45 protein-coding genes and 2 pseudogenes (2 of these 47 cut by a window edge) are annotated in these 57,671 nt (G+C 71.7%); 25 read left to right on the top strand and 22 right to left on the bottom strand.

The window, feature by feature from the left end:
• Window positions 1-248: the 5' portion of an integrase core domain-containing protein gene (locus THESUDRAFT_RS03280; RefSeq protein ID WP_207635415.1), read on the bottom strand. 151 nt of this gene lie to the left of the window's left edge; 248 of the gene's 399 nt are visible here — the first part of the coding sequence; the start codon lies at window positions 246-248; its stop codon lies off the left edge, out of view.
• A complete protein-coding gene (locus tag THESUDRAFT_RS13830; protein ID WP_207635414.1) occupies window positions 182-943 on the bottom strand; it encodes a cupredoxin domain-containing protein in 762 nt (253 codons plus the stop codon). Before THESUDRAFT_RS13830 ends, THESUDRAFT_RS03280 begins: the two co-directional genes overlap by 67 nt.
• A 529-nt stretch (window positions 944-1,472) precedes the next feature.
• Between THESUDRAFT_RS13830 and THESUDRAFT_RS03270 the strand changes: the two genes are divergently transcribed.
• Window positions 1,473-2,207: a gamma-glutamyl-gamma-aminobutyrate hydrolase family protein gene (locus tag THESUDRAFT_RS03270; RefSeq protein ID WP_006903293.1), complete on the top strand. Its 735-nt coding sequence runs from the start codon at window positions 1,473-1,475 to the stop codon at window positions 2,205-2,207.
• Window positions 2,208-2,229: 22 nt separating this feature from the next.
• Here the strand turns inward: THESUDRAFT_RS03270 and THESUDRAFT_RS03265 are convergent, their stop codons facing one another.
• The 4 genes from THESUDRAFT_RS03265 to THESUDRAFT_RS03250 form a co-directional block, all read right to left on the bottom strand.
• A complete protein-coding gene (locus THESUDRAFT_RS03265; RefSeq protein ID WP_006903292.1) occupies window positions 2,230-2,673 on the bottom strand; it encodes an RDD family protein in 444 nt (147 codons plus the stop codon).
• Between the two features lie 133 nt (window positions 2,674-2,806).
• Window positions 2,807-4,117: a Ger(x)C family spore germination protein gene (locus THESUDRAFT_RS03260; RefSeq protein ID WP_242823341.1), complete on the bottom strand. Its 1,311-nt coding sequence runs from the start codon at window positions 4,115-4,117 to the stop codon at window positions 2,807-2,809.
• Window positions 4,117-5,355, bottom strand: coding sequence for a GerAB/ArcD/ProY family transporter (locus tag THESUDRAFT_RS03255; RefSeq protein WP_006903290.1), 1,239 nt, complete (start codon window positions 5,353-5,355; stop codon window positions 4,117-4,119). The genes THESUDRAFT_RS03260 and THESUDRAFT_RS03255 overlap by 1 nt, the downstream gene beginning before the upstream one ends.
• Before the next feature lie 75 nt (window positions 5,356-5,430).
• Window positions 5,431-7,308, bottom strand: coding sequence for a spore germination protein (locus THESUDRAFT_RS03250; protein ID WP_006903289.1), 1,878 nt, complete (start codon window positions 7,306-7,308; stop codon window positions 5,431-5,433).
• 173 nt (window positions 7,309-7,481) lie between these two features.
• Here THESUDRAFT_RS03250 and THESUDRAFT_RS03245 point away from each other — a divergent pair, with 173 nt between their 5' ends.
• On the top strand, window positions 7,482-7,949 hold the full coding sequence (locus THESUDRAFT_RS03245; RefSeq protein WP_006903288.1) for a universal stress protein: 468 nt from the start codon (window positions 7,482-7,484) through the stop codon (window positions 7,947-7,949).
• A 195-nt stretch (window positions 7,950-8,144) separates the two neighbouring features.
• Here THESUDRAFT_RS03245 and THESUDRAFT_RS03240 read toward each other — a convergent pair whose 3' ends face one another.
• The 6 genes from THESUDRAFT_RS03240 to THESUDRAFT_RS03215 all read right to left on the bottom strand — a co-directional run bounded on the left by THESUDRAFT_RS03240 (window position 8,145) and on the right by THESUDRAFT_RS03215 (window position 14,681).
• Window positions 8,145-9,527 carry a short-chain fatty acid transporter gene (locus THESUDRAFT_RS03240; protein WP_242823221.1) on the bottom strand — a complete coding sequence of 461 codons (1,383 nt, stop codon included), beginning with the start codon at window positions 9,525-9,527 and terminating at the stop codon, window positions 8,145-8,147.
• A gap of 124 nt (window positions 9,528-9,651) precedes the next feature.
• On the bottom strand, window positions 9,652-10,770 hold the full coding sequence (locus tag THESUDRAFT_RS03235) for a tryptophanase (protein WP_006903286.1): 1,119 nt from the start codon (window positions 10,768-10,770) through the stop codon (window positions 9,652-9,654).
• A 135-nt stretch (window positions 10,771-10,905) separates the two neighbouring features.
• The gene (locus THESUDRAFT_RS03230; protein ID WP_083855329.1) at window positions 10,906-11,115 is read right to left on the bottom strand and encodes a nuclear transport factor 2 family protein; all 210 of its coding nucleotides are present in this window, start codon (window positions 11,113-11,115) and stop codon (window positions 10,906-10,908) included.
• Window positions 11,116-11,157: 42 nt separating this feature from the next.
• Window positions 11,158-12,426: an IS607 family element RNA-guided endonuclease TnpB gene (gene tnpB, locus THESUDRAFT_RS03225; protein WP_006903285.1), complete on the bottom strand. Its 1,269-nt coding sequence runs from the start codon at window positions 12,424-12,426 to the stop codon at window positions 11,158-11,160.
• Between the two features lie 132 nt (window positions 12,427-12,558).
• Window positions 12,559-12,741 carry a nuclear transport factor 2 family protein gene (locus THESUDRAFT_RS03220; protein WP_040826220.1) on the bottom strand — a complete coding sequence of 61 codons (183 nt, stop codon included), beginning with the start codon at window positions 12,739-12,741 and terminating at the stop codon, window positions 12,559-12,561.
• A gap of 143 nt (window positions 12,742-12,884) precedes the next feature.
• Window positions 12,885-14,681 (bottom strand): GmrSD restriction endonuclease domain-containing protein, encoded by a 1,797-nt coding sequence (locus tag THESUDRAFT_RS03215; protein WP_006903284.1) that lies wholly within the window; start codon window positions 14,679-14,681, stop codon window positions 12,885-12,887.
• 321 nt (window positions 14,682-15,002) lie between these two features.
• Here THESUDRAFT_RS03215 and THESUDRAFT_RS03210 point away from each other — a divergent pair, with 321 nt between their 5' ends.
• The 11 genes from THESUDRAFT_RS03210 to tnpB (THESUDRAFT_RS03160) all read left to right on the top strand — a co-directional run bounded on the left by THESUDRAFT_RS03210 (window position 15,003) and on the right by tnpB (THESUDRAFT_RS03160) (window position 27,850).
• Window positions 15,003-15,821, top strand: a complete 819-nt coding sequence (locus tag THESUDRAFT_RS03210) for an SDR family oxidoreductase (protein ID WP_006903283.1) — start codon at window positions 15,003-15,005, stop codon at window positions 15,819-15,821.
• Between the two features lie 103 nt (window positions 15,822-15,924).
• The gene (gene msrA, locus THESUDRAFT_RS03205) at window positions 15,925-16,551 is read left to right on the top strand and encodes a peptide-methionine (S)-S-oxide reductase MsrA (protein ID WP_006903282.1); all 627 of its coding nucleotides are present in this window, start codon (window positions 15,925-15,927) and stop codon (window positions 16,549-16,551) included.
• 83 nt (window positions 16,552-16,634) lie between these two features.
• Entirely contained in the window at window positions 16,635-18,338 is a 1,704-nt protein-coding gene (locus tag THESUDRAFT_RS03200) for a long-chain-fatty-acid--CoA ligase (protein WP_006903281.1), read from the top strand.
• 264 nt (window positions 18,339-18,602) lie between these two features.
• Window positions 18,603-19,424, top strand: a complete 822-nt coding sequence (locus THESUDRAFT_RS03195) for an enoyl-CoA hydratase/isomerase family protein (RefSeq protein WP_051009236.1) — start codon at window positions 18,603-18,605, stop codon at window positions 19,422-19,424.
• Window positions 19,425-19,635: 211 nt separating this feature from the next.
• The gene (locus THESUDRAFT_RS03190) at window positions 19,636-21,027 is read left to right on the top strand and encodes an acyclic terpene utilization AtuA family protein (protein ID WP_006903279.1); all 1,392 of its coding nucleotides are present in this window, start codon (window positions 19,636-19,638) and stop codon (window positions 21,025-21,027) included.
• A 164-nt stretch (window positions 21,028-21,191) separates the two neighbouring features.
• Window positions 21,192-21,575 (top strand): AtuA-related protein, encoded by a 384-nt coding sequence (locus tag THESUDRAFT_RS03185; protein WP_006903278.1) that lies wholly within the window; start codon window positions 21,192-21,194, stop codon window positions 21,573-21,575.
• A 172-nt stretch (window positions 21,576-21,747) separates the two neighbouring features.
• Window positions 21,748-22,956, top strand: a complete 1,209-nt coding sequence (locus THESUDRAFT_RS03180; RefSeq protein WP_006903277.1) for an acyl-CoA dehydrogenase family protein — start codon at window positions 21,748-21,750, stop codon at window positions 22,954-22,956.
• Between the two features lie 123 nt (window positions 22,957-23,079).
• Entirely contained in the window at window positions 23,080-23,862 is a 783-nt protein-coding gene (locus THESUDRAFT_RS03175) for an SDR family oxidoreductase (protein ID WP_006903276.1), read from the top strand.
• Entirely contained in the window at window positions 23,859-25,415 is a 1,557-nt protein-coding gene (locus THESUDRAFT_RS03170) for an acyl-CoA carboxylase subunit beta (protein WP_156821700.1), read from the top strand. Before THESUDRAFT_RS03175 ends, THESUDRAFT_RS03170 begins: the two co-directional genes overlap by 4 nt.
• 36 nt (window positions 25,416-25,451) lie before the next feature.
• Window positions 25,452-26,546, top strand: a complete 1,095-nt coding sequence (locus THESUDRAFT_RS03165) for an AMP-binding protein (protein WP_006903274.1) — start codon at window positions 25,452-25,454, stop codon at window positions 26,544-26,546.
• A gap of 35 nt (window positions 26,547-26,581) precedes the next feature.
• The gene (gene tnpB / locus THESUDRAFT_RS03160) at window positions 26,582-27,850 is read left to right on the top strand and encodes an IS607 family element RNA-guided endonuclease TnpB (RefSeq protein WP_156821699.1); all 1,269 of its coding nucleotides are present in this window, start codon (window positions 26,582-26,584) and stop codon (window positions 27,848-27,850) included.
• A 194-nt stretch (window positions 27,851-28,044) separates the two neighbouring features.
• Here tnpB (THESUDRAFT_RS03160) and THESUDRAFT_RS03155 read toward each other — a convergent pair whose 3' ends face one another.
• Window positions 28,045-28,629 carry a DUF2726 domain-containing protein gene (locus THESUDRAFT_RS03155; RefSeq protein WP_169328700.1) on the bottom strand — a complete coding sequence of 195 codons (585 nt, stop codon included), beginning with the start codon at window positions 28,627-28,629 and terminating at the stop codon, window positions 28,045-28,047.
• A gap of 115 nt (window positions 28,630-28,744) precedes the next feature.
• Complete coding sequence (locus tag THESUDRAFT_RS14180) at window positions 28,745-29,188, bottom strand: acyl-CoA dehydrogenase family protein (protein WP_006903271.1); 444 nt, start codon at window positions 29,186-29,188, stop codon at window positions 28,745-28,747.
• A 359-nt stretch (window positions 29,189-29,547) separates the two neighbouring features.
• Here THESUDRAFT_RS14180 and THESUDRAFT_RS03145 point away from each other — a divergent pair, with 359 nt between their 5' ends.
• The 10 genes from THESUDRAFT_RS03145 to THESUDRAFT_RS03100 all read left to right on the top strand — a co-directional run bounded on the left by THESUDRAFT_RS03145 (window position 29,548) and on the right by THESUDRAFT_RS03100 (window position 49,604).
• A complete protein-coding gene (locus THESUDRAFT_RS03145) occupies window positions 29,548-31,305 on the top strand; it encodes an amidohydrolase (RefSeq protein WP_006903270.1) in 1,758 nt (585 codons plus the stop codon).
• A gap of 384 nt (window positions 31,306-31,689) precedes the next feature.
• Window positions 31,690-34,719, top strand: coding sequence for a hypothetical protein (locus THESUDRAFT_RS03140; protein WP_006903269.1), 3,030 nt, complete (start codon window positions 31,690-31,692; stop codon window positions 34,717-34,719).
• Complete coding sequence (locus THESUDRAFT_RS14910) at window positions 34,716-36,062, top strand: ABC transporter ATP-binding protein (protein ID WP_006903268.1); 1,347 nt, start codon at window positions 34,716-34,718, stop codon at window positions 36,060-36,062. The genes THESUDRAFT_RS03140 and THESUDRAFT_RS14910 overlap by 4 nt, the downstream gene beginning before the upstream one ends.
• Window positions 36,052-37,074 (top strand): ABC transporter permease, encoded by a 1,023-nt coding sequence (locus THESUDRAFT_RS03130; RefSeq protein WP_006903267.1) that lies wholly within the window; start codon window positions 36,052-36,054, stop codon window positions 37,072-37,074. The genes THESUDRAFT_RS14910 and THESUDRAFT_RS03130 overlap by 11 nt, the downstream gene beginning before the upstream one ends.
• A gap of 120 nt (window positions 37,075-37,194) precedes the next feature.
• Entirely contained in the window at window positions 37,195-39,243 is a 2,049-nt protein-coding gene (locus THESUDRAFT_RS03125) for a hypothetical protein (RefSeq protein WP_006903266.1), read from the top strand.
• A gap of 205 nt (window positions 39,244-39,448) precedes the next feature.
• A complete protein-coding gene (locus THESUDRAFT_RS03120) occupies window positions 39,449-40,663 on the top strand; it encodes an AAA family ATPase (protein WP_006903265.1) in 1,215 nt (404 codons plus the stop codon).
• A complete protein-coding gene (locus THESUDRAFT_RS03115) occupies window positions 40,632-41,720 on the top strand; it encodes a DUF58 domain-containing protein (RefSeq protein ID WP_006903264.1) in 1,089 nt (362 codons plus the stop codon). Before THESUDRAFT_RS03120 ends, THESUDRAFT_RS03115 begins: the two co-directional genes overlap by 32 nt.
• Window positions 41,721-41,849: 129 nt before the next feature.
• Window positions 41,850-44,474, top strand: a complete 2,625-nt coding sequence (locus THESUDRAFT_RS03110) for a BatA domain-containing protein (RefSeq protein ID WP_006903263.1) — start codon at window positions 41,850-41,852, stop codon at window positions 44,472-44,474.
• A complete protein-coding gene (locus THESUDRAFT_RS14905; RefSeq protein ID WP_006903262.1) occupies window positions 44,464-47,919 on the top strand; it encodes a VWA domain-containing protein in 3,456 nt (1,151 codons plus the stop codon). The genes THESUDRAFT_RS03110 and THESUDRAFT_RS14905 overlap by 11 nt, the downstream gene beginning before the upstream one ends.
• Before the next feature lie 416 nt (window positions 47,920-48,335).
• Window positions 48,336-49,604 (top strand): MFS transporter, encoded by a 1,269-nt coding sequence (locus THESUDRAFT_RS03100; RefSeq protein WP_242823220.1) that lies wholly within the window; start codon window positions 48,336-48,338, stop codon window positions 49,602-49,604.
• An 86-nt stretch (window positions 49,605-49,690) separates the two neighbouring features.
• Here the strand turns inward: THESUDRAFT_RS03100 and THESUDRAFT_RS03095 are convergent, their stop codons facing one another.
• Window positions 49,691-51,154: an RsmB/NOP family class I SAM-dependent RNA methyltransferase gene (locus tag THESUDRAFT_RS03095; RefSeq protein ID WP_006903260.1), complete on the bottom strand. Its 1,464-nt coding sequence runs from the start codon at window positions 51,152-51,154 to the stop codon at window positions 49,691-49,693.
• A 517-nt stretch (window positions 51,155-51,671) separates the two neighbouring features.
• On the opposite strand from THESUDRAFT_RS03095, the gene pckA reads away from it, so the two are divergent.
• A complete protein-coding gene (gene pckA / locus THESUDRAFT_RS03090) occupies window positions 51,672-53,267 on the top strand; it encodes a phosphoenolpyruvate carboxykinase (ATP) (protein ID WP_006903259.1) in 1,596 nt (531 codons plus the stop codon).
• A 240-nt stretch (window positions 53,268-53,507) separates the two neighbouring features.
• Here pckA and THESUDRAFT_RS03085 read toward each other — a convergent pair whose 3' ends face one another.
• The 7 genes and pseudogenes from THESUDRAFT_RS03085 to THESUDRAFT_RS15240 form a co-directional block, all read right to left on the bottom strand.
• A complete protein-coding gene (locus THESUDRAFT_RS03085; RefSeq protein WP_006903258.1) occupies window positions 53,508-53,807 on the bottom strand; it encodes a hypothetical protein in 300 nt (99 codons plus the stop codon).
• A gap of 49 nt (window positions 53,808-53,856) precedes the next feature.
• Window positions 53,857-54,264, bottom strand: coding sequence for a hypothetical protein (locus tag THESUDRAFT_RS03080; protein WP_006903257.1), 408 nt, complete (start codon window positions 54,262-54,264; stop codon window positions 53,857-53,859).
• 469 nt (window positions 54,265-54,733) lie between these two features.
• Window positions 54,734-55,096: a hypothetical protein gene (locus tag THESUDRAFT_RS03075; RefSeq protein WP_006903255.1), complete on the bottom strand. Its 363-nt coding sequence runs from the start codon at window positions 55,094-55,096 to the stop codon at window positions 54,734-54,736.
• A gap of 210 nt (window positions 55,097-55,306) precedes the next feature.
• On the bottom strand, window positions 55,307-55,942 hold the full coding sequence (locus THESUDRAFT_RS03070; RefSeq protein ID WP_006903254.1) for a CPBP family intramembrane glutamic endopeptidase: 636 nt from the start codon (window positions 55,940-55,942) through the stop codon (window positions 55,307-55,309).
• Between the two features lie 134 nt (window positions 55,943-56,076).
• A complete protein-coding gene (locus THESUDRAFT_RS14155) occupies window positions 56,077-56,508 on the bottom strand; it encodes an NAD-binding protein (protein ID WP_040826217.1) in 432 nt (143 codons plus the stop codon).
• Between the two features lie 53 nt (window positions 56,509-56,561).
• Window positions 56,562-56,756, bottom strand: a pseudogene (locus THESUDRAFT_RS15245) (NAD(P)-binding domain-containing protein); the annotation flags it as partial.
• A 31-nt stretch (window positions 56,757-56,787) separates the two neighbouring features.
• Window positions 56,788-56,910, bottom strand: a pseudogene (locus THESUDRAFT_RS15240) (NAD(P)-binding domain-containing protein); the annotation flags it as partial.
• A 222-nt stretch (window positions 56,911-57,132) separates the two neighbouring features.
• On the opposite strand from THESUDRAFT_RS15240, the gene hepT reads away from it, so the two are divergent.
• A protein-coding gene (hepT, locus tag THESUDRAFT_RS12095) for a type VII toxin-antitoxin system HepT family RNase toxin (RefSeq protein WP_006903253.1) crosses the window boundary here: on the top strand, window positions 57,133-57,671 show its 5' portion. The gene runs 529 nt beyond the window's last position; only the first 539 of its 1,068 coding nucleotides appear in the window; the start codon lies at window positions 57,133-57,135; its stop codon lies beyond the right edge, outside the window.

Below are 57,671 nucleotides of genomic sequence, written 5' to 3'. Positions count from 1 at the left end.
TCCCGGGTGGTCCAGGTTTGCCGGTCGAGGAGTTCCGTCTGCAGGGTCGCGTAGAAACTCTCCGCCACGGCGTTGTCCAGCGCATCGCCCACGGAACCCATCGACCCGGCGATGCCCAGGGTCTCCAAGCGACGGGTGAACGCCAGCGAGGTGTATTGCACGCCGTGGTCGGAGTGGTGGATCAGACCGGGCCCCGGCCGGCGACGCCGGACCGCCCTGGTGACGGCGTCCACCACCAGTTCCGCCACGGGCCGGTCGCCCAGTAGAAGCCGTTGAGCAGGTGGTTGCGGGCGGTCATGTTCTCGACGACCACGTCGTCGGCGCCCAGGACCTTGATCCCGTTGGCCCGCTTGAACTCCCCGTCGATGATCACCCGGTTGCGGTCCAGGCCGCGGAGGGTCAGGTGGGGCTTGGTCACCACCACCTCCTCCCGGTACACGCCCGGCCCCACCAGGATCAGATCGCCGGGTTGGGCGGCATCGACGGCCGCCTGGATGGTCGGGTAATCCTCCGGCACCCGCAGGGTGCGGTAGGGGCCGGTTGGTCGCAGCGGCGGTGCCGGGGGCAGGGGTTCGTCGCCCGAGCCCTGGCCTCCCGTGCCCGGGCCCTGGCCTCCCGCCGATCCTGGGGCTCCGCTCGCCCCGCCGCCCGGCGTGCCGGGTGCCGCCCCGCCCGCGGTGCCGGGTTCTTCCACGATGACGGCGCCCGCCATCCCGACGCCGCCGGGGGCCCCGTGGTAGACGCAGTAGTAGTCGTACCGGCCGGGCCGGTCGAAGCGGACGCGGTACACGTCGCCGGGCACGAGGTGCCCCGAATCCCAGGAACCGTCGTCGGCGGTGACCGTGTGGGGGTTGCGCCCGGTCATCTTCCAAACCACCGTGGTGCCGGGCACCACGCGGACCACGGCGTCCCGGAAGAAGTCGTCGCCCCCTTCGACGTACACCTCGGGCCCCCCAGAGGGGGTGGATGGCTGCCCCGATGCGGCCTCCGCCCTTCCGGAGGCTAGGACGCCCCTGGCCTCGCCCCCGGTGCCCGCGCTCCCCGCTGCCACCGCGACCACGAGGGCAACCAGGACAAGCACCCTTGCCGGCCGCCGGCAACGCCGGCCCGCCTGTGCCCTGACCAGGGCCGGCCCCGCGGCCGGCACCCCGGCCGGCTCCACGGCCGGCCCGTCATCACCGGTCTTGCCTTCCCGCATGAGGCTTCCCTCCCGCAGCATCACCCCGCCGGCATCCCCCGGGACCGGCGGCGCCGCTGGCGCCGTGGCGGCTTGCGGGACCCCCGGTAGCCCGGTCCCCCCGAGCCGGCCCGGAACGGCGCCCGGCTGATCCCGCTGCCCCGGCTATTCGACCTGCCGGGTACCGGTTCTTGCTTCCGGAAACGTTCAGTCCCCGCAAGATCTGCGGGAGGAACCGGCCCACCTCCTGCGAACAGGACATCAGCCAGATCCTTGCGCCTGCGGAGGGATTGCCGTGGCCCGTCCCCGCATCGGCCTGACCTCGTCCGGTTCGGACGCCCTGGGCCGCCCGTCCGTCCCGAGGGCTTACCTGACGGCCGTCGCCCTGGCGGGCGGCGAACCGGTGGTGCTGGATGCCCTTGATCCCACCGCGCCCCCACCCGAGGAGGTCCTCAACGGGGTGGACGGCATCATTCTGGTGGGCGGTGGCGATGTCGACCCGGCCTACTACGGTGCGGACCTCCACCGGGAAACCCAGCCCGTGGCCCCGGCCCGGGACGCTTTCGAACTGGCCCTCGTGCAGCTGGCCATCCAGCGCCGCGTACCCCTGCTGGGCATCTGCCGCGGCGCCCAGGTGATGAACGTCGCCCTGGGTGGTGATCTGGTTCAGCACATCCCTGACCGCTATGGGGACACCGTTCCGCACACCCCCGCCGACCCGTCGGGGCCGCGGGCGCTGCATGCGGTGCGGGTGGTGGCCGGTTCCCGCCTCCACCAGATCCTGAAGGAGGAGGTGGTCCAGGTCCGCTCCCGGCATCACCAGGCGGTGGACCGCCCCGCTCCCGGCCTGCGCGTGGTGGCCACCGCGGACGACGGCGTGGTCGAAGCCGTGGAGTGGGAAGATCCCGCCCATCCCCTGGCCATCGGCGTCCAGTGGCATCCCGAGGACGGCATCGAGGACGACCCCGTGCAACAGCGGCTGTTCCAGGCGCTGGTGGCGGCAGCCCGGAAAAAGGGCAGCAAGGAATAGGAAATTGGGCAGAAGAACGGCCTTACGAGGAAATCCCCACGGGCCCTGCGGCCTGGACAGCGGGCGGATCCGTCGTCACATAGGTACCTGCGATGAGGTCGTGCAGGGAGCGCTTGTCTTCCCGGGCCGCCACCAGGATGGCGCTGACGATCAAGCCGGCCCCCAGGGTGACGAAGTACACAAGCCCTCCCACCACCGAACGCAGGAACATGGTGCCGATCCCCACCGGAGCCCCGTTGAGCCGTACGATGCGAATGCCCACGATGCGCTTGCCGACCGTGTACCCATGCCAGACCACGGGCACCACCAGCGCGTAGAGGACGTTGACCAGCGACGTGAACCAGTTGGCTTCAGCGGTGCCGGTGGCCAGGTAGCCCGCCAAGGTGATCGGCCCGCCCACCACGATCCCGTCCAGCAGGCTGGCGGCGAAGCGCTTCCAGAAGCCGGCCGGATTCGTCACCGCCATGGCGCCTCTCCTCCTCTCGCGAGGCCTTCGCACGCCCCGTTCATCCCCTGGCATTGTATGCCAGGATATTCGCGCGGCAGGCCATCCTTCCTGCACCTGGGCATCCTGCCCTCGAGCCCTGCCCCGTAAAACTTCAGGGGGCCGACACCGTGAGGTCGTAACTCCGCAGGTGGAACTTCACCCGCACGGCGGGCCTCAGCTGCTGCAGCTCGCGGCGCCACCCGGCCTCCAGGGCGCGCCACGCCGCGGGATCCTGCCGGTACAGGGCCGTCCCCAAGCCGGCGGGATCGGCGCCCAGGGCGGCGGCCTGCTCCAGGGCCGCCCGAACCTGCCGTTGCGCCTGCCGGGCTACCGCCCGGCCGACCGCCATCGCCCGGGCCTCGTCGACGCGGCCGCCGGGACATTGCCACTCCAGCAGGGTTCCCGCCAGCTTGACCTCGACGGCCACCCGGGGCGGCGGTACTGCCTGCTCCACCTGGATGCGGGCTTCGTTGCGGTCGATCCGCAAGGACACCACCGGCTGCACCGGCACACCCTGTGCTTCCCCGCCCGCGCCGCCCCGCGTCCCGCCGCCCGCACCGCCGCCGGCACCGCCTAGACCGCCCGTCGCCGGCCCGCTCGCCTCCGGACCGGCCGCACCCTGAACACTCCCACCGCCTCCGGCCGCCTCAGGACAGGGAACGGCCAGGGTAAAGGGGTGGGCCTCACCCCGGGCCATGATCAGCCCCTCATCGAGGGGCGGGGGGAGAAAGCCCACCAGCCGGTCCCGGGCGAACAGGGCCAGGCCCGCCGGCACCGGGTTGATGGTATCCCGGGTGCGGCCGGTGGCCACCACCGGCAGGAAGGGGTCGATGCCCGGCGTATCGAGCCAGCGCAGCACGGTGTTGCCGTCCACCACCCGGATGGTTCCTGGCCGGTTCTTCCGGCCCAGGGCATCGAAGGAACGGGCCAGGGAGCGATCCAGGGCGGGTTGCAGCGCCTCCAGCAAGCTGCCCGCCTCGCCCCGCACCACATAAAGGGATGCCTTGCGCTCCACCCGGTAACTGCGGGAGATCATCTCCAGCAGGGGCCGCAGGCCCGACCGGGCGGCCGGCTCCCCGATGAGGATGTGGTCGGTGAAGGACCAGCGGACCTCCCGCGGCACGCTGCGGTCCAGGGACTCGGCGGCCATGCGCGGGGTCTGGCCGGGCGCCGACCGGAACAGCGTGTTGCGACTCATTCCCGGCCCTCCTGCGCCGCCCCCTCCCACCGACGCCGGCAGGACCAGCTCGGGCACGGGGATCGCCACCGTCCAGAGGTAGCGTCCTGCAGGGTTCCGGTCCAGAGCGGCCACCGTAATGAAGGCCAGGTCGTTGACCTCGTTGTAGCCCCAGCATCCGCCCAGCAGCAGGGCACTCAGAATCAGGACGAACCCGGCCCGCCAGCGGCCCCCGCGGCCCATCATCACGGCATCCGCTCCCCGGTAGGCTCCCTGCCGGCGGCGGCAGACCGTCCGGCTTCGGGGGCCTCGTCGCCCTGGGGTGCCGGGCCGGAACCCGGACGGTGCCGCCCGGCGGGCATACCCTCCGGTGCCTGCCCCGGGGATCGTTCCTCCACCCTTGCGGCCGCCCGTCCCGGCCAGGCGGGCAACAGGCCGGTCACCAGCCCCGCCACCAGCCCGGCCATCGCCACCAGGGGCCAGACCCGGGTAAACTGCCAGTCCCAGCGCTCGGTGTCGGGAAAGAGGATGGCCGCCACGGCGACCGCAGCCAGGGTCATCAGCCCGTGGACCGGTCCCTGCCACCGCTCGGTGAGCCCCAGGCCCGCTCGTGCCGTCACCCCCGCCGCGTAGACGAAGAGGGCCAGCTTCAGGGCGATGCCCAGCAGCCATGCCGAAATCGTGAACACCTCCGGACGGGACATCACGGGCACGGGCCGGGCCAGCCGAGCCAGAATGAAGGTGGGGGCCACCGCCCGGGCCGTTTCCCCCGGACCCAGCACGACGATGCCGGCCAGCGCCACACCGGCCAGCAGCACCACCATGCCCGCCGCGGCAAGCATCAGCGGCCGCAGAACACCATGCCGGGACGAAAGCCCGTCGGCAAAGTAGGTCAGGATCAGGGTCTCGGCCGTGGCCGCCACCATCACCGGGATCCCTCGCAGCAGCGGCCCCGCGCCCCCTTCCAGCAGCGGCAAGAGCTGGGCCCACTCCGCATCGCCCGGAAGGAGGATGAGCAGGTTCGTCACCAGGGCCAGCACCATCACCGGCAGGACCAGCAGCCCCATCCGGGCCAGGGTTTCGCGCCCGTATGCCACCAGGACCCAGGTGGTCAGGGCCATGGTGGCATGAAAAGCCCACACCGGCGTCTCCGGGAAGACCACCACCATGAGGAGCACCGTTTCGCCCAGAATGCCGCCGGCATGGTAGGTCGCATACGCCACCAGCACAGGGAGGACCAGCCACCGCATGAGCGGGTGAAACCGCAGGCGGTCAAGGGGCGTAAGCCCCGGGCGGAAGTAGAGGGCGTACCACGCCCCGACCACCAGGGCCACCACGGGGGTGCTGGCCAGCACGGCGAGCCAGGCGTCGCGGCCGGCGACGGCCGCCAGCGACCGCGGCAGGAAGAAGGCCAGGGTAGCCAGCACCACCACGATCAGCAGGGCCGCGATGGAGGCGGGATCGACCTGGTCACGGCGCGGCACGGCCGGTTCCTCCCCGCCGCCTGCCTCGGGCTCCTGCCTCTCTGAGCGTGCCGTCCAAGCCTCGCCCCCGCCCCCTCACTGGCCTGCACCGGCGCCCGCGCCCTCGCGTCCGATCAGGGGCGGCTTGCCCCGCATCATCGCCCAGGGGGCGCGGACCAGGGCATCCTCCCAGCCCTGGGGGCGGTACGGCGCATAGGGCGTGAGGTAGGGCACGCCCACCGAACGCAGGGACACCATATGGGCCAGCACGATGAGGAACGCCGTGACCAGCCCGTACATCCCCAGCACGGTCGCCACCCCCAGGAACACGTAGTGCAGAACGCGGAAGGGAATGGCCGCTGCGAAGGTGGGCAGGGCGAAGGCGGCCATGGCGCTGACGCCGATGAGGATCAGGGTCGGAGCGGTGACGATGCCTGCCCTCACCGCCGTATCCCCGATGACCAGGCCCCCCACGATGGTCAGGGCGCCGCCAACCTGGCGGGGCAGCCGGGTGGTGGCCTCGCGCAGGATGTCAAAGACGAAGCTCAGCCCGACAGCCTCCAGGGCCGTGGGAAAGGGCAAAGCCTCGCGGGAGGCCGCCAGGGAGAAGAGGAACTCCCGGGGGATCAGCTCCTGGTTGTACGTGGTGACCGCCACATACAGCGGGAGTCCCACGGTCATCAGCAGCACGGCAATGAGCCGCACCATCCTCAGGATGCTGGCGAAGGGCCAGCGCAGGTAGTAGTCGTCGGGCGACTGGAGCAGGTCCCAGAACTGGAGGGGAACCACCACCGCGAAGGGCGTCCCGTCGATCAGGACGGCCACCCGCCCCTCCATCAGTCCCGCCGCCACCACGTCGGGCCGCTCCGTCAGCCGCGTCTGGGGGAAGAGGGAGAGGGGCCGGTCCTGCAAGAGGGCCTCCACCTGTTCCTCCGAGAAAAGCATGTCCCAGGGCGCCGCTTCCAGGCGCCGGCGGACCAGGGCCACGGTGCCCGGGTCGGCCCGCCCCGCCACATGGACCACGGCCGCCCGGGTGCGGCTCAGGCGGCCCGTCTCCAGCTCTTCGATGCGCAGGTAGGGTGTGCGCAGCCGCCGGCGCAGGGTCGCGGTGTTCACCCGCAGGACCTCGACGAAGGCCTCCCGCGGGCCACCGATGGTCCCTTCCGTGGCCGGGGCGTCCACACCGCGGTGCTCGAACTCCTGGACGTCCACCAGCCACGCGGTGGTCACCCCGCCGGCCCGCTGCCCGTCCGGGGTGGCCGCGGGGCCCGCACCGGACGCCCCCTGTTCCGGGGCACCGGCCGCCGGTGCGCTCCCGGAACCGGCGGCGGGGAGTCCGCCCGCGGCGTCGACGGCGATCAGGGCACACCCGTCCAGAAGCCCGTCGACCGCCTCTGTCAGTCGGGTCACGGGACGAACCCGGCCGCCGGGCAACAGGCCCCGGTCCAGCCAGCGGGCCACCTGGGGTGCGGTAGCCGGCAGGCGTTCCAGCAGCGGCCGGAGGATGAACTGGTTGAGCAGGGTGTCGCCCACCAGGCCGTCCACGTACATGACCAGCAGTTCCGCGCCCCCCGGGCGCCGGAAGGGCACGGTCACCAGGTCGGCGGCGTGGCCCAGGGCATCCCGCACCAGCGCCTCCAGCGACCGCACCTCCGCCGGTACGGCTTCTTCCAGCGCCAGGTCGGCGACCCAGCGGTCCATCCGGCCCAGGAAGTCTTCCAGGTGCTCGCGCAACCGGGTGGCAGGGGTTTCCGCCAGGGGCGGCCGGCCTCCCGGAGGCGTGGTCGACCAGGCCGGCAGCCGGGCGTGGAGGCGATCCAGCCGCCCGGCGGCGCCTTTCAGCCCGGCCTCAGGGTGGACGGGCTGCCGGGCGGGCGCCCCGGCCGGCGGCTGCACCCCGGCCCGGGTTTGCCCGCCGGCCGGCCGGGCCCCGTCCCCCGGCCCCCACCCCACCCGCCGTACGCTGCGGCTCACGCACCCACCACCTCCCACCCTTCCCACCTGGATAAGATCACCGCCAGAACCGGCACCTATGCCGCCCCAGGGCCGCACCGGTCCGGCCCTTTCCTCAGGTTCCCGTCACGGGGCACTCAGCAGGAATTCAAGTGGCTTGTTGACGATGAAGTTGCAAGAAGGAGGTGGGTGCAATGATTCAACGCATCCTCATCGCCGCCGACGGTGCCGGCGACGCCCTCCGGCTTACCCGGGCGGTACGAGAGCTCTTCCCCCAGGGCGGAGGCGCCACGGCCACCATCCTGCAGGTCCTGGCGCCGCCGGTTCCACCCGCGTTGTCCAACCCGCTGGCGCCGCCCCTGACGGCGGGCGACGACTTGCTGGTCCTGGGAGAGGCCAACGCCCGGCGCGACCTGGAACCGGCGCGGGATGAACTGGCCGCCGCCGGCTTCCGGGCGGAGGTCGACGTGGCCACGGGCGCCGCCGGCGAGGAGATCTGCCGCTATGCGCGGGCCGGTGGCTACCAGCTCATCGTCGTGGGCCGGCGAGGCCTGGGACGACTGCAGGAGGTCCTGCTGGGCAGCGTAAGCGAGTACGTCCTTCGCCACACCCGCCTGCCCGTGCTGGTGATCCAGCAGGAGCAGCCGGCCAGGAACGAATGAAGGATCCCGCGAGGGATTCCGGCAAGTCGCCCCCGGCCGCCCGCGGCCCAAGGGCCGGGCGACCGGGGGCGTCGCGCCTGGGATGCCCCGGTGGGGCGTACTCTCTTTGCGTAAGGAAGGGCATGTCCCAAGATCCTGACCCCGCGCCGGTCAGGGGGGAACCCCGCGCCGGTCAGGGGGGACCCGGGCAGGCCCTCAGGGCAGGAAGACCAGGCCCAGGGCCATGACGGCGAAGGCCACCAGCATGACCACCGCGGTGTAGCCCAGGATCTGGCCGGCCCGCAGGCCCGTCATGCCGAGCAGCGGCAGCGCCCAGAAGGGCTGGATCATGTTGGTCAGCTCGTCGCCGAAGGCCACCGCCATGACCGCCTTGCCCAGATCAAGGTTGAGCGCCTGGGCCGCCTGGATCACGATGGGCCCCTGGACCGCCCACTGGCCCCCTCCCGACGGCACGGCCAGGTTGACCAGGCCGGCGCTGACGAAGATCCAGAAGGGGAAGGTGAGGGGGGTCGAGATCGCCACGAACCAGTTGGCGATGACGGCCACCAAGCCCGACCCCGTCATGATGCCCATGATGCCCGCGTAGAAGGGGAACTGCAGGATCACCCCGCTGGCCGACCGCACGCCCTCGGCGATGGCCTGGGCGTAGCGGATGGGGGTTCCGTGCAGCAGCATGCCCAGGATCAGGAAGATGAAGACCACCATGTTGATGTCCAGGGCCGCAAGCCCCTTCTGGCCGAAGGCGCTGATGATGTAGACCACGCCTGCCAGGACGATCAGCCCCGTCAGGATGCGGCTGTGCTCAAGGCGCTCCGCCGGTGTGATTTCCACGCCCGGGCGTCCCGCGCCGGGCGCCAGGGGCGGCTCGGCCGTCGCGGCGGTCCCCTCCCCGGCTCCACCGGCCAGCCCTGCCGGGATCTCTACCACCTCGCCATCGGACGGGTGCATGCGGGCCATGATCCACGGCGAGAGGAAGAGCAGCACCAGGGCCACCACCACGTTGAAGGGCCGGAACAGGGTTTCCGTCAGGGGCAGCAGCCCCATCTGCTTCTCCAGGAAGTGCCCCGGTGTGTTGACCGTGAGCGGAGCGGACCCGGAGAGCCCGTTGTGCCAGATCATCAGGCCGATGTAGCCTGCCGCCACCAGCAAGGGGAAGTGCACCTTGATCCCCCGCCGCGAGCAGGACCGCCCCACCTCGATGGCCAGCAAGGCCCCGGCCACCAGGCTGAGCCCGTAATTGATCAGGCCCAGCAGGCCGGTCATGAAGGCCACCAGGGCCACCGCCTGGCCGGCCGACCGGGGCCAGTCCGCCAGGCGCTGCAGGCCCCTGCGCACGCTGGGCGTGTTCGCCAGGGCGTACCCGGTGACCAGGATGAGCGTCATCTGCATGCCGAAGGCCAGCAGGTTCCAGAAGCCGCCGTACCAGTCCAGCACCAGCTGGTAGGGCCCGTGGTCGGTGAAGACCAGGCCCATGACGTAGACCACCAGCGTCAGCAGGATGGCAAAGATGAACGAGTCCGGAAGGTAGCGGCGGGTGAACCGGCTGAGCGCCTCACCGATCCGCTGCAAGCATCCCACCCCCAGTTGGGAACGAAGATGAGCCCACCGGCATCCCACAGCGCGAATGGCATTGCCATTCGGCTCGAACTCGCGGCGTTCCTGCCTGGAGGCCGTCGCGCCGCCCTGCGCCCTGCGGCCGGGCTCATCCCGCCTCGCACCAGTCGAACCGGGCGGTGAAGTGGCGCAGTACGGCCGGTTCGTCCACGAACCGCACGCCGCGCACTTGCTCCCGCCGCCGGAAGACCCGCACCACCACCTCCGCCACATCCTCCAGGTGGCGGTGGGTGTAGACCCGGCGAGGCACCGCCAGCCGGTAGAACTCGAAGGGGGACGGGAGCTGCCGGCCTGTGGCCGGATCCCGCCCCATCATCAGCGAGCCCACCTCCACACCCCGCACTCCGCCTTCCAGGTAGGCTTCCAGCGCCAGGGCGTGGCCGGGGAACCGTTCCGGCGGGATGTGGGGGAGGAACTGCCGTGCGTCGACGAACACCCCATGGCCCCCGGTGGGCCACTGGATCGGGACCCCGGCCTCCCGCAGGAGCCGCCCCAGGTACTCCACCTGGCCCACCCGGTACGCCAGGTAGGCCGGGTCCAGCGCCTCCCCGAGCCCCACGGCCAGAGCCTCCATGTCCCGCCCCGCCATGCCGCCATAGGTGAGAAAGCCCTCGTAGGGCACCAGGCGCGCCGCCGCCCGGCGGTACAGCTCCTCGTCCTTGAAGGCGGCCACACCCCCGATGTTGACGAGCCCATCCTTCTTGGCGCTCATCAACATGCCGTCGCCCAGGGCGAACATCTCCCGGGCGATGTCCCGGGGGTCCCGGCCGGCGTAGCCTGGCTCCCGCTCCCGGACGAACCAGCAGTTTTCGGTGTAGCGAGCGGCGTCGAAGAGCAAGGGAATGCCGTGACGGCGGGCCAGGGCGGCCACGGCGCGAATGTTGGCCATGGACACGGGCTGGCCGCCGGCGGAGTTGTTGGTCACGGTGAGGATGATGCATGCCACGTCTTCGGGCGGATGGCGGTTCAGGAACTCCTCCAGCCGGGCCACGTCCATGTTGCCCTTGAACGGATGGGGGGTCCGGGTGTCCATGGCCTCCGGCGCCACCAGCTCCACCGGCCGGCCACCGGCCAGCTGCACGTGAGCCCGGGTGGTGTCGAACAGCATGTTGCTCAGGACGAACCGGCCCCGCCGCCCGATGAGCTCCGGCAGCACCACCTGCTCGGCTCCGCGGCCCTGGTGCACCGGAAGGACGTAGGGGTTCACCCCGGGGGACGAAGTCTGCCTCCGCCGATTCGCTCACTGGCCCGCCCCCTTGATGGCCGTCTCCGGAGGGGTCCCTGCGGCTTCCCCTCCTGCCGGTGCCGTTGGTTCGCGGCGCCTCAGTCCCGGGTCGCGTGCCTACACGAAGCGATCCATGAAGTAGCTGTAACGGCGCCAGATCAAGCCGTCGCGGAAATGATGGAAGTCGGCAAACCGGACGGTCACTTCTTCCCCCGTCTTGAGGACACCCCGGAACACGCCCCGGACCGCCACCTGCTCGCCCTCGACCAGGATGGCGTCCAGCTGGTGGCGGCCTTCCTGGATGACCGTTACCTGAAACATCGTCATCTGTTTCGGGCAGCCGATCCTTGCGGATCGGCGGTGCCGGTCTTACCCGGCCATGCGCCGGTGCCGGCTTCCCGCTTCCTTCGGGATCGCCTGCCTTGCGGCAGGCCTTCCATCCCGTCCACGGGCGTTTTCCGTCTCCGGACCACTCCCGGCGACGGCGGCCACCAGGGCCGCGAGATTGCGGGCCGCGTTTTCGTCCCGGTCGAGCACGAGCCCGCATTCCTCACAGCGGAAAACGCGCTGCGAAAGCGGTAGCGATGGCTTGACCGCACCGCACCGCGAGCAACGCTTGCTGCTGGGATCGAAGGGCGGCGCTTCGACCAGAACCGCCCCGTGCCAGGGACACTTATACCTGAGCTGGCGGCGGATCTCCGCCAGGGCCGCATCGGCCAGCACCCGGGCCAGCCGCCGGTTCTTCAGCATGCCCGCCACGTGCAGTTGTTCAACCACCACCACGCCGTAGGTGCTCGCGAGGTGGTGTGTCAGCTTGTGAAGGGCATCTTGGCGGATATTCCGGGCCCGCGCATGGAGCCGGGCCAGCCGGCGGCGGGCCTTTTGCCACCCCCGGCTGCCCTTCTGGCGGCGGGCCAGGGCGCGGCTCGTTCGGGCGATCTTTCGGAGCGCTTTTTCAAGGGACCGGGGGTTCGGCCACTTCTCGCCCGTCGAAAGGACCGCCAGGTGCTTCACCCCCGCGTCCACGCCCACCACCCGCCAGGGGAACCGGGGCCGGCCCGGCGGCCGCTCCACCTCGCAGGTGAAGCTGACGAACCACCGGCCCCCTTCTCGGGCGACCGTGGCGGACAGGATGCGGGCCGTTCCCGCTTCGATGCGCCGGAGCAGGGCCGTGGCCGGCTCGTGGGTCTTCACCCGCCCGATCCGGGGCAGGACGACGTGGCTTTGGTCGTCCACCCGGATCGCGCCGGTGGTGAACCGCACCGACTCCCGCCCTCGGCCCTTCTTCCGGAACCGGGGGAACCCCACCCGGCGCCCCTTGCGTTCACCCTTGCGGCTTTTGGACCAGTTCTGCAGGGCCCGGGCCAGCCCGTCCAGCCCCGAGGAGTAGGCTTCCTTCGAGTTCTCCCGCCACCAAGGGGCGACGAGGTGCTTTTGCCGGTTCCACTCCCGCCGCAGGGCGGGAAGGGTCCACGGCACCTCCACATCCTCGCTCCGGTCGCGGGCTTCCAGGCGCTCCTTCACCAGAGCCAGACCCCAGTTGAAGGCGAAGCGGCGGGCGCCCACGTGGGAGGCCAGCGCCCGTTCCTGGCGGGGTGTGGGGTCGAGGGCGAAACGGTACGCCTGCAACACACGCACGGGCAGGCCCCCCAAAATCATCCAAGGACAGCATACCAGAACATATGTTCCGTGTCAAAGAGTGCGGCCGAGGAGCGGAGGGAGGAGATGCGAAGATTTGATGACGTTGGGCGAGAAATGATAAGAAACGCATTAGCTGTTCTCAGCCCGCTCCCCCTCGAAGAAGCGGCGCAGGGCGTCGATCCCCTCAACGGGGTCCCGACCGCCCCGCTCGTAGCGGACCTCCGGATGGAACAGCCCCAGCAAGCCCTCCAGATCCCCGGCGTCGACCCGCTGGTAGTAGCTTGCGACCACATCCCGCAAGCGCTCGCCCATTGTAGCCCCTCCTCCCCGCTGCGCATCCCCCGGCAGCCGGTCCGCGGCAATCCGGGCAAGGGTCAAGGCTGGCATCCGGTGCGGCGATAGCCTACCATTTGACCATCCCGTTGATCTGAGCCGTACCCCGATCCCTCACGACCCTACAGTTGCTCATACCACCGCTTGATTCGAAGGGCCATGAGACGCCGCCGTTCCGCTAGGAAGACATCATAATCGGGTACGTTACCTTCAAGCACGGACAACGGAATGCAATTCTCCTCCAGGTTATGCTTCAAGTCCTCACGATCGGTAATTCCTCCATACTTCTTAGGACCGCCGTTCACCTGAGCCCAAAGCTCCTTGAAGTAAACATCGGGTGGCGTATCACCAATGGCAATGTTGATTTCACTTTGGGTGACCACAAAGTTGGCAATCTGGTTGTAGCGGCCCCTACTCATTCCAAGCCGCTGAAGGTACTTCCTGGGAAATATGTGGTGGTGGTCGCCCTGGTTAAGAAGTAGATCGCGAACCCTTATATTGGATGAAAGGAATCCCCTGTCGCCGAGCGACACCTGGGCTGCTTTAAACGCAACAAAGTATGGACTTTGGACTGACGATGTCTCCATTAGTTGTGGCAAAAGATTGGTCCAAAAGCTGTCGGAAAGCTCACTGGAAAGGACAGCTTCCGTGTAACGGGCAATGCCGTGGCTCTCAATCTGACGGATGTCGAGGTCAAAAGCCGTTTCGGGGTGGGTTGTGTAACGTCCGGTTAAAATAGACATAACATACCATCGACGGACTATATGCTCCAATTCATCCGCGGCAATTCCTTCTGATCTTCCACGCAGATATAGAATATAAGCAAAGTTCACTGCATTATGACTAGTAATCAAGCTGCTAGTAATGAATCCTGCAGAGCGAAGGATCATCATGAATCGCTTGAAGTGAGTTTCATTGATGAAAGCGTGGATTCCATCTTTCAGCCTAGTGAATGATATTTCAACAATAGTTTCCTCATATTGTCGCGTCTCGAAATTCCGCCCCGACAGGAGAGCAACCAAGTCCTGCAAACGTCCCCGACCAAACTGCGACGTAAATGCCACCCTCAGCATATCCGTGTAATCCGGGTCATAGAGATCATCATTGAAATCTTTGAGCCACCTCATTTTGGACCAGAATTCTGTTCGGGTAAACTCAGCGTCATTTTTCTCAATATGCAGGTAAAACTCGGGATTCCGGGCCAGGTGACAAAAGTAATCAATGGCCTTCCGCAGAAGGTGCCCACCATAGGCTTCGTTGACAGCAATTTTGGACATCGCGAAGTCCGCCTGAGACAGTTCGACGCCGGCCGAGTTGACCCGAATGAAGATTTCCGTAACGGTCTCGATGTCGAGATCCTCTGCCAGTTCGATGAGGCCGATATGGTTGTTGACGATCTTTTTGAGCCGCTCCAGGATCCGGCCTACGTGCTTGCGATCGATGTCCAAATTCTTGGATACGTAGTCATCCACGAAATCTCCGAGATAAGCATCGGGCGCAAAGAGGCGGCTGATATCATCGATCCAGGAGGGGTCCCGGGCGATGGCGGAGTTTCGGACTTCGAACCGTTCTTCCTTGGGGTTGAACGCGATTTGGATCCGCCTTCGCGCGTAGTTCTCATCCAGCACCTCCTCCCCCAGCAGGGCAGCGCGAAGGGCCGTCACCCTTTGCTGGCCGTCAATCAGTATTCGCTTCCCGGCCGAGAGAGTGCCGTCCTTAAGACGGACGCTTGGATTCCTCCAGGCAATGAGGTATCCCACGGGATAGCCCCTGTAGAGGGAATCCAGAAAGTCGCGGACCTTGGTGGCATTCCAGACAAACGGCCGCTGGATCTCGGGGATGGCGATTTCTCCCGACTTGACCCAGGCCAGTAGCGTTTCGATGGGATGGGGGGTCACCGAGTAGCGTTGCGTGGACATAGGAAGTCCTCCCTGCCGAAGCACCGGATTCGCCCTGGATGCCTGCGACCTGCTGGGTGGATTCCCCACCCGGCGATCAAGTCCTCCGGGGGGCAACACCGCCCCTTTTAAGGGCAACAACAAACCCCCGCCCGGACAGGCCGGGGTTTGCCAGCTGTCGAGACCAGCGAGGCCGGAAAGGCGGGCGCCTAGCGGGCCGCCTCCTCCAGCCGGCGCAGGAACTTCGCACGTAGCGTGGCGGCGAGGGTGTTGGGGGGAACCCGCTGCTCGCCACTTCAATGGGAGAATAGGACCCAAAGGCGAGCAGGAGGGAACGATTCCATGGCAGCTCACCTTACGCCCCAGCCCGCACCCCGGGGACCCGGCAGGTTCGGCGCCCCCGGACGGCCCGTGGCGCTGCTGACCGGCGCCTCGTCGGGCATGGGGTTTGCAGTGGCCCGGCGCCTGGCCGGGGACGGATATACCCTCATCGTCTCCAGCCGGCGGCCCGAGCCCGCGGCGGAGCGCCTACAGGCGGAGGGGGCGACGGTGGTACCCGTGGCCGGGGACCTCGCCCTGCCGGAGACGGCCGAACGCCTGGCCTCAACAGCCGGAGAGCTGGGGCGGCTGGATGCTCTGCTCCTCAACACGCCGGGCCCGGCCGTCCGCCCCTTCGTGGAGCTGGCCGATGACGACTGGGACCGGGCGTTCCGGCTTCTGGTTCAGGCCCCCCTGCGCCTCCTGCGCCGCGTGGTGCCCCTCTTCGAGCGCAGCGGCGGCGGCCGGGTGGTGGCCATCACCTCCTTCACCGTCAAGCAGCCCGGCCCCGGCAGCAGCCTGTCCAACGCCCTGCGGGCCTGCCTGGTCAACGCGCTGAAGACGGCGGCCCTAGAGCTGGCGCCCTCGGGCATCCTGATCAACATGGTCGCCCCGGGCTACACCTTGACCGAAAGCCTGCGCGAGTGGAACGCGGCCCACGCCGCCCGCCAGGGCACCACACCGGAGCAGGTGGCCGCCGGGGCGGCCGCCCGCATCCCGCTCCGGCGCCTGGCCCAGCCGGAGGAAATCGCCGAGGTGGTGGCTTTCCTCCTCTCACCGCGCAACAGCTACGTCACCGGCCAGCAGGTTGCCGCCGACGGCGGCCTGGTGGTCGCCCTGTAGGCGCGGGCCGGACCGCTGTTCAGGCGCCCTTAACGGAGAGTCTTGGACAGGGAATTCGGCAGGTTCGACAGGCATGAGGAGCCCTTGACAGGAGGGGATACCCTTGGCCGAATGGCACGATCCCGCCACCAAGCCGGGCTCGGCCACCGCCGGGACCGGGGCCCGGGAAGACCAGCGACCCGGTACCCGGCACCTGGAGACGGCCACCCTGGGAGGCGGCTGCTTCTGGTGTCTTGAGCCCATCTTCGAAGAGCTGGAGGGCGTGGTGCGGGTCGAACCCGGCTACGCCGGCGGCCACGTTCCCAACCCCACCTACGAGCAGGTCTGCAGCGGGACCACGGGCCATGCCGAGGTGGTCCAGGTGACCTTTGACCCGCAGCTCATCTCCTACCGGGATCTCCTGGAGGTGTTCTTCTCCGTTCACGATCCCACCACCCCCAACCGCCAGGGCCACGATGTGGGTCCCCAGTACCGGTCCATCATCCTGTACCACTCGCCGGAGCAGAAGGCTACGGCCGAGGCGGTGATCCGGGAGCTGGAGGCCAGCGGCCGGTGGCAGGACCCCATCGTCACCCAGGTGGTGCCCTTCGAGGCGTTCTACCCGGCCGAGGACTACCACCGCCGGTTCTACCGCAAGAACCCCGGCTACCCCTACTGCCGGGTGGTGATCGACCCCAAGGTGCAAAAGTTCCGCAAGGCGTTCGCCCGGCGCCTGAAGGCGTCCGGTTGAGGCACCCGGTTCGTGGTTGCGGCAGGAGTTATCCCCTTCCCGCCGAATGCCCCTCTCCAACACCTTTCTGAGGGTGACCGTCCATGGGGGGGACGGCGTCACGGGTGCGGGAGGGGGACGCTCCGTCCCTTGACCTTGCCCTGAACCTCATCCAGCGGGTCTGCGCCGGCGACATCCTGACCCGCACGGCCCAGCGGTATCCCGGCAAGACGGCCATCGTCGACATCCATGGCGGGCGAACCCTGACCTACGCCGAGCTGAACCGCTACGCCAACCGGGTGGGCCGGGCCTTGCTCGGCCTGGGCCTGGGGCACCAGGACAAGGTAGCCATCATGGCCCGCAACACCTGGCAGTTCGTGGTGACCTACTTCGCCTGCGCCAAAGCGGGCCTGATCGCCATGCCCGTCAACCTGGGCCTACGGCCCGAGGAAATCGGCTACGTCCTGCACGACGCCGGGGCCCGGGTGGTGGTGGCCGAGGGGATCTTCCGGACGGCCCTGGAAGCCGCGGCAAGCCGCCTGCCCGCCATCCAGCGGGTCTACCTGACGGAGGTCGACCCGGCCACCGAGTTCACGGCCGGCCATGTCCAGTTCCTGGCCTTCGACCGCCTGCTGGCCGGACCGCCGGCACAGGCCAGCTCCCCCGGCGGTGGGCCACCGGGCGGGGGCGGCCCCCGGGCCGGCCTTGACCCGGACGATGCGGAGCTGGAGGTTTTCATCGCCGACCGGGACACGGTGCAGTGCCTTTACACCTCCGGCACCACCTCCCTGCCCAAGGGCGTGCTGACGAGCCACCTGGCGGTCACCATCACCGCCCTCGCGTCGGCGGTGGCGAACAAGTCCGATCCCGACGACGTCCTGCTGCTGGTGCTACCCATCTTCCACTGCGCCGCCCTCAACGCCCTGTTGCTGCCGGCCCTGCTGGTGGGCGCCACGGCCGTGTTCCTCCGCAAGTACGACGTCCGGGACGTGATGGACGCCCTCGAGCGGCACCGCGTGACCCACGTGCTCCTTTTGCCCATGATGTGGCAGGAACTGCTGCAGCAGCCGGGCGTGCGGGAGCGGGACTTCTCCTCCGTGCGCCGCTGCCTCTATGCCATGGCTCCCATGGCGCCCGAGCGCATCGCCGAGATCCAGGCCCTCTTCCCCAACGCCGACGTGGTGCTGGGGTCCGGCCAGACGGAGTTCACCCCGCCCACGGTCTTCCAGCGCCCCCACCACCAGCACACCAAGCCCGCCTCCTGGGGCCTGCCCACGGTGATGACCGACGTGCGCATCATGGACGACCAGGGCCGGCTCCTTCCCCGGGGCCAGGTGGGGGAGATCGTCTACCGCGGGCCCCAGTGCATGACGGCCTACTGGAACAACCCCGAGGCCACCGCCGAAGCCTTCCGCCACGGCTGGTTCCACAGCGGCGACGTGGGCTGGATGGACGAGGAAGGCGTCGTGTGGTTCACGGACCGCAAGAAGGACATGGTCAAGACCGGCGGCGAGAACGTGGCGTCCATCGAGGTCGAACGGGCCCTTCTGGCCCACCCGGCGGTGGCCGAGTGCGCCGTGGTCGGGCTGCCCCACGACCGCTGGGGCGAGGCGGTGACCGCCTTCGTCCTCCTGAAGCCCGGGAGCCAAGCCACCGAGGAGGAGTTGATCGCCCACTGCCGGGAACGGCTGGCGGGGTTCAAGGTGCCCAAGCGGGTGGTCTTCGCCACCGAGTTCCCGCGGACGGGTACCGGCAAGATCCAGAAGCACGTGCTGCGCCAGCAGCACCGGGACCTCTACCAGGGCTAGGGGCCGCCACCCGCTGCCCGGGGGCGGGCCGGGCGGCCGGCGCCCTCCGGCGAGCGTGGGGGCGGTGCTTCGGGTGCTTGCCGGATGAGCATGGACGGATGGGCATGGACGGATGGGCCTAGGCGGGGGTTGGGCCTGGGGCCCAGGCCGGAAGTTGAGCCTGGAGATGCCCCGGGGAATGCCGTTGGGAGCTGGGAAATCAGATGGCGACCAGAGGGCGACCCCATTGCCAGGCTTGGCAGGAGGTGGTGGCTTGTGGCCGCAATGCAGGGAGAGGACGGGGTGCATGGGGAGGCCCGGCTACAAGACCAGCTGGTTCTGTACGAGACCGACGGCCCCGTGGCCATCATCACCCTCAACGACCCGGAACGAAGGAACCCGCTCTCCACCGCCATGGCGGAGGCTCTGATCGCGGCCCTGCGGCGGGGGTGCCGGGACCCCCAGGTACGGGCGCTGGTCCTGACCGGAGCGGGCCAGGCCTTCTGCGCCGGGGGGGACATCCGCGAGTTTGCCGGGCTCGACCGGCTGACCGGACCCCAGGTGCTGGAGCAGGGTGAGCGGTCGACCGAGCTCTTCAAGGCCGGGCAGTGGCTGACCAAGCCGCTGATCGGCGCCGTGCAGGGGGCAGCCATGGGGGGCGGGCTGGGCCTCGTGTGCCTCTGCCACTGGGTGGTGGCCGCCGACGATGCGGTCTTTGCCACGCCGGAGATCCAGCTGGGCCTCTTCCCCCTGGTGATCCTGCCCCTGATGATGCAGGTCATGGGCCCGCGCCAGGCCCTGGCCCTGGGCCTTTCCGGCCGGCGGATCGGTGCCCAGGAAGCCCGCGCCCTCGGCCTGGTGACGGAGGTGGTGGCCCGGGGCCAGGTCCTCCAGCGGGCCCGGGCCGTGGCCACCGAGCTGGCGGGCCGCAGCGGGGCCGCCATTGGCGCCGGCCTCAGGGCTTACGCGGCTGCCCTGAGCCTGCCGGCCCCGGCGGCCATCGACTTCGCCAACAGCCTGAGGGTGAGCACCTTCCTCAGCGCCGACCTCAAGGAAGGTGCCACGGCCTTCCTCGAGCGGCGGGCGCCGCAGTGGACCCACCGCTGAGGCGCGGTTTTCCTGTGGGCGGCACCGACCAACCGGTTGGTCGGGAATCGGGATCCGGCCGGCACCGCCACCGGTCCCGGGGCTCTCGCCGGGCCTTCCCGCCAGGGCCGGTTCGATCGACGGCCGGCCGGCGGCCGGCCTCGCCGCCCGGGGAGCGGCAAGCAGCGGTGGGACCCGAGGGGCAGGGTTCTTCCCCCGGAGGTGATGAGGTATGGCAGCCAGGACCGTCCGCATCGGCGCGGGGCTGGGTTTTTACGGCGACCTCCCCTTTGCCGCGGCGGACGCCGTGCGAGTAGGCGACATCCAGTACCTCTGCTGCGACCACCTGGCCGAGCTGACCATGGCCATCCTGCACAAGGACCGGCAGCGCGACCCCGGCGCCGGCTACACCCGCGACATCGGGCTCCTGTGCCAGGCGGTGCTGCCGGCGGCCATGGCCCGGGGCGTGCGGCTGATCAGCAACGCCGGCGGGCTGAATCCCTACGGCGCGGCCCGCGAGGTCCTGCAGGTGGCGGCCCGCCTGGGCTTGCACGACCTCAAGGTGGCGGTGGTCACGGGCGATGACGTCCTGGACCGCCTGGACCTGTTCCGGCAAGAAGGGGCACCCCTGGAACCGCTGGACGGCGGCCCGCCGTATGAAGAGGTCCGGCCGCGGCTGCTCTTCGCCAGCGCCTACCTGGGGGCCGAACCGGTGGTCCGCGCCCTGGCCACCGGTGCCCACGTGGTGATCACGGGACGGGTGGCCGACGCCTCCCTGTTCCTCGCCCCGCTGGTCTACGAGTTCGGCTGGCGGTGGGACGACTGGGACCGCCTGGCCGTGGGGGTGGTGGCCGGGCACATCAGCGAATGCTCGGCCCAGGCCACGGGCGGCAACTTCAGCGGCCCCTGGTGGGAAGTCCCCGACATGGATCGCATCGGCTACCCCATCGCCGAGGTCGATGAAGGCGGCGGGCTGGTCATCACCAAGCCGGACGGGACGGGCGGCCTGGTGACCCCCGACACGGTGAAGGAGCAGCTCTATTACGAGGTCCACGACCCGGCCCGCTACGTGAACCCGGACGTCACCGCCGACTTCTCCCAGATCGAGCTGGTCCAGGAAGGCCCAGACCGGGTCAGGGTCAGCGGGATCCGGGGCGGTCCCCGGCCCGAGGTCCTGAAGGTCACCGCCGGCTATGACGACGGCTGGCTCGGCCAGGCGGTGATCGGCTACTCCTGGCCCGACGCCCTGGAAAAGGCCCAGGCGGCGGAGCGGATCATCCGGCGGCAGATGGCCCGGGCAGGGCTGAACCCCGAAGCGATCCATGTGGAGTATCTGGGGGTCAACGCCCTCCACGGCCCGCTGGCCCCCATCCCCGACGAGCCCAACGAGGTCTACCTGCGCTTCGCCATCCGGACCCGGACCCGGGAGGAGGCCGAGCGGCTGGCCCGGCTCTTCCCGCCCCTGGCCCTCAACGGGCCCCCGTACATCGGCGGCGCGTTGCCGGGCCTGGGTCGCTCCCGCCAGCTGCTGGGCATCTGGTCCACCACCGTTCCCCGCGAGTGGGTCGAACAGGCCGTGCGGGTCGAGGTGCTGGGGCTGGATGCCCTGGAGAGGGCGGGGTAGACCGGCTTCCCTGGCGGTGCGGGCGGGCCCGCCGCCCCGGAGGAGGGGCCGCGGCAGCGCGCCGCGGGTCGGTCCGGCGAGCCGGGGACTTCGGCGAGCCGGTGTCCTCGGCGGCCGAGCCACTCCCGGGAAGAACGGGGCGGGACGGTGAAGGAGGGGTTTGCATGGCACGGGTCGCCCTAAGGGGCTACTGCCAGGTCCGCTCGGGGGACAAGGGCGACACCCTTGACCTGACGGTGTTCGCCCCCAATGACGGGTTCTACAGGGCGCTGGAAGAGCAACTGACACCGGCGGCGGTGCTGGAGCACTTCCGGGGTCTGGCCCGGGGACCGGCCGAAGTCTACCCCCTGCCCCGGGTGCGGGGTATCAAGATCGTCCTGCGCAACGCCCTGGGGGGCGGCGGGCCGGCCTCCCTGCGCCTCGATGCCCAGGGCAAGTCCCTGGCCGCCGCCATGCTGCGGATGACCGTGGAGGTTCCCGACGAGGTGCTGGCGGCTACCCCCTTCATGCGCCCGCCGCGGGCGGTCCTGCAGGCACCCGGGGAATAGCCGGCCAGGGCGGCCGTGCCGCCCGGTGGCCCCGCAGGGCCGTCTTGTAGGGCCGGCTCGCCGGGCCGGCATGTCCGGGCGTCTCGCCCGGCCGTCTCCCGCGGCGTCCCCCTGCGGAACCCGCGGGGAATCCCGCGCACGAACCCGATCGACACGAAAGGAGGCACCCGGGGTGCAGGCAACCCATCTCAACCTGCTGGATCTGGGGGACGAGTACCGCCAGGTGGTGGAGATCACCCGCGACCTGATCCGGCGCCTCGAACCCCAGCGCAGCGAGTTCCTCCGCCAGATCTTCGAGGAGCAGCGCTTCCCCGAGGCCATGTGGGAGCAGATGGCCGAGGCGGGCCTGCTGGGCCTGCTGATCCCCGAGGAGTACGGCGGCACCGGCCTGGGCCTGCTCGCCATGGCGCTGGTGATGGAAGAACTGGCCAGCGCCGGCTACGGCAACGCCCTGGTGGTCGTCACCAGCATGGACACCACCGCCATCCTCCGCGGGGGCAGCGAGGAACAGAAGCAGCGGTGGCTGCCCCGCATCGCCGACGGCACCCTCAAGCTGGCCTTTGCCATCACCGAGCCCGAGAGCGGCACCAACAGCTTCCGCATGAAGACCGAGGCCCGCAAGGAGGGCGGGGTCTACCGGCTGCGGGGCGAAAAGGGCTGGATCACCGGGGCCGACGTGGCCGACATGATCCTGGTGGTGGCCCGGACCATCCCCTATGCCGTCCTGAAGGAACAGGGCCTGCCCCGGACCTACGGCCTGGGCCTGTTCCTGGTGGACCGCCGCGCCCCCGGCCTGCACCTGTATCCCATGAACACCGCCGGGATCGAGGGCTACCGCCAGTTCCGCCTGGTGTTCGACGACGTGGAGGTGCCCGCCGACCACCTGATCGGCGCCGAGCACATGGGCGCCCAGGTGCTGTTCTCCGCCCTGAATCCCGAGCGCATCCTGGCCGCCGCCACGGGCGTCGGGCTGGCCGAGCACGTGCTGCGGCGGGCTGCCGAGTATGCTCGCCAGCGCAAGGTGTTCGGCGACCGGCCCATCGGCTCGTACCAGGCGGTCCAGCACCCCCTGGCGCGGATCCGGGTGATGCAGGAGGCGGCCAGGCTGCTCACCTACAGGGCCGCCCAGGCCTTCGACCGGCAGGTCTCGCCGGAGCGGGTGGGCACCTGGGCCAACATGGCCAAGTACCTGGCGTCGGAGACGGCCATCGAGGCCGTCGACCGGGCCATCCAGACCTTCGGCGGGCAGGGGTTCGTCAGGGAGAACCAGCTGATCCACCTGTGGACCTCGGCGCGGCTGCTGCGGACGGCACCCATCAACAACGAGATGGTGCTCAACTTCATCGCCGAGCACGAGCTGGAGCTGCCGCGCTCGTATTGAGGCGGCTGCGTCGGAAGCGGCTATGCCGGGGGCGGCTGTGCCGAGGCGGGCGTGTCGAACCGGCCGTGCCGTACACGGGCGGTACCACCCGTACACGGGCAGCGCCACAAGAGGAGGATGGGCATGAGCTTTGCCGGCAAGGTGGCCCTGGTGACCGGCGCCTCCCGCGGCATCGGCGAGGCGGTGGCCCGCACCCTGGGTGGCGAGGGAGCCACGGTCTTCGTCCACTACAAGCAGCGAGGGGAGGACGCCCGCCGGGTGGCCGAGGCCATCGCCCGGGACGGGGGGCGCGGCATCCCGGTCCGGGCGGACCTGGAAGACCCCCAGGCAGTGGCGGCCATGATGGACCGCATCCGGGAGGAGGCCGGGGTCCTGGACATCCTGGTGGCCAATGCCGCCGCCACGGCCTTCAAGCCCCTCCTGGCCGTGGGGCCGCACAACATCCAGCGGACCTTTGCCATCACCGTCCAGGCCTTCATCCAGATGGTCCAGGCGGCGGTCCCCCTCATGCAGGGGCGGGAGGGGAAGATCGTCGCCGTGTCGGGATACGACAGCATCCGGTTCATCCCCGGCCACGGCATCCTGGGGGCGGCCAAGGCGGCCATGGAATCTTTGGTCCGCTACCTGGCGGTGGAACTGGCCCCCCTGGGCATCAACGTGAACGCCGTCTGTCCCGGGCCGGTGGAGACCGACTCCGCCCGCTTTTACGCGGGGGACCGCTGGCACGAGGTGGCGGCCCGGCTGGTGGCCGCCACCCCGCGCAAGCGGGTGGCCACCCCCGAGGACGTGGCCCGTATCATCCGGTTCCTCTGCACCGGCGACGCGGGCTGGCTCTGCGGCCAGACCCTGGTGTGCGACGGCGGCCTGACGCTGGACGGGGGCGCCACGCTGTTCGGCATGGCATGAGCGGAGGAGGTCACGAGGCGGTGGAACGGGAGGCCCGCATCCTTCAGGAGCTCGCACGCATCAAGCGCGGGGGTCCCGAACGAGGCCACGAGAAGCAGCGGGAGGCGGGCAAGCTCTTCGTCCGCGACCGGCTGCGCCTGTTCTTCGACGACGGCGAGCCCTATACCGAGTTCGGCGAGTTCGCCAGGGCCGGCGATCCCGAGCTGCCGGCCGACGGGGTGGTGACCGGCACCGGGCGGATCGGCGGGCGGCTGGTGTTCTTCGCCGCCAACGACTACACGGTGAAGGCCGGCTCCATCGGCCGCTACCACGGCGAAAAGCTCATCCGCACCCAGGAGGCCGCCATGCGGGCACGGCGGCCCATCCTCTACCTGGTCGACTCCTCGGGGGCGCGGATCGACGAGGCGGGCGGCTACCACGTCGACCGCTACAGCGGCGGCCGGCTGTTCTACTACCACAGCATCATGTCCGGTGTCGTGCCCCAGATCGGGGTGCTGTACGGGTCGTGCTTCGCCGGGACCGCCTACACCCCTGTGTTCTGCGACTTCGTCATCATGATGGCCGGCTCCGCCATGGCCATTGCCTCCCCCCGCATGGTGCAGATGGTGACGGGGGAGAAGGTCTCGCCGGAAGAACTGGGCGGCGCCCGCATGCACGCCACGGTCAGCGGCTCGGCAGACTTTGTCGCCCGGTCGGAGGAAGAGGCAGCGGATCTGGTCAAGCGGCTCCTCTCCTACCTGCCCGACAACTGCGACGAGCGCCCGCCCCGGGGCGAACCGCGGCCGCCGGCCCGGGATCCTGCGGAGATCGACGCCATCATCCCCCAGGATCCCAACCAGCCCTACGATGTACGGCGCCTGATCGAAGCCATCGTGGATGAAGGAAGCTTTCTTGAGGTCAAGGCGGCCTACGCCGGCGAGCTGGTGACGGGCTTCGCCCGCATCGACGGCCGGGTGGTGGGGATCGTCGCCAACCAGCCGGCGGTGCGGGGCGGGGCCATCTTCCCCGAGTCGTCGGACAAGGGGGCCGAGTTCGTCTGGATCTGCGACGCCTACAACATCCCCCTGCTGTATCTCTGCGACACGCCGGGGTTCATGGCCGGGTCGGCGGTGGAACGGGCGGGGATCCTGCGGCGCGGGCGCAAGTTCATCTTCGCCACCTCGTCGGCCACGGTGCCCAAGGTGTGCGTGGTGGTGCGGAAGGCCTACGGAGCGGGGATCTACGCCATGGCCGGGCCTGCCTACAATCCCGACGTGACCCTGGCCCTGCCCTCGGCGGAGATCGCCGTGATGGGCCCGGAAGCGGCCATCAATGCGGTCTACTTCAACCGCCTGCAGGCCATCCCCGACCCCGCCGAGCGGGCCCGGGTGGTGGCCGCCCTGCGGGCGGAGTACCGCAAGGGCTACGAGATCACCAGGCTGGCGGCGGAGATGGTGGTCGACGACCTGATCCCGCCGCGGGACCTGCGCCGGGAGGTGAGCCGCTACTTCGAGCAGTTCGAGAACCGGGAGGTACAGCTGCCGAGGCGCAAGCACGCCACCATCCTGAGTTGACACCAGGATCGTCTTGGATCGCATGGGGGTGCGATCATGGGGGCGTACGTGTCGGGTGGGGTGGTCATGGAGCCGCCCCGGGTGGGCGACCTGCTCGCCCGGGCGGCCCTGCTGTACCCGGACAAGGTGGCGGTGGTCGACGGGCCCCGGCGCTTCACTTACCGCGACCTGAACCGCCGGGTCAACGCCCTGGCCCACGCCCTGTCTGGGCTGGGGGTGAGGAAGGGCGACCGGGTGGCCATCCTGATGCCCAACCGCTGCGAGTTCCTGGAGGTGCTCTTTGCCGCCGCCAAGCTGGGCGCCATTGCCGTGCCCATCAACCTGCGGCTGGCGCCGCCGGAGGTCCAGTTCATCCTGTCGGACTCGGGGGCTTGCGTGCTGTACTACGACGCTCTCCTCGAGCCGCTTGCCCGGCACGCCGTAGCCGGCACGGCGGTCCGGGCCCGGGTCGAGGCAAGGGACGGCCCCGTCGCCGGCACGAACCCGCCCGCTTCGGCCGAGAGCCAGCCGTTGCAGTATGAGGCCCTCCTGGAACCCCACTTGCCGGCCGCCGGCGAGCCTGAAGCCCAGGTCAGCTTTTTTGACCCGCATCTCATGATGTACACCTCCGGCACCACCGGGCGGCCCAAGGGGGCGGTCCTTACCCACAGCAACTCGGTGTGGAACGCCGTGAACATGCTCCTCAACGAGGAAGGACTGGAGACCCGGGACGTGGTGCTGACGGTGGCACCCATGTTCCACATCGGCGGGCTGAGCGTCTACACCCTGCCGGCCCTGTTCAAGGGCTGCACGGTGGTGCTAGAGCGCCAGTTCGACCCGCGGCGGACCCTGGAGCTGGTAGAACGGGAACGGATCACGGTGCTGTTCCTGGTGCCGGCCATGTGGCAGGCCTTGATGTGGCTTCCCGGCTTCGATCGCTACGACCTGGCCAGCCTGCGGAGCCTGGTCTCCGGAGGTGCCCCCTGCCCGCTCACCGTGATCCAGTTCTTCCAGTCCCGCGGCTTCCGCTTCCTCGAGGGGCTGAGAACAGCTAATGCGTTTCTTATCATTTCTCGCCCAACGTCATCAAATCTTCGCATCTCCTCCCTTCGCTCCTCGGCCGCACTCTTTGACACGGAACATATGTTCTGATATGCTGTCCTTGGATGATTTTGGGGGGCCTGCCCGTGCGTGTGTTGCAGGCGTACCGCTTTGCCCTCGACCCCACACCCCGCCAGGAACGGGCGCTGGCCTCCCACGTGGGCGCCCGCCGCTTTGCCTTCAACTGGGGTTTGGTGCTGGTGAAGGAACGGTTGGCCGCCCGCGACCGGGGCGAGGATGTGGAGGTGCCATGGACCCTTCCGGCCCTGCGGCGGGAGTGGAACCGGCAAAAGCACCTCGTCGCCCCCTGGTGGCGGGAGAACTCGAAGGAAGCCTATTCCTCCGGGCTGGACGGGCTGGCCCGGGCCCTGCAGAACTGGTCCAAAAGCCGCAAGGGTGAACGCAAGGGGCGCCGGGTGGGGTTCCCCCGGTTCCGGAAGAAGGGCCGAGGGCGGGAGTCGGTGCGGTTCACCACCGGCGCGATCCGGGTGGACGACCAAAGCCACGTCGTCCTGCCCCGGATCGGGCGGGTGAAGACCCACGAGCCGGCCACGGCCCTGCTCCGGCGCATCGAAGCGGGAACGGCTCGCATCCTGTCCGCCACGGTCGCCCGGGAAGGGGGCCGGTGGTTCGTCAGCTTCACCTGCGAGGTGGAACGGCCGCCGGGCCGGCCCCGGTTCCCCTGGAAGGTCGTCGGCGTCGATGCGGGCGTCAAGCACCTGGCGGTCCTTTCGACGGGCGAGGTGTGGCCGAACCCGCGGCCGCTTGAGAAAGCCCTCCGGAAGATCGCCCGGTGGAACCGCGCCCTGGCCCGCCGCCAGAAGGGCAGCCGGGGGTGGCAAAAGGCCCGCCGCCGGCTGGCCCGGCTCCATGCGCGGGCCCGGAACCTCCGCCAGGATGCCCTTCACAAGCTGACACACCACCTCGCGAGCACCTACGGCGTGGTGGTGGTTGAACAACTGCACGTGGCGGGCATGCTGAAGAACCGGCGGCTGGCCCGGGTGCTGGCCGATGCGGCCCTGGCGGAGATCCGCCGCCAGCTCAGCTACAAGTGTCCCTGGCACGGGGCGGTCCTGGTCGAAGCGCCGCCCTTCGATCCCAGCAGCAAGCGTTGTTCCCGGTGCGGTGCGGTCAAGCCGTCGCTGCCGCTTTCGCAGCGCGTTTTCCGCTGTGAGGAATGCGGGCTCGTGCTCGACCGGGACGAAAACGCAGCCCGCAATCTCGCGGCCCTGGCGGCCGCTGTCGCCGGGAGTGGTCCGGAGACGGAAAACGCCCGTGGACGGGATGGAAGACCTGCCGCAAGGCAGGCGATCCCGGAGGAAGCGGGAAACCGGCACCGGCGCATGGCCGGGTAAGACCGGCACCGCCGATCCGCAAGGATCGGCTGCCTGAAACAGATGACGATGTTTCAGGTAACGGAAGCTGGCCCGTTTCAAGATCCCCAAGCAGCTGCATGTGATGGACCAGTTGCCCCGCAACGCGACGGGGAAGGTCCTTAAGCACGTTCTGCGCGCCCGGGTGGCCGGTTCTTGACCGGCCACCCGGCGGGTTACCGGCGACGACCGGCGGTTGGAGCGTCCGACGACGCAGCAGTCTCCGCCTGTGCTGCCGTCACCGCGTGGGGATCTGCCGGGGTGGGAAGCCCCTCGGATGAACTGATCTGCCGGGCGATCTCCGCGCCGACCTCTTCGGGACTCAAGCGCTTCCGTACCGGAATCCTCAGCAGGGGCAGGCCGCCTGCCCGGCAGATCTGGTCTACGAGCTCGTCCCGCTGGCGGCGCTGGGGCCGGCTGTGGGACGAGTCATCCAGTTCGATGGCCAGCAGCGGTGCCCAGGAGGTCGGGTCGGCGAGGACGAAGTCGATATGCTTGTTGCTGATACGACCAAAGGCTTGCCACCAGTCTTTCCCCGACGCCTGAATGGTGAACAGGTCGGCAAAGCGCACCTTGGACAGCACCCGGTAACGACCGCCTGCGACCTGGTCCAGCACCTGGACGAACTGCTTTTCCGCAGGGGTGAGCAACGACGCGACCCTTTGAAACGGTAGCTTGCGAGCCGGGGTCCTTTCCCGCAGCCGGACCAAGGCCAGCATCGCCACGGCAAGCACAATGACCAGCATGATCCACGGCTTCACCATATCGCCCCCTTGATCCAGATCAGGCCGTTCCGGACTACGGCACCCTCCGCGAGCCCCGACTTCCCCCGGCAGCCGCCCCAGGCTAAGGCGTGGTCGGCCGTGCGGTTCTTGGTCAGCTGGGACAGGAAGCGGGCATGGTGGTACCGGGAGAGTAGGGAGGACGCTCTTCCCACGCCCCCTGGAAGCGGCGGGCCGCATGGAAGCCTGGCACCAGTCCTCCGGCCAGGCGGGCGGCCATGGCGGTCAGGTCTCGCCGGATCGGGGGGTGGTCCACCAGGGGCCGGACGAAGGACCGGCGCCGGCGCACCCGCTCGAGCACCTCCAGGTGTGCCTTGCGGGCGATGCCGATGCCGGCGATGGCGTTGGCCAGCCGGGATACGGTGAGGACCTCCAAGTGGTAGGCGACCTCGCGGACGTCGCGGCCCGGCAGCTCCCCGAACCGCGGCGAATCGGCCTGGTGGCTGGTGTATTCGGGCCAGTTGCAGGCCAGGACCTGCCGCAGGTCTGGATTCACGTCCCAGTGATTCAGGCCATAGGCGTAGGATTGTTGCTGCACTCTGCGTCTCCCTCGCGGTCAGCCGGTGGCCCTGCCCGGTGGCCCGTGAAGCCCCCGGGACACCATCGAATGCGTCGCCGGTTGCGCTTCCGCTCCTTTCCACGTCCCCATGGAAATTCCTTTCTCCGGCCACCGGGTGGCGGCGGCATGGCGGGAAAGCCGGAGGTCTGGGTTTGCGAATCTTAGGAGGTTCCCCGGACCTGGCCCGGCTGTGCTAGTTTCACCGCCAGCGGTGGCCCCCACCGCTTCAGGAATTCACCGCTCCGGTGTCGAAGGCTCTTCCCCAGGCCGGGGCTCCTCCGATCGGGAGCACCTGCCCTGCGCCTGTGCGCCTGAACGGTCAACCAAGGAGGTTGGTCATGAACCCGCCCTCGAGCCCAGGGCCATCCGGCCCCGTTCCGTCTCATAAGGCCGCCAGCCCAGCCCAGCCCGCCCGCTACTTCTACAACGGGCGCATCTTCACCGCCGACCCGGACCAGCCCGAGGCCGACGCCATGGTCGTGGCCAACGGCCGGATCCTCTGGATCGGCCGGCAAACGGACGCCAACCCCGGCACCGGCGTGGAACGGGTCGACCTGCAGGGTCGCCGGGTGATCCCGGGCATCATCGATGCCCACATGCATCCCCTGTTCCTTGCCGAAACCGCCCAGCAGATTGCCTGCCTGCCTCCGGCCGCCCGTTCGGTCGGCGACATCATCGAGGCCGTGCGGCGAAGGCGGCAGCAGCTCGGCCGGGAGGCCGGGCGGCCCGCGCCCGGATCCGGCCACGCCGGTTCGTCCGGTCCCCTGCCCTGGATCCTGGGCTGGGGCTACGACGAGGGCAAGCTGGCCGAGGGCCGGGCCCCCACCCGCCGGGATCTGGACCGGGGGGCCTCCGATGTCCCCGTGGTCTTGACCCGCATCTGCTACCACGTGGTGGCGGTGAACAGCAAGGCCCTGGAGCTGGCGGGGATCACCCGCGAGACGCCGGACCCGCCGGGTGGCCGGATCGACCGGGACGAACACGGCGAGCCCACCGGCATCCTGCGGGAGTCGGCCCGGTACCTGGTCCTGGAGCGCATCCCCACCCCGCCCCCCGCGGCGTGGGCCCAGATGCTGGCCGACCTCAGTCCCTTCCTCTTCGCCCGGGGCATCACCGGGATCACCGACATGATGGCCCGGCGCCGGCCGGTGGACGACCTGGCCCTTTACCAGGACGCCCACGCCCGCGGCTTGCGGCAGCGGGTGGTGCTCTACTACCTGTGGGAGCACCTCCGCGATGAGCCTGCCTCCGCCCTCCGGCCGGAGGCGCTGCCGGGGCCCGGCCAGCCGGTGGCTGCCGGTGGCATCAAGGTCTTTGCCGACGGGAGCATCTCCGGCCGCACCGCGTGGGTCGACCCGCCCTTCAGCGCTTCGGGCGCCCCCTCCCCCGAGGATTCCGGCCTGTCCATGACCTCCGCGGCCGAGCTTCTGGAAGCGGCAGCCGCGGCCCGCCGGCTCGGGGTGCAGCTGGCCGTCCATGCCATGGGCAACCGGGCCATCGACCTGGTGGTGAACACCCTGGCCCGCCTGCCGGGCCGGCCGGACGGCCCGGGCTGGCTGGACGGCGGCCCCTCCATCCGCCTGGAGCACGCCACCCTGGCTTCCCCCGCAGCCATGGCGGTAGCGGCCCGGGCGGGCATCGCCTTCGTCCCCCAGCCCATCTTCCTGTTCGCGGAGGTCGAAAGCTACCTGAGCAACCTGGGCCCGGAACGGGCGTCGCGGGCCTACGCCCTCCGGTCCATGCTTGCAGCCGGGGTGCAGGTGGCCATGTCATCGGACGCCCCGGCCACCTCCTGGGCCGACCCGGCCAGCCCCTTCGCCAACCTCAAGATGGCCGTCACCCGGCGTGCATCCCACGGGATGGTGCTGGGTCCGGACGAGGCGATCCCCCTGGATGTGGCCCTGACCCTGTATACCCGGGAGGCGGCCCGGGTCACCCGGATCCCTGGCACCGGCCAGCTCAAAGCCGGCTTTGCGGCGGATTTCGTGGTCCTGGATCGGGACGTGCTGGCGGCCGGACCGGACACCGCCGCGGAGCTCGACGCGGTGCGGGTGCTGGCCACGTACCTGGACGGCGAGCGGGTCTACGAAGCTTAGCCGGCTTAGCCGGCGCAGCCGGCGGCCCAGGCGGGGTTGCCTCCGCGCCCGCATGAAGCCGGGAACCGGTGAGCAGCCGGTGGGAGCCGGTGGGCAGCCGCTGCGGAGCCGGGAACGGGTGCGGGGCGCCCTCCGTCTATCATGCATGAGGGCGGACGCAGCGGATCACGCGCAGCTGTCCCGCAGCCGTATCCTTCCTGGCAGGCGCCGTGCATCCCTCGCCGTGCCTTGCGCGGCGCCAGGAGCGAGAAATCGCCCTGGGTTATTACAGGATTTGGAGCCCTGGAAGGCGAACGGCAGAGGGAGGCGGCGGGCCGCCTGCGCCAGCGGCCGGCCGGCCACCGGTGCCGGCCACCGGCAGGGGGAACGGCCTCGGAGGGGGCGATGGACCTGGGATTGACCAAGTTGAACCAGCGGGACCAGCACGCCGGTCCCCTCCCGCGCAGGGGACGGATCGAGGCCGTCCTGGCGATCCTGTTGGCGGTACTGACCACGCTGCTTGCGAGCGTCGCCTTGGCCCTTGCGCCGGCAGCCTCCGGTGCCTGGCCACCCCTGGTTGAGGCGGCCACTCCCGGGGGTCCCGCCTCGACCGGTGACAAACCGCGGCTGGAGGTGGCCGCCGGTTACGGCCGGCAACCGGTGGGCGGCCCGTGGGTGCCCGCCCAGGTCTCCATCACCCACCCGGGTCCGGGCACCTTCCGGGGCACCCTGGAGATCGCGGGGGTGGTCTTCGACCCTTCCTTCGGTTCGCCTGCACCGCCCGTCATCACCCCACCGGGCCGGGGCCAGGCCTTCGTGGATGCCGTCCGCTGGCGCCAGCCTGTAGAGGTTCCCGCCGGAGCGACCCGCACGGTGATCGTGCCCGTGGCCACCGGCCCCCGGGAGACCCCCACGATGGGCCTTGACGTCCGGCTGCGGGACGAACGCGGCCAGGTGGTGGCCTTCGCCCCCCTGCCCGTGGGTCGCGGGCGGCCCGCCGACGTGCTCATCGCCCTCCTGGCCGAGCGCGACATCCCCTATCTGGCGGCCCTTCCTGTGCCCCGCGGCGGCTCGGCCAGCGTGGAGCGCCTCGATCCGCAGCTGAGCCCCCGCACCACGGTGGGCTGGGCCAATTTCGACCTGGTGGTGGTCGAGGGTGCCGCGGCCCTGCGCCGGCTGGACGGGCAACAGCGGAGCGCCCTGGTCACCTGGGTCCAGCTGGGCGGAACGCTGCTGGTGGGCACAGGACCCGACGCCACCGCCCTGGCGGAGCTGCTGGGCCCCAAGGCCTTCCCCTGGGAGGTGACGGGGAGCACCACCACCGGCCCCCTCGATGAGGCGGCCATGTGGGCCCGGTCCATCGACCCCGAAACCCCGGCCCCGCCGGCCGGCACGCCGGTGGTGGCCGCCCGGCTCCGGCCCTCAGGGACGGCCCCTGTCGCCGAGGCCGGCGGCACCGGCGAAGCCGCCGGAGCCGGGGAGGCCGGCGAGGCCGCCGGCGCCGGTTCGACCCCCTTGGGATCCGTCGCCCGGGTAGGCTTTGGCCGGGTCTATGCCTGGTCGACCCGGCTCGACGCCGAGCCCTGGCTCAGCTGGCCGGGGACCCCGAACGCCCTGGCCGGCTGGCTGGGAGGCGACCTGAGCCCGCCCTCCACCCGGCTGGCCACGTCCGTCGCGGCCCAGGTGGGCATGGGGATGATGACGCCGGGGGCCTCGGGGGTGCCGGCGCCGGTCGACATGCCCACCACGCTGGACGCCGGCGGGTACCGGTTCCTGGTGCAGGCGCTGCTGCGCGCCCTCGGATCCCACCAGGCCCCCTGGCAGGTGGTGGAGCTCTGGCGCAGCGGCGCCCAGGATCTTCCGGGATTGCAGTTCCCCTCCACGGCGGTGCTGGTCGGCGGGGTGGTCGCCTACCTCCTTCTCATCGGTCCCCTCACCTTCCGGTGGCTGGGGCGGAAGCGACGCCGCCCCTGGGCCTGGGTGGTGGTCCCCGCCCTGGCCCTCCTGGTCATCGGGGCGTCGTACGCCAGCGGTAGCCTGGCGGGCCGCGGGGTCCCCCATACCGGGGCCGGGTTCCTCCTCCTGGACGAAACGGGCACCCGGGGGGTCTGGGCGGGGATGGTCTCCGCCTACCGCCCCGGCGGCAGGGCCCAGCTGGTCTTACGCAACGGGACCCTGGTCACCGCACCGGATGCCGGCATGGGGTTTGGCCCCTTCGACCGGCCGGCGGACAACCGCACCCTCGAGGCGGAGGTCACCCCCCGGGGACTGGAGGTGACGTGGCCCGCCTCGGCCGGACGGGTGATCCCCGTGGCAGCCCACCTGGATCTGCAGCTCGACGCCGGACGCCCGGCGGGAGGGCTGGTAGCCCGGTGGTTCCCCGCCGGAGGCGGCCGCTGGCGCGTGGAGGTCACCAACGGCCTTGGCGTACGGCTTTCGGGAGTCCTGCTGTTGCAGGGGGGCCGGGTGGTGGCGCGCTTCGGCGACCTGAACCCGGGCGAGCAGGCGGTGCAGGACGTCCGGGTCTTCGACCGGCCGTCCACCCCCTCGAGCAGCCTGGTGCCGGGCAGCCTGAGCAGCGGCGTGCCGGGGGCCGGGTTGGCCGCGCCGGGGCCGGCTTCGGGGGCGGACATCGCCACCCTGCGCCAGCGGGCCCGCCTTGAACAGGCCCTGGAATCGCTGTTGCCTGCCGTCGCTGGTGACGCCGTGCTGGTGGCGGGTATCCAGGGGACTCCTGTGGTGGCCGGTCGCACCGGGGGTGCGGTGCCGCCCTCGTCCCCCGGGGCGGGGGGATCCGGGACGGGGGGATCCGAGGCCATCCCGCCCTCCCAGTGGGATCCCAACGGCTACACGCTGCTCCTGGCACCGGTCACCGCACCCGGCCTGGACACCGAAGCACCAGCCGCTCCCCAGGCGGGTGGACCCGGAGGAGCCGCCACCGGCCCGGCCACCGAAAGACCGCTGCCGGCCTTCACCGCCAGCAACGCCATCTGGCCGGCCATGACGCGGTCGCTGCGGGCCAGCGAGGTCTTCGTGCCGGATCCCGACACCGTACGCCTGCGCTCGGGCGAGGCGGTGATGGAGTGGCGGCCACCGGCGGCCGTCACCGCGGCTGCCCGCCGGCTGGCGATCGAGCTGCAGTACCGTGGCAGGTTCTCCGCCCCGCCGGCTTCGGCGCAGGTGGCCGTGGACGTTTACGACTTCAGCGCCGGCCGGTGGGTACCAGTCAAGGCCTTTCAGGGTGGCCTGGCCCCCGACGCCCCATCCTGGGTGGCCAGCGGTGTCACGGTGACCGGCGATCAGGTGGTGGTCGAGGGTGAAGCCCTGCGCCGCTTCCTCCCGCCCGGGGGCCGCCTGCTGGTTCGCTTGTCCGGCCCGCAGGGTGAGGAGATGGTCCTGGGCCGGCCGGTCCTCTCGCTGGAGGTGAGCCCGTGAGCACCCAGGAAGCGCCGCGGCGGCACGGTCCGCAGGACGCCAAGGCCGAGCCCGCCGGGCCGGCGCTCGGCGGTCATGCAGCCGCCGGCGGTGGCGAGTCCGATCGCAGCGGGCCCCGCGGCCATGAAGCCGGTGGCGGCGAGCCCGGGGGGAGGGATGGCCGGGGGGAGCCCGCCATCGTCACCCGCCGCCTGCGCCGGCTGTACGGTCGGGTCGAGGCCCTGGTGGGCATCGACATGGTGGTGCCCCAGGGGGCGATCTACGGGTTCATCGGTCCCAACGGCGCCGGCAAGACCACCTGCCTCCGCATCCTGGCGGGCCTGCTCGACCCTTCGGGCGGCGAGGCCCGGGTGTGCGGGGTCGACGTGACCCGCCGGCGCAGCGAGCTGGCGGGCGTCATCGGCTACATGCCGGACTTCTTCGGGGTGTACGACGACCTCACCGTCACGGAGTACCTGGATTTCTACGCCGCCTGTTACGGCCTGCGGGGTCCGGCGGCCCGGCGCCGCCGCGATGCCCTGCTGGAGCTGGTCGACCTGGCGGGCAAGGCAGGCGAGCCCGTCAACGGCCTGTCCCGGGGCATGAAGCAGCGCCTGGGCCTGGCCCGCGCCCTGATCCACGACCCCCAGGTCCTTCTCCTGGACGAACCGGCCAGCGGCCTGGACCCGGCCGCCCGCATCGAGTTCCGCGAGCTCATGAAGGAGCTGGCGGCCATGGGCAAGACTCTGGTGGTCAGCTCCCACATCCTGAGCGAGCTAGCCGACTTCTGCACCCACATCGGCATCCTCCACCGGGGCCGGCTGCTGGTCTCGGGCACCATGGACCAGGTGCTGGCCGCCGTGCGGCGGCGGTCGGCCCGGTTCCACCTGCTGGTTCCGCCCCAGGACGACCCCGAGGCCGTGGCGGCCCGGGCCCGCCAAGTCCTGGCCAGCCTGCCGGCGGTGACCAGGGTGGAGATGGAGCCCGCCGCTGCAGGGGCCTCGCGGGTCGAGGGCGTGCTGGACTTCGCCGGCGGACCGGCCACCCTGGCCACCGCCAACGCCCGGCTGGTGGAGGCGGGTCTGATGGTCAGCCACCTGGCCGAGCTGGGCGGCAGCCTGGAAGAGGCCTTCCTCCATGCCGTCGAAACCCTGGCGGGCGGCTCTGCCGGGCCCACCGGCCCTGGCGGTCAGGATGAAGCCGGCCGGCCGGGGGGCGGGCGGGGGGAAGCCGGCGGCGGGGAGGCCGGCGGCGGGGAGGGGGCCGGCAGGCGGGCGGAACCCCTGGGACCCGTGGCCTCAGGGGCGCGGAGCTGGCGGCCTTGGCGACGGCGTGGAAGGGGAGGTGGCGGCAGTGCCCGCTAAGGAGGCGGCCTGGCGAGTCAAGGAAGCGGCCTGGCGAGAGGCGCTGCGCCAGAAACTGGGCGGTCTCCTGGCACCCACCCCGCTGAACCCCATCATCGAGCTGGAGTTCCGGGCCCGGATGCGCCGCAGCCGGACGGTGGTCCTCCTGGTGGCCTACGTGGCCGTGGTGGCGGCCGTGTTCGTCCTGGGCGTGGTGCTGTCGGGCATCAACCGGGCCAGCAGGCTCCACGCCAGCCCCTATGAGGTCAGCTGGCTGCTCTTCCAGGCGATGATGCTGGCGGAACTGGTGCTCACCGGCGCCGTGGCCGGGGCTTCGGGCGCCGGCGCCATCAGCGGCGAGCGGGAGCGGCAGACCCTGGACGTGCTCCTGACGACCCGGCTGCCCGCGTGGCGCATCATGACCGGCAAGCTGGTGGCCGCCGTCGCCCTCTCCCTCTGGCTGGTGGTGGCCTCCTTTCCCGTCTTCCTGCCCTTGTTCCGGTTCAATGCGGTGGATCCCGGCACGCTGCTGAAGGTCGGCGCGGTGTTCGCCGCCAGCGGCCTGGCCTGGGCCGCCCTGGGCCTGTTCTTCTCCACCCTGTTCCGCCGGACCATCCCGGCGGTCATCGCCACGTACGCCACGGCCTCGGGCTGGGTCATCCTGACCCTGATCAGCCGCACCCTGCTCAACGCCCTGCGCCAGGGGCCGCCCTACGGCCCGCTGCCGCCCCAGCCCGTGGGCCCGCTGGCCGTGGAGGTGGCCAGCCCGGTGCTGGCGCTGCTCTACGCCATGCGCTCGCCCTTGCTCGAAGCCTGGAACTGGATTGCCGGCAGCATCGCCGTGCCGCCCTCCCCGTCGCCGGTGGCCCCCCTGACACCGGCGCAGAACCGCCTGACGGTAGCCGCTCGGGTGGCGGCCTACCTGGGGGCCGATGGCTACTTCTGGCTTTATGTCGCCATTGCGCTGCTCGTGACCTTCGTCCTGACGGCGGCCGCAACCCTCTTGCTGAACCGCCGCCGGGCGGAAGGCTGAGGCCGCGGGAAGGGAAGGAAGGGGGAGGAAGGGGCAGGCAAGGCGAGGGAAGGGAAGCCGAGTCAAGGGGAGGGGGTCGGGCCGGTGAAGGATCACCCCCCTGCAAGGGAGCATGGCGCCATGAGGTTCCGCCGCCGCACCGGACCCGGAGCGGCAGCCAACATCCGCCCGGAAGAGGACCGGCAGGCAGGGGGCGGCTCGCAGCGGGGCGACCGCAGCGGGCACCGGCGGGGCTTGTGCGGGTCGGGTTCGCACGGGACCCGCCCCGTCCCCGGCGTGGCGGGCACCATCCGGGAGCAGCCCCAGGGGCTGCCCAGCGAGACGGCCGGGGAGGGGGCGGGTGCCCAGATCCGCTCTGCCCTGGCGCCCTGGCGGAGACGGCTGCGGCGCCGGCACGTCCTGGCCCACGGCCTGGCCGGCCTGGTCCTGGCTGCCGGGCTGGCGCTGCCGGCGCTGGTGACGGACCGCTGGCTCGTCGACCCGGTGGGCCGCACCACCGCCCTCGCCGTGGCCGCCCTCACCCTGGCCGCCGCGGCCGTGCGGGCCTGGATCACCGCACCGGGCTGGACCGAAGCCGCCCGGGCGGCGGATGCCGCAACCAACCTGGGGGAGCAGGCCCTGACGGCCCTGCACCCCGATCCCCTGGTGCCGGCCGCCATGACCCTTCTGCAGCGCCGGCGGGCCCTGGATGCCCTGCGACAAGCCGACCCTCGGCACCTGCCCGTCGCCCCCCGGCGCTGGCGGCGATGGGCGGCGGTGGCCCTGCTGGCGCTGGCTGCGGACGCTGCCCTCTGGCTGGCCCCTCACCCCCTGGCCCCGGCCCGCGCCCAGCGGGCCCAGTGGCGGGCCGAGCTGGCCCGCCTGGAAAGGCAGGTCAAGGCCCTTGAGGAAAGCCTTCCCGCCACCGTGAACCCGCGGGGGGAGGAACCCGGCACCCCGGCCCCCGCGGGCGCCGGGACCCGCCCGCCGGAGGACCGGCCGCAGGCCAGCGGCGAGGAGGACGCGGATGGCGCCCCCTCCCCCTCGGGCGCCAGTCCCGGCCGGCCGGAACCGCAGGGGCCCGATCCCGGCGGCCCGCCCGGCCGCCAGCCCGGAGGTTCCCGGGAGCAGGCGGCCGCCGGCGGATCCCGCGGCAGCCGACCGGCCGGGACGAGCTCCGGGAGCACGGGGGAAGGTTCCGCAGCATCGCCCGTAAGTGCCCTGTCGGGAGCCCTGGACACCCTGGCCCGGCAGCTGCAGGAGGCTCGAGCCAGCCTGGATCCTGCGGCCCTGGCCCGGGCGGCTGCAACCGCCCAGCGGGCAGCCGACCTGGCCCGGGCCGCCGCGGCGGCCACGCCGGAAACCCGGCTCCCGGCGACGCCGGGGCCCGGGGGGACACCAACGCCGGGGGCGGCAGGCACGGCGGGCGTCCCGGGAGGCGCTGCCCAGGAGACGGCCGCCGCGCTGCAGGCACTGGCCAGCCAGCTCTCCACGCTGGCCGGGGGATTGGAGGTCCTGGCCCGGCACGTGGCCCTGGCCGGCCTCGCCCGGGGGCTCGGGAGCCCCGGAGCCGTCCCCTTCCTGCCGGGGCAGGGCAGCGGCCCGGGCGGCGCGGGAAGCCCCGCCGGGGGAGGAAGCGGGCTGGCGTCCGGGAGCCCCCCCGTCTTCGAGCCGGGGACTCCACCGGGAACGGCACCGGGGTCGAGCCCCGGGTCCGGTGCGGGCAGTGGAGGCGGATCGGGCAGGGCGCCTGGGAGTGGGCCTGGCGGTGGACCCGGCGGCGGGTCCGGTGCGGGCGCCGGAGGTGGATCCGGCAACACCGGAGCCGCTGCCGGAGGCAGCCCGGGCGGCGGTGGCGCGGCCCAGGGAGCCGGCGGTGCAGGGTGGGGCCGGGGCACCACCGGCTCGCCCCTGGCCGGCGGGCTGGCATCCACCCTGCCCGGCGGCACCGTCCAGAGACTTCCGGGCGCCCAGGTGCCGGGCTCCCTCACCCTTCCCGGCTGGGCGGACGAACCCATCACCATCCAGCCGGGCCAGACCCTGCCCGCGGGCCAGCTGCAGCGCCAGTGGGCCAGCCAGGCTGCCCTGGACCTGGGCAGGAGCAGCATTCAGGGTCTCTCGCCGGAGCTTCAGTGGCTCGTGCAGGCCTATTTCGGCGGCACGGGCACGGACAGCCTGCCCGGCCCGTGACCCCGGCGGGCCCGTAACCGGGCGGGGGCCGGGCGGCCGGGTGGGCGGGGGGCACACGGGCCGTGACCGCGGGCGGGGCCGGGACGGCCGGCAGGCAGGCGGCCAGGCCGAGGGCCCCGTCCGGCCCGTGCCCCAGGGTTGACGCAGCCCGCAGCGGAAGCGGGACGAAACCGGCGGCGCAACGTCCAGACAGGGGGCGGAACGGGTGACGGATCGCGAGGACCGCGGCAGCGGCTTCAACCCGCCGGGGCAGGGAACGCCCGGCCTGGACGATCCCGATGTCCTGGCCCGGCGCCTGGACCAGGTGGCCGAACAGCTGGAGCGGGTCCGTACGGAGCTGGAACGGGTCATCCTGGGCCAGGACGACGTCGTCCGCCAGGTGCTCTGGGCCCTTCTGGCCGGCGGCCACGTGCTGCTGGAAGGCGTGCCCGGCCTGGGCAAGACCGCCCTGGTGCGGGCCCTGGGGCGGGTGCTGGGCCTTCAGTTCTCCCGGATCCAGTTCACCCCGGACCTGATGCCCGCCGACCTGCTGGGCACCCACATCCTGGAGGAGCAGCCGGGCGGGCGCCGGGGCTGGCGGTGGGAGCCCGGCCCCATCTGGGCCCACCTGGTGCTGGCGGACGAGATCAACCGGGCGACCCCCAAGACCCAAAGTGCCCTCCTGGAAGCCATGGCCGAAGGCCAGGTCACCACCGGCGGAAGCACCCGGCCGCTGCCCCGTCCCTTCTTCGTTCTGGCCACCCAGAACCCCCTGGAGATGGAGGGGACCTTTCCCCTGCCCGAGGCCCAGCTGGACCGGTTCCTGTTCAAGGTGCTGGTGCCGTATCCTTCCGAAGCCACCCTGGCCGCCATCGGGCGGCTCACCACGGGTCCGGAGCCGCCCGCACCGGAAACGGTAGCCGAAGGCGCCGCCGCGGTGCAGGCCTGGATCGACCTCACCCGCCAGGTGCCGGTCACCGGGGAGGTGCTGGAGCGGGCCGCCCGGCTGGTGGCCATGACCCATCCCCAGCACCCGGAGGCTCCCCCCGCCGTGCGCCGGTTCGTCCGCTATGGTGCGAGCCCCCGGGGGTTGCAGGCCTTGCTGCTGGGCGCCCGGGCCCGCGCCTTGATGGACGGACGGCTCAACGTGGCCTATGCCGACCTGGGTGCCGTCCTCTTCCCCGCCCTGCGGCACCGCCTGATCCTGACCTTCGAGGCGGAGGCCGAAGGCACCGGCGCCGAACAGGTGCTGGCCGAGCTGGCAGCCCGGCTGGATCTTCCCATCCCCGGAGACCGGCCGGCGGAACCGGCGGGGGACGAACGGGCCCCTGCCGGGAGCCGGACGCCAGCCCACCGCCTGGTGGCTTCATCCCGCCCGCCCGTCGCGGGCGATCGGGGAGACGGTGACCATGACCGCGCCCAACCTGGACCGCTGGCTTGAGCGCCCGCTGGTGCCCCTGCTGGAGCGGCTCCAGCTGCTGGGCCGGGCCGCCGCTCCCCAGGCATGGTCGGGGCGGTACCGCGCCCGGTCCAAGGGACGCTCCCTTGAGTACGCCGGCTTCCGCGAGTACGTGCCGGGGGACGATCCCCGCACCCTGGACTGGCAGGCCCTGGCCCGGCTGGACCGGCCCTACGTCCGGGAGTACCAGGCCGAGAGGGAGCGGACCGTCACCCTGCTGATCGACGGGTCCGCCTCCATGGTGGCAGGCGACAAGGGAGACACGGCCCTTGAGCTGGCCGCGGCGCTGGGGTACTGCACCCTGCACCACGGCGACCGCCTGGAGGTGGTGCTGCTGGAAGGCCCCCGGGCCCTGGCCCTGGGCGGTGGGCGGGGGAGGCCCGCCCGCCACCGGCTGGCGGTGGCCCTGGCGGCGGCAGCCGGCCGGATGGCCGGGCAGCGGGCGGCCGGGGTCCTCCAGGTCGGGCAGCCGGCTGGGGATCGGGCGGGCACGCACGCAGGAAAGGGGCAGGAGGTGCCCGGGGAGCCCGCGGCAGCCCGGGCGGCCGGCGGCGGCCCGCCGGTGCCCACGGCCCTGCGGGCCGCCCTGCAACGCTGGCATTCAGGGCCCGGGGGAGAGCAGGCCCGTGCTGGAGCCCGGGCGGGGCCGGCCTGGGGCCCGCCGCGGCGCGGTGGCCTGGCCATCCTGATCAGCGACCTGCTGGACCCCGGCGGTATCGACAGCCCGGCTTACTTCCGCCAGGTGGCCGCCCTGCTGGCCGCGGCAGGGCAGGGCGCCGTGATCCACCTGCTGGACCTGGACGACCGCGTCCCGCCGCCGGGGGAATGGACCCTGGTGGACGCGGAAACGGGCACCACCGTCGAGGTCACCGTGGACGGCAGCCTGCTGGCCCGCTACCGCCAGGCCGTTGCCCGGTGGGCGGAAGGCTGGCGCCGGGCATGCCACGCCCAGCAGGTGCTCTACGTGGCGGTGCCGGCTCCGGCCCCCGCCCGCACCCTGATCGCCGGGCACCTGGTTCCGGCGGGGCTCCTGGGTTGAGGGTGCGGCCGGTCAGAAGGGCCGGCGTGCTCCCGGGACGCCTGGGAGCAATGGAGGCCGGGGCGAGGATCGGGCACGGCAAGCGGAGCGGGCACGGCAACGGGCACAGCAACGGGAGGTCGGTGAACGGTGCCGGGCGCGGCCGGCAGCATCTTTCTCACCACAGGCTGGGGCTGGCTCGGGCCCTTGCTGGCCCTTCTGGGAGCTGGCCTCATCGTGCTGCTTTACATGCTGCGCCGCCGGCCCCGGATCCGGCCGGTGCCTTCCACCCTGCTCTGGCAGCAGGTGGTGCGGGATCAGGTGGCCCGCCGGCCCTGGCAGCGGCTGCGGTCCCGCCTCTCCCTCTGGCTTGAGCTTCTGGGCGCCCTGGCCCTGGCCCTGGCGCTGGCGCGGCCCGCCCTGCCGGGCGGCACGGCGGCGGCCCCCGGGGTGGTCTGGGTCCTCGATGCCACGGCCAGCATGGGCGTCGAAGGGCGATGGCAGGAGGCCATCGCCCTCCTCCACGACGATCTCCGCCGCACTGGCCCGGGGTTTCGGGGCGCGTTGCTCTGGGCCGGCCCGGTACCCGGCTGGCTGGCCGAGCCGGGGGCGACGGCGGCGGACATCGGCTCCGCCCTGGACCGGCTGGCCGCCTCCCCCTCGGGCCCGGCGGGAGGCACCACGGACTGGGGAACGGTCCTGGCCCTGGCCTACGGGGCAGCGGGGGCCCTGCCTCCCGGCAGCCCCGTGCGGGTCGTCACCGATGGCACCGACCCCGCCCTGGCCCGGCAGCTGGCATCGCCTCCCCCGGCGTCCCTGCATCCCCTGGAGGTGGTGGTGACCGGCGAGCCGGTGGAGAACACGGCCATCCTGGCGGTACACCTACCCGGGCCGCGCCAGGGGACGGGCCCGGGGAACGACTTCGGGAGCGACGTGGGGGACGGCCTCCGGAACGGCGTGGGAAACGGCCTCGGGAACGCCCTCGGGAATGGCCTGGCGTCCCGGGACCCTGGCGGCAACACCGAGCTCACCGTCACCCTGGTCCACTACGGCCGCAAGCCCGCCACCGTCACGGTGGTGGTCGAACCGGCCCCCCGCGACCCGGCCTCGCCAGGCGCCGGCGGGGACAGCCCGGACTCGCCCGGTCCTCGCCAAGGTACCGCGGGCCCGCAAGGCGGTGGCGCCGGTGGCTCGGCTGCACCAGGCCACACCGGGAGCAGCCCGGGCTCGCCAGGCGCCAGCGGAAGCGTGCCGGACGGGCCCGGCGCCAGCCGGACCGGCCGGGCAGCGTCCACCGGCTCCGGAGAGCATGCCGTCGCCGCCGGTTCGTCCGGCAACGTCCCGCCGCGAACAGTGACCTTGCAGCCCGGCCGGCCCCTGCAGGTGACCATCTCCGTCCCCGGTGGCGCCCCCTTTTACCGGGTGGCCCTGGTTCCCGGCGATGCCTACCCCACCGACGACGTTGCCTGGGCGATCCCCGAAGCGTCGCCCACCGTGCGCATCGGCCTTCTGGCGCAGGGTGAGGCGGCCCTGATCCACCGGGCGCTGGCGCTGCGACCGGGCGCCCAGGTGGTCCGGCTCGTCCCCCCGGGCACGGGCACAACCGGCGGAACCGGGGAAGGCCCCCCTCCTTCCGGGCCACGGCCGGCCGGGGGCGAACCCGCTTACTCCGGCGAAGGCTCCGCCGCGCGCCAACCTGTTCCCCCCGAGGGCGGCCCGGCGGGTGCAGGCGGAAACGGAGGCGCGGGGCAACCCGTGCCCACCGAGGGCCGACCGGCGGCGGGTACGGAAGGAAGCAAACCCGGGGCCGCAGCAGGTGCCGCGCTCGGCCCGGAAGCCGCTGCGGCCCTTCCCCTCGAGGCCGTGGCCGGGCTGGATCTGCTGGTGGTGGTGGGCCTGCCGCTGCCGCCCGGTCTTCCCGCAAGCTTGCCGGTGATCTGGATCGACCCGCCGGGCCCCTCCTTCCAGCCCCGCTCGCTGGCGGTGGCCCCGGGGGGCGACGCCGCCCGGCTCCTTGGCCTGGTGCCGCTGGAGGGGGTGACCCTCCTCTCCGCCCAGGCCCTCGAGCCGGCCCGGGGCCAGCGGGAACCCGGCGAGGTCCCGCTGCTCCTGGGCGACGGCCGGCCCATCGCCACCTACCGTCCCCCCGGCCCCGGCCGGGGCGGCCGGGCCGTTCTGGGCTTCGATCCCTACCAGGGGACGCTGCTGCTCCGGCCGGCGTGGCCGCTTCTGGTCCAGGCCCTGGTGTCCGACCTGGCGCCGGGCGGGCTAGGCGCCCCGCCCCGCCAGCGGGCCGGCCAGGTGCTGGCCCTGGCCCCCTCGCCCTGGCTCACGGCGGTGACCGTGCTGTCCCCTTCCGGCCGGCCCGTCCTGCCGGGATCCGTGCTGGACGAACCCGGCCTCTACCGCATCACCGCCCGCCCGGTCGTGCCCCCCACCGGCGGTTCCGGCGGCGGACAAGCGGCGGAGGAGACGGTGGAGGCGGCCCTCTGGGTCCAGCCCGACCCCGGGGAGTCGCTGGCGGTGGCCGAAGGACCCCTGGTAGGCACGGGCCACGTCCCCCCACCCCAGCCGGGCCGGGGGACGGAAGCCGCGGCCGGACGGCAGGAAAGCGATACCCGGGCGGCCGCCCCGGCGGCCGGGGACGGCCCACCCGGCCCGGGTACACTGTCCTCCCCCGGCCCCCTGGCCGGTCACCCGGCCTGGCGGTGGGCGGCCTGGCTGGCCCTGGCGGGCCTGGCCGCCGGGACGTGGGTGGTGCGGCATGAGCTTTGACCATCCCTGGATCCTGGTGCTTCTCGTGTGGCCCCTGGCCGTGGCCCTGGGCTGGCCCGGTCCGTCGCTGCAGTGGCCCGGCCGGGTCCTGCAATGGCCGGGCCGGGCCCTGTCGTGGTGGCCCCGTTCGGCCCCGCAACGGCCCCGCTGGGTCCTGCTGCGTTGGCGCCGTCCGGCCCTGGGGCCGGCCGGGCCCCGGCGGCAGAGGCGGGCCACCGCCTCCCGCCCCGCTGGAGGGCCGCTCCTCCGGCTCCAGGCGCCGCGCCCCGGCCGGCTGCTGCGCTCGCTGGCCATGGCCTGCCTCATCCTGGCCCTGGCCGGCCCGTCCCTGCCCTTGCCCTCCCGCGGCCTGGCCGTAGCCGTGGTGGTCGACCGCTCGGCCAGCATGGAACCGGTCCTGGATCAGGTGACCCGGACCATCGACCGCCTCCTCACCTCCGACCCCGGCGCGGACCTTGGGGGCGAGCCCGTGCAGGTGGCAGTGATTTCCGCCGGTGGGGTGCCGGCCGTCGAGCGCTCCCCCGGCCCGGTGCCCCAGCCTCCCCTGACCTGGACGGCCCCGGCCCAGCGGGCGGCCACCGACCTGGCCGCCGCCCTGCGGCTGGCGGCCGCCAGCCTGCCCTCCGATCACCGGCGGCGGGTGGTGCTGATCTCCGACGGGCAGCAGACCCGGGGCGACGCGGTGGCCGAAGCCCGGGCCCTGGCGGCGGCCGGCGCCGTCCTGGACACGGTGGTGGTGAACCCGGACCCCCGGCCGGACCTGGCCGTCACCGGGCTCGACGTCCCGGCCGCCGCCAGGCCGGGACGGCCCGCGGCCGTTGAGGTCACCGTTCGGGCCCACCAGGCCGGACCGGCCCGGCTGCACCTTATGGCCGGCGACCGGGTCGCCGCCAGCCGTCCCGTCCAGCTGGCCCCAGGGGAAAACCGGTTCGTCCTGACGGTCACCCCGGAGCGGCCGGGCCCCCTGGCGCTGCGGGCGGTGATCGAGGCGGTGCCGCCCTCCACCAGCACCGAGCCGGCCAACGATGCCTTCGATGCCGTCCTCCAGGTGGAAGGCGCTCGCCCCGTGCTGGTCTTGAGTCCCCATCCCGACCCGCCCCTGGCCCGCTTGCTGGCCGCCCAGGGAATCCCGGTGGAAAGCCGCCGGCCGGCCCAGCGGCCGGCGGACCTGGCGGGGTGGGAGCGCTACGGGGCGGTCATCCTCGACAACGTGCCCGCCCCCCAGCTGGGCGAGGCCGCCATGGCCGACCTGGAGCGGTTCGTCCGGGACCTGGGCGGGGGCCTGGTGATGGCGGGGATGCCCGACACCTTCGGCCCCGGGGGCTACACCGGCACCCCTGTGGAGCGAGCCCTGCCCGTCCACAGCGACCTGCGGAACCGGAAGAACCTGCCCACGGTGGCCCTGACCCTGGTGATCGACCGCTCGGGAAGCATGGCGGGGCTGAAGCTGCAGATGGCCGTCGAGGCGGCCCGCCGGGTGGCCCAGCTGCTGACGCCGGCCGACCGCCTGGCGGTGGTCCTCTTCGACAGCCAGGCCTACGTCACCCGGCCCCTGGAGCCGGTCCGCAACCCTGGCGAGGTCGACCGCGCCTTCCCCGCCGCGGCACAGGGCGGGACCAGCCTGGGCAGCGGCCTGGCAGCGGCCCTCCCCTTGATGGAGGGCGTCAAGGCCGACGTGCGCCACGTCATCGCCCTGACCGACGGCGTCTCGGAGCCCTTCGACGTGACCGGCCTGGCCCGCGCCTTCCGCCGCCAGGGCGTCACCCTTTCGGCCGTGGCCATCGGCCCGGACGCGGACCGGAACACCCTGGCCCAGCTGGCGCGGGAAGGGGGCGGGGCGCTGTACGAGGCTGCCGATCCCGGCCAGTTGCCCACCCTGCTGGCCCGCGACACCGCCCTGGCCGCCCGCCGTTTCATCCGCGACGAACCCTTCCGCCCGGTGGTCACCGCGGCGCCGGCACCGGGCGGCCCCGGCGCCATCCTGCAGGGAGTGGTGCCCTCGCCGGTTGCGGCTCCAGGGGATCCGGGGTCGCAAGGCGGTCCGGGGGCGGGGGCGCCGGGAGGTCCGGGGGCGGCTGCAGGTCCTGGGGCATCCGGGGTAGCCGGCGGCGGGCCGCAGGCGCCGCCCGGGGAGGGAGCCTTGCTACCGCCCCTGGGGGGCTATGTGCTCACCGCACCCCGGGACCGGGCCGAGGTGCTCCTGGCCGGCGAGGACGGCGATCCCGTGCTGGCCGCCTGGTTCTACGGTCTCGGCCGGGCGGTGGCCTGGACGGCACCCACGGCAGGACCCGGCATCGCCGCCTGGACCGGCGGCGCCGCACCGGAGGGAACGGGCCCCTTCGCCCGCCTGTGGGCCAACATCGCCGACTGGCTGCTGGAGGGAGCGGCGGGCGGCAACATCCCCTGGCAGGTTGGGGCCCGGGCCACGCCGGCCGGCACGGTGACGGTCACGGTGGAGGGCTCGCCGCCCTTGAGCGGCAAGGTCCGCCTCGGGGACGCGGAGGCGCTGCTGATCCCCGTCGCGGCGGGCCGCTCGGAGGCCGTGCTTCCTGCGCCGGAGCCCGGTGTCCACCCGGTGGTGGTGGAACCGGCGGGGGGAGGAACCGGCACCCTGCGCACCGTCGTGGCGGTACCCTACCCGGCGGAGTTCCTCCAGACCGGAAGCGACCCCGTCTTGATGGAGACCCTGGCCGCCCTCACCGGGGGCCGGGCGGTGCGGCTGGAGGCATGGGATCCCCGCAGCGCGCTGGACCCCCAGGGCGTCCCGGCGCCGCCGGGCCGCTGGTTCTTGTGGCCGTACCTGCTCCTGGCCGCCGCCGCGCTGCTACCGGCTGACGTGGCCGCCCGGCGCCTGGGCTGGACCTGGGGAAGCTTCAGGAGACTCCCGGCCGCCCTGGCGACCCTGCTGTGGCCGGACCGGAGGGCCCAGCGGGTCCAGCGAGCCCAGCGGCCGGGCCAGCTGGCCCAGGAGGAGGTCCGGTCAGCCCAGCGGGCGGCCGAGCGGGTGCAGCAAGAGGCCCCACCGGCCCAGCGCATGGCGCGTGACCCGCGCCAGCTTGGGGCAGGCCCGCCGGGCGCGGCCAGCAGCCAGGCAGGTCACCCCGCCGCCGGCACGGCAGGCGAGCCGCCGGGAGACTCGGCCTTCGAACCCATCGCCCTTTCCACCCCTGCCCCGGACGAACCGGCCCCGCCGGCCCGGCCGGTCGCCGCACCCACCCCATCGGGCCCCGCAGCCCAGCCAGGCTGGCAGGGTGAAGGGGTCCTGGAAAGGCCTGGCGCCGCGGGAGCTTCAGGTGCTCAGGGTGCCCAGCCCGATCAACAATCGCCTGCCCCCGCCCCGGTGCAGGATGCCGGCCTGGCCCGCCTTCAGGCCGCCCGCCAGCGCTCCCGGGCCCGCCTGGCCGAGCGGGTGCGCCGGCACGTGGATCCCTCTGCCGGGCCTTGACGCCGCCGCACGAAAGGGCGGGCTGGCAAGGGCGACGGTGCACGGGGAAATCGGAGCGGACCCCCAAGTTCGGCCAGGTTGTTGGAGGGAAGGCGCACCGGTCGGAGCGGACGGGCAAGCGCCCGGCAAGCGCCCGAGGAGAAACAAACCAGGTTGCCCGAACCGTCCATCGTCCCCGAACCGTTGTCGTTATAGTTGACGATGGGGACTCGCCCGGCCGATCCCCTCTTGACCGGTTCTCGCCAGTGGGCTAGAATCACGAACATCCGTTTGCATGTGGGTTTGTTTGCATGTGGAAGGGTGGGTTCCCGTCCCCCATGCCCGTTCCGGCTCGCCGTTCCCAAGCCCGTAGACCAGCTGGGTCCTGGATCTCCGGCACCCCCCTTCCCTTCCTGTTGGCCGCAGCGGTGGAGGGGATGGGGGGCGTGGCGGTCTACGCCTACGCGCCGGTGTTCATGCGCCAGGCCCTGGGGGAACCGCGCCTCTCGGTACCGGCCGCGGGTCTCGCCCTGGCCTCTCTGGCGACCTTCTTGATGGCCGGGCGCTGGGGGCGCTGGGGGGACCTGACGGGCCGGCCCGCACGGCTGGTCGCCCTGGGACTGGCGGGCGCCGCCCTGGCCCTGTCTCTGCTGCCCTTGGTGCCGTCGTCGGCGGGGTTCATTACGCTCCTGGTCACCACCACCGCCTTTCTGGCCGCCGTGATGCCCCTGTCCGTCGCCTGGCTGACCCTGCGCCATCCCGACCGGCCCGGCGAGGCCGCAGCGGCTCTCTACCGGGCCCGGTCCGTGGGCTGGGCAGCCGGCAGCTTCGGCAGCGGCTGGCTGGTCGACCGGGCCGGCATGGCAGGCATCGAGCTGTCCTTCTGGCTGGCCGCCGGGATGGCCCTGGCGGCCGCGGCCGTGGTCAGCGGGCTGGCCTCCCGGGCCCCGGCGGTGGCGCCGGTCACCGGCGGCAGCGGCCCGGCGTCGCCCCCGGCCTTGGCCTGGGGCGAGGCCGGGCCGGAAGGGCCGGGATCGTCCCCGGTTGACCTGCGCCGGCCTTCCCGGCCGCTGAGGGGCGCCGGCACCGTCACGCCCTCCCCGCTGCCGGCTCCGCTCCCCTCGCCGGCGGCCCCGGCGCGGCCGGTGTGGCGCTACCCCGCGGTGGTGGCCATCGCCGTGGCGGTGCTCTTCACCGCCGCGGGCAACGAGGCGTTCTTTGCCGTCTTCGGGCCGTATCTCACCGAATACCTGCACGGAAGCAGCGGCCAGGTGGGATGGGCCCTGGGGATCGCCAGCACCCTGGGCATCCTGATCATGGCGCCGGTGGGGCGGCTGGCCGACCGCTGGGGACCACAGCGGGTCTTCACCCTGGGCATTCTCGGGTATGTGGTGATGTACGGCCTGATCGCCGCCTTCCGCACCCCGCTGGCCACGGTGGCGGCTTTTGCCCTGCCGCTTTACCCTTTGACCGCGACCGGCGCCACCGGCATCATCAGCCGGACCATCCCCCCGGAGCGGCGGGGCGAGGGTGTGGGGGTCTACGAGGGCAGCGCGGCCCTGGCCGCCTCGGTGGGAGGGGCCCTGGGCGGGCTGGTGGCCGACGCCGCAGGGCTCGGGAGCGTGCCGCTGGTGTCCCTGGCCCTGGCGCTGGCCGGCACTGCGGTGGCCTGGCGCTGGGTCGCCGGTGGAACGGGCGGGCGCTGAGCCCGCGGTACGGGCGCTGAGTCCACGGCGCTGGCGCTGAGCCCGTAGCGCGGGCGGCACCGGTATCGCCCGCCACCCCGGCATTCTTAGCGGGCCAGAATGCTGCGCAGTTCCCCCGCCCGTTCCTGGGGCAGCGCGGAACGCAGGCGCTCGCCGTCCCAGAACCCGCACCCTACGGCGTAGCCCCGGTAACGCAGGACGACCCAACCCCGCCTCTCCAGCGGCGCCCCGGGCGGCGGCGTCACCTGCCGGCCTTCCAGCAGCGCCCGCAAGGCCTCCTTCTCCAGGTCGACCACATTCCGCGTGGCCGCTGAACCCCACTGCACCAGGCCAAAGCTGGTGGGCTTCCAGGTGGCTCCGTGGGCCCGGACCAGCCGGAGCCCCACCGACCACCGCTCCTCCCAGCCCGGAATGCGGGGCAGCGACGCCAGCCAGATCCCCTGCCCCTCGCTGGAATAGGCGTAAAGGCCGGCCAGCACCGCCTCGTCCAGACCGAACTCCTGCCGGAACCAGGCCACCACCTGCTCCCGCAGGCCGGCGTCGGCAGCCTGCCACCCCACCCCGTCCGGGCCGCCACCGGGGCCGGCCCCGCCTGGCGGGACGGCCCCGGGGCCGCCGGGTTCTTCCCACGGGACGGGACCTTCCTTCCGCAGCCGGGCCACGAACATGCCGCCCGAGTCCAGGTGGTGCGGGTAGAGCCGCCGGCAGAGCTCCACTTCCGGCCGGAAACGCCGCCCCTCCCAGGCGGTCACCCCGGCCGTTCCGGGCAGGCCCGGCGGCAGGGGCTCCAGCCGCACGGCCCCCTCCGCCTCCCGCAGGATCCGGTCGACCACGGCCTCGTTCTCCTCCGGCGCGAAGGTGCAGGTGGAATACACCACCACGCCGCCCGGCCGGGCCAGCGCCAGGCCCCGCCGGAGCAGGGCCTCCTGGACGGCCGGCAGCCGCCGTCGCTGGTGCCGGCCGGCCCCCTCCCGGGCCCGGGCGCTGCGCCGGGCGTTGCCTTCCGCCGAGCAGGGCGCGTCGACCAGCACCCGGTCGAAGGCCACCCCGCCGGGGAACTGGCGGCCGTCGGCCCGGGTCACCACGGCCATGGTGATCCCCAGGCGCTGGAGGTTGTGGGCCAGCGCCGCCAGGCGGCGCGGGTCGGGGTCGTTGGCCACCACCATGCCCCGGCCGCCCATGCGCTCGGCCATCTGGGTCGACTTGCCGCCCGGGGCGGCGCTGAGATCCAGCACCACCTCCCCCGGCCGGGGGTCCAGGGCCAGGACGGGCACGGCCGCCGCCGCCTCCTGGAGGTAGAACCAGCCCAGCCAGTGCTCCAGGGTCAGGGCGGGCGGGAACGGTTCCTCCACCACCCGCCAGAGGTCCGGATACCAGTCGTAGGGCTCGAGGCGGAAGCCGCGTTCTTCCAGACGGGTGCGCAGGGCGCCGGGATCCGCCTTGAGGCGGTTCACCCTGAGGGTGGCCGGCTGGGGCCGGGCCAGGGCGGCCTGGAAGGCTTCCCAGTCGTCGATGATGGTGCGGTAGCGTTCGAACACGGCCGTCGCCACGGGCGCGCCCTCCTCCTTCCAGACCCTTCGCCTGCAACCTCTTCAACGGACCGAATGACAACATTACAACGGACCCGGCGGCAACAGGACCCGGCGGCAACAGGACCCCAGGCAACCGGGCCCCAAGGGTGACGATACCCCAAAGCGGAGGGGCTGCGGTGCACCGCGGGTGGCCGAACCGGCCCGGCTTGCTTCATGCCGCAACCGGCCCCCGGCCTGCCGCCAGGATGCGTGCCCGTTCGCCGTTGCCGCCGGCGCCCAAATATGCTGAAATGGAACCTGCAACACGGCCAGCCCGGCGCAGGTTATCTTGCCTGCCCGCCCGTACCCGTCCGCACCTGACCTCGGGCCGCGGGCGGGGCTGGCTTGTGGCCACACCACGGGGTCGTGGTACAAGGCTTTCGAGGGGCTGCACCGGCCAGCAGGGGCCGGGCGGCGCGCCGGCAACGCCGGCCGCCATTCCCAGGGGTACCTGCAGGGCCGCGACGCCCGGCCGCACTGGGGGTAAGAGCCCGCCATGGACGCACGTTTCCGGGACGATTACGAACCCGCACCCCACGCCAGCCGCAAGGTGGCGCCGGTGGTGCACCGCAACCTGCCCGCCGCCCAGCTGGTCGAACTGGCCCTGGCGCGCGGGGAGGGCCAGCTGAGCGACACGGGCGCACTGGTGGTCACCACCGGCAAGTACACCGGCCGCTCACCCAGGGACAAGTTCATCGTGGACGAACCGTCGGTGCACCCGCACATCGGGTGGGGTCCGGTGAACCAGCCCTTCCCGCGGGACCGGTTCGACCGGCTCTACGAGCGGGTCCAGCAGTACCTGCGCCAGCGCAATCACTTCATCTTCGACGGATTTGCCGGGGCCGACCCCGCCTACCGGCTGCGGGTCCGGGTGGTGACGGAGTACGCCTGGCACAGCCTGTTCGCCCGGCAGCTGTTCCTCCGCCCCGAGCCGGAGGAGCTGCGCGGGTTCGAGCCCGACTTCACCGTGCTCTACGCCCCGACCTTCCACGCCGACCCGCGCACCGACGGGACGCGCTCGGAGACCTTCATCCTGGTCAGCTTCGAGCGCCGCACGGTGCTGATCGGGGGTACGGAGTACGCGGGCGAGATCAAGAAGTCGATCTTCAGCGTGCTCAACTACCTCTTGCCCGAGCGGGGCGTGCTGCCCATGCACTGCTCCGCCAACGTGGGTCCCGACGGCGACGTGGCCCTGTTCTTCGGCCTGTCGGGGACGGGCAAGACCACGCTGTCGGCCGACCCGGAGCGGCGCCTGATCGGCGACGACGAGCACGGCTGGTCGGAGCGGGGGATCTTCAACTTCGAGGGCGGCTGCTACGCCAAGTGCATCAACCTCTCCCGCGAGTACGAGCCCCAGATCTGGAACGCCATCCGCTTCGGCGCGGTGCTGGAGAACGTGATCCTGGACCCGCAGACGCGGCAGCCCCTCTACGACCGGGCGGATCTGACCGAGAATACGCGGGCCGCCTATCCGGTCGAGTTCATCGACGGCGCGGTGATCCCGGGTGTGGCGGGCCACGCGCGGACCGTGTTCTTCCTCAGTGCCGACGCCTTCGGCGTGCTGCCGCCCATCGCCCGGCTGACGCCGGAGCAGGCCATGTACTATTTCCTGTCCGGTTACACCAGCAAGCTGGCGGGCACCGAGCGGGGCGTGACCTCGCCCGAGGCGACCTTCTCGACCTGCTTCGGCGAGCCGTTCCTGCCGCGGCGGCCGGTGGAGTACGCCCGCATGCTGGGCGAGAGGCTGCGGCAGCACGGGACGCGGGTGTACCTGGTCAACACGGGCTGGACCGGCGGGCCCTACGGCGTCGGCAGCCGGATGAAGCTGCCCTACACGCGGGCGATGATCCGCGCCGCCCTGCGGGGCGAGCTGGACGGCGTGGAGCACCGGGTCGACCCGGTCTTCGGGCTCGCCGTGCCGGTGGCCTGCCCGGGCGTGCCGTCCGAGGTGCTGGATCCGCGGGGGACCTGGGCCGACCCCGAGGCCTACGACCGCCAGGCCCGGGAACTGGCTGCCCGCTTCGTGGAGAACTTCCGTCGCTTCGAGGGCGTCTCGGAGGAGATCAAGGCCGCGGGGCCGCGGGTGGGGTAGTCGCACACCCCCGTCGGGAAGGTAGGCCCCAGACGTGAAGGCCGAAGCAATGTGACGACCAAGATCGACTGGTAGCGAGCGGCAGGGGGCCCGGCCGGTCGACCGGCTGGGCCCCCTGCCGCTCTGCAATGCGCAGGTTCTTCCGGGCACCCCGACGGGCCTCGGGAGCGGGCGCAGGCGCCCCGGGGGAGCGAACGACCTCACGGCAACGGCCGGCCCACACCGCCCACGTCCACCGGTTCACCGATTCCCGTTTTTCCTTCGTACACCAACCTCCAGGGCTACAGCCGCGCCTCCGACGCCAAGGAAGTAGAGCACCTTCATAGCGGCGACCAGGGTATCGTCGGACAACCGCTCGATCGGCGGCACCTCCAACACTTCATTCCAGACGGCAATCGCACCTAGGCTGGCTAAACACACCGCGGCCACCGTCAGCCAGCCGGATCTTCGGCCGAACGTCAACAACGCCAACACGACGCCGACGGCAACTAGGTAGAGAAGTTCCACCCTATGCGTGTACAGCCATTCCAGCGGCGGCACGGCAAATCAGCTCCTTACGTATCCCGGCGACCTTGGGGGACCCTCAACCTCATTGAATGGTCACATTACGTTTGGGATTGTAGTGGATCTCGAACCTCGGCTCATCGGGGGTGATTCGTCGCCGCACCACGGTGTGAAACGGAGGCGTGGGGACCCACACATCGAAAGTGTAGACGGCCTCATCCCGAGCGTATCCAGGTGTCCGACCCAGCGGGAGAACAAACATCACCTGTCCGTTGGCGTCGGTGACCTTCTCGAGGCCCAGTTCCCGGACCGCAACCACGGCGTCGGCTAGAGGTGGAAGCTCACCCTTCGTCATGTCCACGATATCGCTATCGGGGAGGCGGCGGACCACCATGGTGATGGTCGTTGACGGTTCGCTTGCGCAGCCGGTGAACAGGAGAAATGCAACCATGACGAGAGAGATATGGCACCATTTTCGCCAGCCGACGACCATGATTTATGCCCCCCCCGCAACTCCAGGCTGGCTCTACCAATGGCATGCCCCCCATCCAAGGGGGCATGGGGCCTGTTGCAGATTAACAGCCGACGGCCCCGCCCCGATGCCCACTCATCCCGAACTCTCAATGCGCTTTTGAATCCACGCACCAATGGCTTCCCGACGCTGGGCCGCCGTCCGATACACCACCAATCCTTGGCGTTCTGCGACCGCCGCAATGACCGCAACCTGCACGACGCCGGTTTCGGTAACCTTCCATACGATACGAATCCTCTTACGGTCCACGTACACACTCCGAAAACCTTCCAGATTGAGGCCAGCAAGATGCCCCAGCGGCTTCCCCACCCGATCCGGTGCCCGCGCGATCTTCACAATGGCCCGGAGGACGAGGACTCGCTGCGACCGGTCTAAGCGGCCCAAGTCGGTCCTGGCGTCGGGGAAAAACCACACGTTGGGTGGTAGGACTTCACTCATCGTCCATGTCCACGTCCCCCGCCAGCTCGTCCGGGGTGATCCCGAACTCCTTCATCACGTCCGCCAACGGGATCATCTGCTCCCCGGAGACTGCCGCGTGGAGCACCCGTGCCAGAACTTCCAGCTCCAACTCGAGTTCGGCGGCCTTTTCGGCCTTCTGCCACAACACCTCGAACTGGTCATAGGGCAGGATCGTGGTCCGGGGATCGGATCCGGAAAATACGAGGACATAGGGAAACTCGCGAAGCTTGGGTTCCACGCGCGAACGCCAGTGGCGCGCCACTTCGGTGGCCGAAACGATCTGGTCCCGTGTAAACGGCGGCTTGGAAGCCATGGCGGCCGTACCCCCTGCCATGTTCGACCTCCTTTCATCGTATGCGCTTATTCATCATTTTATGCGTATTTATTTTCGCGCTTTGACTCGACTCGCGCAATGCCTCCGCTTGCCGACGGGCCAGCCGCGGCCTCGCGACGGCCACTGCACGGCCCAAGGCTCGGCCGGCTTACGGCGGTCGGGAGCAAGATGACGGACCTGGCAGCCAGGCCTGCAGCCAAGGAGGCGTCACTACGGTCCGGGCCGTCGGAGCCGCCGGCGCTCCCCCTTCGACGATCTCCACCCCGGCAGGAACCACCCGTGCTTCCCCAGCACGGTCATGGTGACGTTGACCAGGAAGTGCGCCCACACCGCGGTCCAGATGCTGCCAGTGAACCAATATCCCCAACCCAGGAGGAGCCCGATCCCCCACGCCCCCGCCAGCAGCACGGGCCGCGTCACATACCGCACGTGGGCCACGGCGAAGACGGCCGCTGCCACCGCTAGGCCTACGGCCACGGAGGGGATCCAGCGAAGGAGCAGGGATTGGATCGTTGCCCGGAAGAAGAGCTCCTCGCCGAGGGCCGTCAAGGCCATCAGCAGGACGATGTGGGCGTAGCTGAGCCGGGTGAAGAAGGCGTTGGTACCGTCGTCGGCCCACAACCGTTCGGGGAGGAACACGGCGATGCCGATTTGCATCGCCACGGCGAGGAGGCCCAGGATCGTTCCCAGGCCCCACACCTGCCGCGCATCCCCCAGCGCGAGCAGTTCGGACCACGAGGGCGTCTTGGCATCGCCGAGCAGGAGGATGAGGAAACCAAACACCCCGACGTACACGGCGCTCAGGTAGAGCATCCACAGGGAGGGCGTCCCGTTCCGCTGTTCCACGCTGGTTTGCTCCTTCTCGTCTTCGCAGCGGCAGACAGCGCATGGGGAGCGGTAGAGATCCCCCAGAACGTGGTGGAAGGTCGAATCAAGTTCACCACGGTTGCGACACCCGTCACCAGAGATCGTGGCACCCGTCAGCCGCAGCACAGGGCGCCCCAGGCGCCCACGGGAACGGAGACCTTCAAGCCGCCTCCGGCCCGCTCCCCGGATTCGCCTCCCGGCCCCCCCCCCCGCCGCTCCACCTCGCGCAGGATCGCGCTAAAGTCGAGATGCCCCAGCCCCCCGGCCGTGGCGGCGGCGTAGGTCTGGGCCACCTGGGCGGTGGCGGGCAGCGGCACCCGTGCCTCGTGAGCGGCCGCCAAGGCCAGGCCGAGGTCCTTGTGCATCAGGGCCAGCTGGAACTGGGGCGGGAAGTCCCCGTTGCGCCACGAGGGCAGCTTCATCTTGAGCAGGGGCGCCGCGGCCGGCCCGGATTCGAGCAAGTCGAGGAACGCCTGCCGGTCGACCCCCAGGCGCTCGGCCAGGACCAGGCCCTCGGCCGCCACCTGCAGCAGCCCCGCCAGCACGAGGTTGACCGCATCTTGGCCACCTGGCCCTGACCGGCCTCGCCGAAGTAGATGGTCTTGCGGCCCAGGACGGTAAAGAGCGGCTCGAGGTCGCGCACCACGGCCGGGTCGCCGCCGGCCAGGATCACCAGCTGCGCCTCTTCTGCCGCCCCCAGGCTGCCACTGACCGGCGCGTCCACGAACGCGACGCCCCGTTCCCGGGCTTCGGCCGCGAACTGGCGGGCGGCCTGCGGCCCGATGGTGCTCATGTCGACCCAGACGAACCGGCGCCCGGCCGAGTTCCTCCGCCCGGGCCGGTGTCCGGTTCCACACGTCCACCTCAAAACCCGCTTTGATCGAGTTGCGCGCCATGCGACTCCCCATGGCGCCAAGGCCGATCCACCCCACGCGGTGCAAAGGCATAGGCCCTGATCCCTATTTCGCCAATTTCGCACGGCGCCGTGCCGGTTCGACCGGGCGCGGGCCGCCGCCGGAGGATTTCGCGTAGGGTGACGGCAAGACCTACCGGCACTCCACCCCGTTATTGAAGAATTTCCCTCGTCCTTCCTTCCCTGGCGGGCCACTCCACCGGCCGGTGGGCCTTCGCCGGTGGTAACATCGTACTGATACGGGAGGTTCGGAGCCGTGGTCCGTAAGCTGCGGGTGACCGGCGAGTTCGTCCGCGTCGACGAGCGGCTCTACCGCCTTCCGGGCGTCTTCGCCCGGTTCGACGGCCTGGTGGCCGCATTCCTCCACGGCAGTTACGGCACCCCGCACCAGACGCCTCTGAGCGACGTGGACCTGGCCGTGGTCTACCGGGCGGAGCGGCTTCCGGACCTCCGGGAACTCGCGAACCTCCAGGGCGCCGTGGAAGACGCTTTGGGCCTCGAAGACGTGTCCGTCACCGTCCTCAATCGGACGCCGCTGCCCTTTCAGTTCCGCGGCCTCACCAACGGCGGGCTGCTCTACGTCGCGGATCCCGTGGCCCTGGCAGACTTCCGGGAACGCGTCTGCAAGCTTTACGGCGACTTCGACCCCGACTACCGGCGCCTGGCGTTGGACTACGACCGGGCGCTGAAGGAGGCCTACGCGCCGATGTACGGGGTGCCGCCCTCCCATTCTTCTGGCGGGTCCCAGGATCCGGGCAGGGCCAAGGGAGAAGGTCCGGATCCCGGCGGCCCCAC

Origin of the sequence: Thermaerobacter subterraneus DSM 13965, assembly GCF_000183545.2 — a bacterium.
GTDB lineage: Bacteria > Bacillota > Sulfobacillia > Thermaerobacterales > Thermaerobacteraceae > Thermaerobacter > Thermaerobacter subterraneus.
Note: the sequence above shows the minus strand (reverse complement) of the source record. Positions and strands in the feature narration are given on the sequence as shown.

Coding starts and splice junctions, on each gene's coding strand:
- THESUDRAFT_RS03125 (WP_006903266.1), top strand. CDS start 37,195: ATGAGGTTCCGCCGCCGCACCGGACCCGGAGCGGCAGCCAACATCCGC.
- THESUDRAFT_RS03210 (WP_006903283.1), top strand. CDS start 15,003: ATGGCAGCTCACCTTACGCCCCAGCCCGCACCCCGGGGACCCGGCAGG.
- THESUDRAFT_RS03115 (WP_006903264.1), top strand. CDS start 40,632: ATGACCGCGCCCAACCTGGACCGCTGGCTTGAGCGCCCGCTGGTGCCC.
- THESUDRAFT_RS03195 (WP_051009236.1), top strand. CDS start 18,603: ATGCAGGGAGAGGACGGGGTGCATGGGGAGGCCCGGCTACAAGACCAG.
- THESUDRAFT_RS03170 (WP_156821700.1), top strand. CDS start 23,859: ATGAGCGGAGGAGGTCACGAGGCGGTGGAACGGGAGGCCCGCATCCTT.
- THESUDRAFT_RS03175 (WP_006903276.1), top strand. CDS start 23,080: ATGAGCTTTGCCGGCAAGGTGGCCCTGGTGACCGGCGCCTCCCGCGGC.
- THESUDRAFT_RS03230 (WP_083855329.1), bottom strand. CDS start 11,115: ATGACGATGTTTCAGGTAACGGTCATCCAGGAAGGCCGCCACCAGCTG.
- THESUDRAFT_RS03075 (WP_006903255.1), bottom strand. CDS start 55,096: ATGGCAGGGGGTACGGCCGCCATGGCTTCCAAGCCGCCGTTTACACGG.
- THESUDRAFT_RS03140 (WP_006903269.1), top strand. CDS start 31,690: ATGGACCTGGGATTGACCAAGTTGAACCAGCGGGACCAGCACGCCGGT.
- THESUDRAFT_RS03145 (WP_006903270.1), top strand. CDS start 29,548: ATGAACCCGCCCTCGAGCCCAGGGCCATCCGGCCCCGTTCCGTCTCAT.
- THESUDRAFT_RS03185 (WP_006903278.1), top strand. CDS start 21,192: ATGGCACGGGTCGCCCTAAGGGGCTACTGCCAGGTCCGCTCGGGGGAC.
- THESUDRAFT_RS03100 (WP_242823220.1), top strand. CDS start 48,336: ATGGGGGGCGTGGCGGTCTACGCCTACGCGCCGGTGTTCATGCGCCAG.
- THESUDRAFT_RS14905 (WP_006903262.1), top strand. CDS start 44,464: ATGAGCTTTGACCATCCCTGGATCCTGGTGCTTCTCGTGTGGCCCCTG.
- THESUDRAFT_RS03200 (WP_006903281.1), top strand. CDS start 16,635: ATGGGGGGGACGGCGTCACGGGTGCGGGAGGGGGACGCTCCGTCCCTT.
- THESUDRAFT_RS03220 (WP_040826220.1), bottom strand. CDS start 12,741: ATGGGCGAGCGCTTGCGGGATGTGGTCGCAAGCTACTACCAGCGGGTC.
- THESUDRAFT_RS03165 (WP_006903274.1), top strand. CDS start 25,452: ATGGGGGCGTACGTGTCGGGTGGGGTGGTCATGGAGCCGCCCCGGGTG.
- THESUDRAFT_RS03215 (WP_006903284.1), bottom strand. CDS start 14,681: ATGTCCACGCAACGCTACTCGGTGACCCCCCATCCCATCGAAACGCTA.
- THESUDRAFT_RS03190 (WP_006903279.1), top strand. CDS start 19,636: ATGGCAGCCAGGACCGTCCGCATCGGCGCGGGGCTGGGTTTTTACGGC.
- THESUDRAFT_RS03080 (WP_006903257.1), bottom strand. CDS start 54,264: ATGGTCGTCGGCTGGCGAAAATGGTGCCATATCTCTCTCGTCATGGTT.
- THESUDRAFT_RS03265 (WP_006903292.1), bottom strand. CDS start 2,673: ATGGCGGTGACGAATCCGGCCGGCTTCTGGAAGCGCTTCGCCGCCAGC.
- THESUDRAFT_RS03260 (WP_242823341.1), bottom strand. CDS start 4,117: ATGATGGGCCGCGGGGGCCGCTGGCGGGCCGGGTTCGTCCTGATTCTG.
- pckA (WP_006903259.1), top strand. CDS start 51,672: ATGGACGCACGTTTCCGGGACGATTACGAACCCGCACCCCACGCCAGC.
- THESUDRAFT_RS03245 (WP_006903288.1), top strand. CDS start 7,482: ATGATTCAACGCATCCTCATCGCCGCCGACGGTGCCGGCGACGCCCTC.